This window comes from Corynebacterium sp. UD i78, assembly GCF_056280545.1.
Map to the genome: position 1 here is coordinate 3141499 of NZ_JBWCED010000001.1, position 56007 is coordinate 3197505.

A 56007-nucleotide genomic window follows, 5' to 3' on the forward strand; every position below is an offset into this window, starting at 1 on the left:
CCTGGTCGCCCGCGCCGGGCAGGTCACCCACCTCGCCGGACCGAACGGGTCGGGTAAGACCACGCTCATGCTCGCCGTGCTCGGGCTGCTCCCGCACACCGGACGACTGGTCGCGCCCTCGTCGCCGACCCCGGGGTGGGCGCCGACCGGGATGGACGCCGCGTTCTCGAAGCGGTCGGTGTTCCGCGAACTCATGGTGGGTACGGACCGGGCCCATGCGCGGGCCGCCCTGGAATGGGTGGGCCTGGAACAGTGGGCGGACGTCCACCCCCTGGACGTGCCCAGTGCCGCCCGACGCATGGTGGCGGTCGCCGCTGCCCTGGTCCGTGGGCCGGAGCTGCTGCTCGTCGATGAGCCGACCGTCGGACTGGACGCGTCGGGGCATGCCTGGCTCGCCCGCGTCCTGCGGGGCTACGCGGCGGGGGAATACCACCGTGTCCTGGGGGTGGGGGAGAAGCGTCCGGCAGTGCTGTGGACCTGCCACAACGCGGGGTTCGCCGCGGCGGTCAGCGATGCGTCGGTGAGTCTGAAACCACTCTGAACAGCAAAAAGACCCGGCCGCAGTTGTGGGGCGGCCGGGTCATTCACTGAGATGTCGTGTGTCTCACCCGGACTATCGGCACCTCGTCAGAGGGCGTTACCTACTCCCCGTCAGAATTCTCTCCGGAGGCATCGGCAGGGGCCTCGACCACGGCAGCGTCGCCGCGGTGGGACACCTCGATGCGGCGGGATTTCGCCCGCTCGGCGACCGGCAGCGTCACGGTGAGGACGCCGTCGGCGTAGTCGGCGGAGATCCTGCCGGTGTCCACGGTGTCCCCGACGGCGACCTGGCGGCGGTAGGTGCCGGAGAACCGCTCAGCGGCGAGCCAGGTGGTGCCGTCATCCCGCTCTGCGTCCGCCGGGCCGGTGGTCCGCGCCGCGGAGATGGTGAGGAGTCCGTTGTCGATGTCGATGTCGACGGACCGCGGGTCCACACCCGGGAGGTCCGCGGTGAGCGTGAAGCCCTCCTCGGACTTCGCGAGATCCATCGGCATGAACCGCGGCGCGCGCTCAGCGGGGGTACCCAGGAACCCGCGGGCGACATGGTCGAGCGGGGCGAAGGGGTCGAGGCGGAAAGTGCTCATGATGCTGTCCTGTCTGTCCCGGTAGAGCCCGGGACCTCCGGTTGAAGTTGATTGCACCACACTCAACTCTGGTCTCCCCGGATCTATTCCCGACCGGTCGGGAACGGGTGGACAGACCATCCCCCGCGGTGCCCGGAACGTCTGTTTGTTTCGTGGTTGACCAGACCCTGGGGGTACCGTTCGGGGTGACGACAACTGCCACCCTCCTGAAAGGAACACGGTGTACACTCCCGACGCCATCGGCACCCCGGGCGCCGCCAACGCCACGAAAGTCCTCCTCCTGGGTTCCGGTGAACTCGGCCGCGAGGTGACCATCGCCCTGCAGCGACTCGGCGTGGAGGTGCACGCCGTCGACCGGTACACCGGAGCCCCTGCTCAGCGGATCGCCGACCACCAGTACACGATCGACATGACCGACCCGCAGGCGGTCCGTGCCCTCGTCGAGCAGGTTCGCCCGGACTTCGTGGTCCCGGAGATCGAGGCGCTGGCCACCGACGCGCTGGCCGAGGTGGAGGATGCGGGGCTGGCCACTGTCATCCCCACCGCCCGGGCCACCCGGCTCACCATGAACCGGGAGGGCATCCGCACCCTGGCGGACAAGGAGCTCGGCCTGCCGAACTCGCGCCACGTCTTCGCCTCGACTTACGAGGAGTTCGAGGACGGCGTCCGCCAGATCGGTATCCCCTGCGTGGTCAAGCCGGTCATGAGCTCCTCGGGCAAGGGCCAGTCCTACGTCCGTGACGCCGAGGACATCGCCCCGGCGTGGGAGTACGCGATGAGTGGCGGTCGGGTCCAGTCCGAGCGCGTCATCATCGAGCAGTTCGTGCCCTTCGACTATGAGATCACCCTGCTCACCATCCGGTCCGTCGATCCCGCCACCGGCGAGGACGCCACCTGGTTCTGCGAGCCGATCGGCCACCGTCAGCAGCACGGTGACTACGTCGAGTCCTGGCAGCCGGCGCAGATGAGCGAGGAGGCGCTGGGCGCGGCGCGCTCTGTCGCCGCCCGCATCACCGGCGCGCTGGGCGGTCGAGGTGTCTTCGGTGTCGAGCTGTTCATCAAGGGAAATGACGTGTACTTCTCCGAGGTCAGCCCCCGCCCGCACGATACCGGCATGGTGACCATGGGTTCCCAGCGTTTCAGCGAGTTCGACCTGCACGCCCGGGCGATCCTCGGCCTCCCGATCGACACCACCCTGGTCTCGCCGGGTGCCTCCGCGGTGATCTACGGCGGTACGGAGGGCGACGCCCCGTCCTACTCCGGTCTGGCCCAGGCGCTGGATGTGCCGGAGGCTGATGTCCGCATCTTCGGTAAGCCGGTCTCCCATGAGCGTCGTCGCATGGGCGTGGCCTTCACGACCGCCGAGAGCGCCGATCTGGCGCGTCAGACCGCCAAGATGGCGGCGGACGCTGTCTCCCTGCACGTGAGGTAGCTCTTTCTGTTCCCGGAAGTGCCGGGTCGGTCGGTGACCGGCCCGGCACTTCTGCGTCTTCTCCACGTTCTCCGGTGTCCACGAATGACTGAGATTCGAACGTGTGGTTGACACTGTCCGATGGCTCGGATATACTTTCGGGTAGTGATCAAACTGTCGGTCGATGATGATCCGGACGCTGCGAGGGAGGGAACATGACCACCGCACTGCTGCCACTGGATGCCGAACACCCTGCCCGCGACCTCGTCCAGGCGGTCAACCACGCCGAGTTCGATCTCGTGACCTGGCTGTTGACCATCGACGAAGACCTGCGCCTGTCCACCGTCCTCGCGCTACGCGGCAGGACGCGGGCAGAAGCCTACCGATACGCACACGCTGCCGAACTCGCCGCACGGATGCCGGAGTTGTTCGACCTGCTCGGCGCCGACGGGCGGATCACCGTCGACCACCTCGACACCGTCTGGTCCCAGATCAACCGTCATCTCACCACACTGACCCGGACAGAAGCGCGCCGGCTGGGCCCGGTCATCGACACCGCGGTCGCCGCAGCACTGACCGACTGGATGGAAGCGAACTGCCCCGTCGGACTGGAGGCCTTCGCCCTGGTCGTCCAGGAAACCCTCGCCACTGTGGCCGCCGGCCTGGTCGCAGCCACCGAACTGGCCGAGCAGGACACCCAGCGGCTGACCAGGCGAGGCACGAAACTGGTGCTGGACTGCGGGTCGGAGACCACCGCCACCGCCGTGTGGGGTGCTGTCGGTGACAAGGCCCTGGAACTGCTGCGGGCGGCACGCAAGGCGGCTGAGGATCAGGACGGTACCGAAAGCGACCTCAGCGACCTCAGCGACTTCAGTGCCGCCGTGCCCTCGATGGCGCAGTGCCGGGCACGTGTGCTGCTCGATCAGCTCGGGGACACCCCGGAGGCGATGCGCACGGTGGTCAACCTGTACCGCACCACCGTCGACGGCGTCACCGGTGTCGGTGGCGCGTTTGTCCCGAAGGTCGGTTACATCTCCGAGGTGACCGCCGAGATGCTGGAGTCGGTGGCTGACTATGTCCGCAACCTGCCGAACCAGGCCGAGATCCTCGCCGAGGAGAGTGAGTCCTACCGGTTCCCCACCATGCAGCGTGCGGCGATGGAGGGCCGGGACGGGCACTGCCGGTTCCCGGGCTGTGACATTCCCGCCGACCGGTGCGAGCACGACCATATCGTCAACTCGTGGCACACCAGTCCGGACTCGGACGGTCCGACGGCCGTGATCAACGGGATGTGCCTGTGCCGGCTGCATCATGCCCTGAAAACTGCGGGACTGTGGGCGGCGGAGACCACCGATGGTGGGGTGACGGTGATCTGGACCGGCCCGGCAGGTGTCATCGCGGTGACCGAGGCTGATGGTCCCCTGTCCCCGGCCAGAGCCGGGCCCGACATCTGATCCGGCACGCCCTATCCTGGGCATCATGCCATTCCGCCCCCACCGTCGCCCCCGACGTCGGTCGCCTCGCCGCGTCCGTCGATGGTTTTCCCGGCCGACTCGACGAGATCGACCCCTCCCTGCTCGGCCCCCGCCAGGACCACGAGCTCGTACGTATCACCGACGGCGACATCTCCCGCGACCTCTCCGGCATGACTCTCATCGACAGTCGCCTGGAGAACCTCACCGCCCACGGCGCGGTCCTCACCGGAGCCCGGATCACCGACTGCATCCTCACTGCAGTGAACGCCACCTCCCTGAACGCCGACCGGATCGGCCTGCAGGACGTCATCGTCCGCGATTCCCGCCTGGGTGCCGTCGACCTGGCGGACGCAGGGATCCACGGTCTGATCATCGAGCGCTGCAGCATCGACTTCCTCAACCTGCGGGGTACGGACCTCACCGACGTCCTCTTCCGTGACTGCCGGATCGGGGACCTCGACCTCGGCGGTGTCCGGGCTGACCGGATCGCCTTCGAGGACTGCCAGGTGGACGCCTTCGACGCGGTCAACGCGAAGGCCCGGAATGTGGACCTGCGCGGCCTCGAGATCCACGGAGTCCGCAATCCGGACGGACTGCGGGGGATGACGCTGTCCCCGGTCCAGGTCGCCCTGCTGTCCACCTCTTTCGCCGCCCACCTGGGCGTCAGGGTCGAGGACTGAACGAGGTCAGCTCTCGCCGTGCACGGCCTCGATCTCGACCTGCACCAGCCAGCCCTCCACCGGCTGCTCGGCGACCCCCACGGTGACCATTGTCGGCCTGGTGCGGTTGTCCGTCCCCGGGTAGAGCTCACTGGTCGGGGACGCCTCCGCCTCCGGGGAGGTCGACTCCGTCGGTTCATCCGAGACGGACGCAGATGCAGTCGCAGAGGCCGATGCCGACGCGGACGCCGAGGTGGTCTCCACCGGCTCTTCGAGCAGCGACCGGCCCGTGTCCCGGTCGATGTTGGCGAAGTAGCGGCGGTAGGCGCGCTCCCAACCGTCGAAGTCCGCGCCGTCGTCACCGTCCGCGGCGAGATAGACCCGCACCGTACCCACCTCGTAGAGCTTGAGCTTGCGGTCGGTGAGCAGGTCCTCGAGCTGCGAGAGCACCTGGAGGGACTGCGCCTCGGTGACGGTCATGTCCTCGGGCAGCTTGCCGTCGTCATCGAGCAGGTCCGGATCGACGAAGGACATCGGGTCGCCGTCCTCGGCCATGTAGTTCAGGCGCTCCGGGCCGGTGGCGGAGGAACGGAAGATCGAGGCGTCTGCGGGAACGGAGATGCCGGCGGCGGCCGCGTCGGTCTCGTCGGAGACGGAACTGCTGAACACCGCTTCGTCGGCGCAGGCGCTCACGGTGAGCATCAGGGCTCCGCCGGTGAGCAGGGCAGCGGTGCGCGGGTGTCGCATGTGATCCTCCGGAATTGTCGAACGTCCGGCTACCATCATACGAATGTCAGAGCAGAGCCCGGGCGTGGTCCTGGTCAACCCGAACACCAACCGTGCGACCACGGCCATGATGGGACGACGACTTCAGACGGCGCTCGCCGACATGGACTGCAACCTGCAGGTCACGGCGTTGACCGTGACGGCAGGCCCCGCGATGATCACCGGCCCCGGGGCGCTGGCGGATGCGGCCGGGCACGTCGTCGACCTGGTGCAGGGGCTGGCTCGGGTTCCGGAGGACGCCCCGAGGGTGGTGGTCGCGGCATTCGGTGACCCCGGCGTCCCCGAACTGCAGGACGCAGGCTTCAGGGTGACCGGTATCGGTGAGGCGGCGGTGCGTGCCGCAGTCGAGGGAGGACGCCGGTTCGCGGTCGCCACGACCACACCGGACCTCGCAGACTTGATCACCGGTCTGGTGCCCCGGGCCCTGGGGAAGGGGAGCGCGGCGGACCTGTTCACCGGGGTGGAGCTGACCACCACCGAGCCACTGGTGCTGGCCGAGGACCCGGTGGCCTGTCGGGAGGAGCTGGACGCGGTGGTCAGGCGGTGTCTGGTGGCCGGGGCGCAGCGCGTCGTCATCGGTGGCGGGCCGCTGGGTGACGCCGCCGCCGACCTGGCGGGGCGCTACCCGGACGTGATCGTCGAGCCGTTGACCGCCGCGGCGGCAGAGCTCTCGGCAGCAGCTGCCACGCCGCGGCACTCCTGACGTCCACAGTGCGCGGTCGCCGGATCAGCGACGCAGTCATCGCAGATGAGCACCATGTCACGGCAGTCGCCGTTGATGCAGTTGCGGTAGGTGTTCGTGGGCTCGCCACAGTGGATGCAGTGGCCGAGCTGCGCGGCGTCCTCGCTGAACTCGACGTGCATCCGACGGTCGAAGACGTACAGTGAGCCCTCCCAGAGACCGGCGTCCCCGAACTGTTCGCCGTAGCGGACGATGCCGCCGTCGAGCTGGTAGATTTCGCCGAAACCGCGGTCCACCATGAGTTTGCTGAGGACCTCGCAGCGCACACCGCCTGTGCAGTACGTGACGACCGGGCGACCTTTGAGCTCGTCGTACTTGCCCGAGTCCAGTTCCTCGAGGAAGTCACGGGTGGTGGTGGCGTCCGGCACGACGGCGTTGCGGAACCGGCCGATCGCCGCCTCCATGGCATTGCGGCCGTCGAAGAAGACGACGTCGTCGCCGCGCTCGGCGACCAGGTCGTTGACCTGGGTGGGGCTCAGGCGGACGCCGCCACCGACCACGCCGTGCTCGTCAACCTCCAGGTCGTCCGCGGCGCCGAAGGTGACGATCTCGTCGCGGACCTTCACCGACAGTTTCGGGAAGTCCTCGGCGCAGCCGGCGGACCACTTGAACTCCATGTCGTGGAATCCCGGGTACTCGCGGGTGCGGCGGATGTAGGTCTTGACCGAGGCCAGGGCCCCGCCGACGGTGCCGTTGATCCCGTCACGGCTGATGATGATCCGCCCACGCAGCCCCAGGGACTCGCAGAGGGTGCGCTGCCAGAGCTTCACCGCGGTCGGGTCGGCGACCGGGGTGAAGCGGTAGTAGAGGAGGATGCGGGATTCACTCACGTCTGACGAGTCTAGGCGGTGCCTAGAGCGTGAGGTGCATCTCCTGGTGCTCGATGCCCTCGACGGTGAAGGGGGCACCGATGGGCTCGAAACCGTAGGAGGCGTAGAAGGGCTGGGTGGCGACCTGGGCGTCGATCTTGACGATGGCGGTCTCGGTCACGGGATCGAGGGCGGCGGCGCGACCGCGGGCGACCTCGAGGGTGGCGTCCACGATCTGGCGGGCGATGCCGAAGCCGCGGAATTCGGGCAGGACAGCGAGGCGTCCGACCTGCTGTTCTTCGGCGGGGCCGAAGATGCGGGCGGTGCCGACAAGTCGCAGCGGGGAGCCCGGGTCCGGGGTGCCCCAGCGGTAGTTCGGCGCGTGGCCGGGGTGGACGTAGGCGAGGACGTGGTGGGTCCCGGGCTCGGCGTCGGCATCGTCGATCTCGGCGAAGGTGGTGTGCTGCTCGTTGACGAAGGTGTCCACGCGCAGCTTGTAGAGGGCATGGACCTGGCCCGGCTGCATGGCGAGCAGCTGCTTGCCGGTGATGTGGACTTCGGGGGTCTCGGAGGCGGTCTCCTGGCTATCGGTCATGGCGTACAGGATAGACGGCTTCCGGGGGTGACTGTGGCGGGATGCCGGATTTTCTGCGGGCCCGTCTCCGCAGGTGGGAAACTATTTTGACGGTGAACGAACCTGGTGGTCCGGTATTCTTGGACCGTTTTCCCGACGCCACAGTAAGGATCACCGCGACCCATGCCGCACCAGTCTTCCCCGTCATCCCACCGACGCCGCTGGCTGATCGCTGGCGCCGCTGTCATTCTGATTGTCGTTCTCGCCCTCGCGCTTGTCGTGGGTGTCGGTGGACGGGGCGGTTCCGACGATACTGCGTCCACCTGTGCGGACGTGGAGTTCATCGGCGCGGCGGGATCCGGGCAGCGGGAGGTGGACGCCGAGACCGACCTCATCGACGATGACGGGGTCGGCAGTATCGTCGCGGACACCTACCGGAATCTCCGCGACGATCTTCCGGAGGATGTGACGGTGAATCTCCGGGCGGTGGAGTATCCGGCGATGGCCGTTCCCCAGGGGGCTGACCGTGCGGCATGGTCGGAGTTCCTTGACTCGGTCGCCGAGGGGGCGGACGCCGCGGAGCAGCTCATCGCCGACACCATCGGGGAGTGCGGGGAGGACGCGAAGATCGTGGTTGCGGGATACTCGCAGGGTGCCATGGCGATGCACCGTGCGCTTGAGGCACTCGGCCCGACGGTGCAGATCGTGGCGGGCGTCCTCATCGGGGACGGGGACAAGATGCCGGACGACAATGTCCGGGGGCTGCCGGAGTACGACACGGCTTCCAGTGAGGGCATCGCCCAGGTGGCCAAGAGTGCGGGGATCGATTCCGGGGCCACCGATGTGCTGCTGCCGGAGGAGTGGTCGGCGATCATCATCGACGCCTGCGCTGACGGTGATGTGGTGTGTGCGCCGGATTCACTGTCCCTGGGGAATCTGGACGCGCACCAGAGCTATGACGCCGATGACTGGCGTGAGGAACTGATGGGCCTCGTATCCGATTAGGAAGTTGGGATACTGATATGACGCTCTCCCGGTGCGTTGCAGTTCCCGCGCTTATGCTCACCACGGTCCTTGTACTCGGGGCCTGCAGCGACAGTGACCGCGACGGAGGAGGGGAGACTACCGCTGAGAGTGCCGGTGTCGACGTCTCCGACGGTGCCGTCGAGGTCCGGGCCGGTCTGGCGATGCTCTACCCCGGGGCCTTTGACGGCGTCAGCGTGGACGACTTCCGTGACCCGGAGGTGACGGCCGGTGAGCTCACCGGCGATTTCGAGTATGCCGTGGCGGACCTCAATGCCGACGAGACACCCGATCCGACGGTGACTGCCCCGTGGGGGAGCACGTCCGTGACCGCCACCGGTCCCTCGACCAATGAGACCTGCACCATGAGCGTGCAGCTCGGGGACTGGCTCATCCGGTGCGAGGTGCACCGGAGGAAACGGGGCTGAGATCCGTTTCGAGAAGTGCGGCCAAGGTGAACTGATGGGACTCCTCGGCTGACAGTGTCCGCTGGGCGCGGTGCGTCTGGACGAGGGCACCGCGCAGTAGACCGGGACGCGTGAAACACCGGTCAAGATCGGACCTGTTTTCTAGACCGGCCCGATAACTGCAGACGCCACCGACAGGAAACCCCGGGTCCTCTGGCGAACCAGGGGAACCGGGGATGTCTGTGAAAAGGGGGAGACTACGCCTCGACGCGGGCCTCGCCGGAGGAGTACCGGATCATCTCCTCGATGTCACGGACCTTCTTGCGCTCGCGACCCTCGGCCTCGCCCAGGGCGCGCTCGTGGGCGTCGAGGTTGTACCAGCCCTCCCAGGTGGAGTAGTTGATACCGCGGGAATGCAGCAGCTCGATGACACCCTCTTCCGAGGCGTCCTCCGGGGCGAAGCCGATGCCCTGCGCGGCGTCCTCGAGGAGGTTGGCGACGGCCTGGTTGGCGTCGCCCTTGGTGTTGCCGATGAGGCCCACCGGGCCACGACGCACCCAGCCGGTGGCGTAGACGCCGGGCAGGGTCTCACGCAGCTCGGCCTCCGGGTCGGCGGAGCCGGGGACGCCGGCGATGCCGTCTGCGGTCGGACCCTCGGTGAGGACGCGGCCACCGACGTTCGGGATGACCAGTTCCTTCTCGTCCCAGGGGATGTCCTCGGGGCGGTCGGACTTGTAGCCGACGGCGCGGTAGACGTCGCCGACCGGCCACTCGGTGAGCTTGCCGGTGCCGACGACCTTGCCGTCGGCGTACTCGGTGCGCTCGGTCACCAGGCCGGTGACCTTGCCGTCAGTGCCGGTCTTGACCTCGACGGGGGACTCGAAGAAGTGCAGGTACAGCTTGTGCGGGGCACCCTTCGGGTCGTTGATGGCGTAGTTCTCGAGGATGGTGCAGACCTGGTCGGTGATCTTCGAGTTGTGACGGGCCTCCATGGACGCCTCGTCGTAGTCGATGTCCTCCGGGTCCACGACGACCTCGATGGTCGGGGAGTGGTTGAGCTCCTTGAGCTCCAGCGGGGTGAACTTCGCCTGGGCCGGGCCGCGGCGTCCGAAGACGTGGACCTCCTTGGCCTGGTTGTCCTTGAGGGACTCGTAGACGTTGTCCGGGATCTCGGTGACGCGCAGTTCCTCACCGGTCTTGGCGAGGACGCGGGCGATGTCGAGGCCGACATTGCCGACGCCGATGACGGCGACGGAGTCGGCGGGCTGGGTCCAGGAATCGGAGAAGTGCGGGTTGGCGTCGTAGAAACCGACGAACTTGCCGGCGCCGATGGTGTGCTCGCCGCCGGGGATGTCCAGGTCGCGGTCGTCGGTGGCGCCGGTGGCGTAGATGACGGCGTCGTAGTACTTCTTCAGGTCATCGAGGGTGATGTCCTTGCCGACGTTGATGTTGCCGAGCAGGCGGATCTGGGGTTTGTCGAGAACCTTGTGAAGGCTCTTGATGATGCCCTTGATACGTGGGTGGTCGGGGGCGACGCCGTAGCGGATCAGTCCGAACGGGGCGGGCATGCGCTCGTAGAGGTCGATGGAGACGTCCTGGCCGGACTTCATCAGGGCATCGGAGGCGTAGATACCGGCCGGGCCGGATCCGATGACGGCGACGCGCAGCGGGCGGTTGTCAGACATGAATTCGTTGGTCCAATCCGTTGAGTGGCAGTACTTCCACGTTAGTCTGCCCTGACTTGAACTGGAACCCTCGTCGCGGGCCGGGAGTGGCCGCGGCGGATCAGTGGTTGATCGTGGGCGGGTCAGGGCAGACCGGGTACAGGTGTGACGGCCCATGACTATAGACCGAGTGGTCTGTTCAGTGCAAGGGGAGCGGAATTGAGGTGGCCCTGCGTTGTGGATATGTACCGAGCGGTCTAGTGTGGGACGCCGACGATCACTAGACCGAACTGTCTGTGCAGAGAGAAGGGGCCTATGACCACGGCAACCGATTCGCCTTCCCGTGAGGCGGTCCGCAAGGCTGCCGCAGCCAAGGAGGACGCTGCGGCGGTGGCCAGGGCTGCCGCCGACGCAGCCAAGGCTGACCCGGACAATGAACAGCTCGCTGACGAGCTCCGTGAGGCGCGCAATGCCCAGCGCCGTGCTGCGCGCGCGCTGAAGAAGGCCGAGGAGACCCTCGCGTCCGAGGAAGCCGGAGCCGCTGCTGACACCGCCCCGGCAGAGGAACTCTCCCCGCTCGAGGCCGCACGCTCTGAGCTGCGACGTCTCGAGGACGCCCAGGCTGAGCTGGCTGCCGCCACGGTCAGGGCGGACGCCGCTGCTGAGGCCGATCCGGGCAATTCCGGTCTCTTCGCCGCCGCCCGTAAAGCGCGCTGGGATGAGCTGAAGGGGACCAAGGCCGTGCAGAAGGCGGCCACCGCGCTCGCCGAGGCCGAGGCCGAGGCTGCGGCTGCGGCACCGGCCGAGGTTGCACAGGAGCGGACCGCTGAGGTCGACGACCCGGACAACGCGGAGGACGCCGACGAAGTTGCCGAGTCCGCCGAGGTCGCACCCGCCGGCCCGCTGACCGTCGCCGACGCCGAGCGTCTGCTCGCCGACGCTGAGGCTGCGACGGAAGCCGCGGAGGCTGCCGCGGAGGCGGATGCCGAGGACAAACAGCTCTCCGCCGCCGCCCGCCGTGCGCGTGCGGCACAGAAGAAGGCCGCGCGTGCACTGAAGCGCGCCCGCAAGGCCGCGGTCGAGGCTGACGAGACAGACGACGCCGGCAGCTCCGGGGACACGGCAGCTGAGACTTCCACTGAGGTCCCCGTCACCGCCCCTGCTGCAGCGTCCACCCCGGAGGTCGCGGAAGAAGCCCCGGCTTCCCAGGCTGCTCCGGTCCCCGCTGCCGCCCAGGCCGCCCCGGTGCTCACCCAGGACACTCTCGCACTGGTCAGCTCGGGTGCCTCGGTGCTTGCGGTCGCCGCGGACGCCTCCGAGCGCGCCGCCGCAGCCGACCCCGCCAACGCACTGCTGGCAGAGGCCGCCCGCAGCGCCCGCGCCGCCGCACAGCAGGCCGCCCAGGCTGTGGCTGCCGCAGCAGCACTGCACGGTGCCGCTCCGGCTGTCGCTGCACCGGCCGCTGAGCCCGAGGCGGTGACAGAAGCGGAGGCCCCGGCCGAGCCCGAGACCTCCCACACGCCCGAGACCCCCGCCGAGGACCCTGCCGTCGTCGAGGCCCGCGAGGCCCTCGCTGCCGCCGAGGAGACACAGAACGGGTTCGCCACCGCCACCCTGAAGGCCGAAGCCGCCGCCGAGGCGGAGCCGGGCAATTCCGACCTCTTCTCCGCGGCCCGCAAGGCACGCTGGGACGAGCTCAAGGCGTCCAAGGCCGTCCAGAAGGCCACTGCGGCCCTGGAGAAGGCCATCGCCGACGCTCCGCCCGTCCCCAAGGTCCTCACCGAGGAGGAGAAGGAAGACCGCAAGGCGCCGAAGCCGCAGGGCCAGTGGCTCATCGACGGCAGGGACCCGCTCAACGGTGACGAGCGCATCAAGCAGGAGGACGCCGGCCTCGCCGTGGCAGACCGCGTCCGCGAGATCTACTCGAAGCAGGGCTTCGACTCGATCCCGCCCGAGGACCTCGCCCCCCGCTTCAAGTGGATCGGCATGTACACCCAGCGCCGTCAGGACATGGACGGTGAGCAGACCGGCACCCTGACCAACGCCGAGTTGCAGGACCGCTACTTCATGATGCGTATCCGCCTTGACGGTGGTCAGGTCACCCCGCAGCAGCTGCGCGTCATCGGCGGGATCTCAGCGGACTTCGCCCGCAACACCGCCGACTTCACCGACCGGCAGAACATCCAGCTGCACTGGATCCGTATCGAGGACGTCCCGGAGATCTGGGACCGGCTCGCCGCCGTCAACCTGGACACCTTCTTCGGCTGCGGTGACGTGCCCCGCGTCGTCCTGGGTTCCCCGGTCGCCGGGGTCTCCAAGGACGAGATCATCGACGCCACCCCGGCGATCCGTGAGATCAAGGAGAACTGGCTCACCCGGGACGAGTTCACCAACCTGCCCCGCAAGTTCAAGACGGCCATCTCGGGCAACCGTCGCCAGGATGTCACCCATGAGATCCAGGACGTCTCCTTCATCGGCTCCGAGCATCCGGAGCACGGCCCCGGCTTCGACCTCTGGGTCGGTGGCGGTCTGTCGACCAACCCGATGTTCGCCCAGCGTCTCGGCGTATGGGTCCCCCTCGACGAGGTCCCGCAGGTGTGGGCCGGCGTCGTCCGGATCTTCCGCGACTACGGTTACCGCAAGCTGCGCAACCGTGCCCGCCTGAAGTTCCTCGTGGCCGACTGGGGTGTGGAGAAGTTCCGCCGCGTCCTCGAGGAGGACTACGTCGGTCACGCGCTCATCGACGGCCCTGAGCCGGAGGTCTGGCCGGGCTACCGCGACCACGTCGGTGTCCACGAGCAGCGGGACGGGAAGTTCTACGTCGGTGTGAAGCCGACCGTGGGCCACACCGAGGGTGACCAGCTCATCCGCCTGGCCGATCTGGCTGAGGAGCGTGGGATCACGCAGATCCGCACCACCCCGGACAAGGAACTCATCTTCCTCGGCCTCGAGCAGGACGCCGTGGACGACCTCACCGATGCCCTGGAGAAGGAGGGACTGTCGGCCAGGCCGTCCAGCTTCCGTCGCGACATCATCTCCTGCACCGGCCTGGAGTTCTGCAAGCTCGCCCTGGTCACCACCAAGAAGCGGGCGATCGACCTGGCCGACCAGCTCGAGGAGAAGCTCGGTGACCTCGACGTGCCGCTGAAGATCAGCCTCAACGGCTGCCCGAACTCGTGTGCCCGGACGCAGGTCGCGGACATCGGCCTCAAGGGTCAGATCGTCACCGATGATGACGGCAACCGGGTCGAGGGCTTCCAGGTGCACCTCGGCGGTGCGCTGGGCATGCACCCCGACTGGGGTAAGAAGCTGCGCGGCCACAAGGTCACGTCCGCCGACCTGGACGACTATGTCGTCCGCGTCGTGGAGAACTACAAGGAAAACCGCACCAGCGTCGACGAGCAGTTCCGTGACTGGGTGCTCCGTGCGCCGGAGGAGCAGCTCCAGTGAAGGACGCCAACAACGACATCAGCGGGAAGTCCGCCCACCCGAACCCCAGGAGAGCCACCGTGATGCACTGCCCGTACTGCGCCTCGGAGAACCTGTGGCCGGACCCGGAGACGGACAACGCCTGGGAGTGCCGTGACTGCCGCCGGGTGTTCTCGGTGAAGCTCCACGGCCAGCTGCCCCGCGGCGTCTGACCGCCCGGTCCGACTGCTTCCTGTAGTGCCGCGGTCGCGGCGTCCTACAGTCTTCGTCGCAGTTCAGGTATGGGGTAACCTCGGCCTCCATGGCGGTACAGCAGGAGCAGCGGGAACACCAGGCACCACAGCCGGACAGCAGGATCCTCACCTCAGGGTTGCTCAGCGTCCGGCGCTCGCGCCTCCCCGCCCCTGACGACCCCCGGTGGCTTCTCAAGGTCGCCTTCTCGCAGCGTCCCCGGCAGTTCCTCGCCTCCGGCGGAATGCTGCTCGGTTTCATCTGCAACGCCACCACCTCCGTTGTCGTCGGTCGCGCCATCGACGACGCCGTCGCCACCGGCGACGGCGGTCACCTCTTCCTGTGGGTCGGCATTCTCGGCCTGCTCTTCCTGTTCAACGGCGTCTCCGTCTGGCTGGGACGCCGCTTCCTGGAAATGATCCTCCAGCAGGTCAGCCATGACGTCCGCACCGCGGTGACAGACCGGATCCAGGACCCTCGGGGCATCGGTCGCGAGGGGGCCGGAGGCGAACGCACCGCCGGCGGCCTGCTGTCCATCGCCAGCACCGACGCCAACAGGGCCGCCGACATCATCGTCATGACGGTTTTCCCGGTCGCGGAGCTCGGGTCGATCCTCTACGTCGCCGCCGTCGTCCTCACCGTCGACTGGCGCCTCGGTCTCGCCGTGCTGCTCGGCGCCCCGGCCGTGGTCCTGCTCTCGGTCCGCGCCGCCCGACCGCTGCGCAGCAGAGCAGGGGCGCGGCAGCAGGCCCTGGCCCGCACCGCCTCGGTCGCCACCGACGCGGTCCAGGGGCTGCGGATCATCAAGGGCCTCGGCGTCGTCTCCACGATGAAGGCCCGCTACCGCGGGTACTCCGAGAAGGCCTACCATGCCACGGTCGCCGCGAACGCCGCCGAGGCGCGGCTCACTGCCACCACCCAGTCCATCGGTGCCGTGTACGTCGTGGCCGTCGGTGTCGCCGCCGGCTGGCTCGCCCTGCACGACGGCCTCACCGTCGGGCAGCTCATCACCGTCGTCGGCCTGTCCCAGTACGTTGTCCACCCGATGACGATGCTGGGCCGCAACTTCGCCACCCGGGTCGCGATCTCCGCCGCGTCCGCCCGACGCGTCGTCAGCGTGCTCACCGCCCCCTACGCCACCCCGGACGAGGCGACGGACACCGAGACGCAGGCACTCATCGACGCCGTGCCGGTCGGCGTCACCGTCGTCCGCGACATCGCCCGTGCCGGGGAGGTGACGGATTCCCTGCTGCGCATGCCCCGCGACCGCGTGATCGTCGCCCCGCACGCGGCAGATCTCTTCGACGGCCCGTTGCGCGACAACGTCCACCCCGACCCGGTGGTCGCCGCCGAGGCACTGGAGGTGGCCGATTGCGCGGACATCCCCGGCGGTCCCGGACGTCCGGTGGGGGAGGGAGGGCGACGCCTCTCCGGTGGTCAGCGCCAGCGTGTCGCGCTGGCCCGGGCGATCGCCGCCGACCCTGAACTGCTGGTGCTCGCCGACCCGACCACGGCGGTGGATTCGGTCACCGAACAGCACATCGCCGAGCGGGTCGCCGCCCGCTACACAGGCACCGGTCACCGCGTCCTCGTCCTGTCCGAGGCGCCGGCCTGGCAGGTCGCCGCCACCACCCGGTGGGACGCCGCCGACCTCGACGCGGCCCTGGCGGAGGTGCACGCATGACCCCGACCACCTCAGAGATCCAGGCGTTCCCGCTGGCGACCTGGACCCAGGCCCGCCGGGATATCGTCCGGCAGCTGAAGGCGGTGCCGGGTGCGTGGTGGCAGGCGCTGGCCGCCGCCGTACTGCTCGGCATCGGTGCCTGGTGCACGGTCTCCGTACCTCGGCTGATGGGGCGCATCGTCGACATCGCGACCTCCGGCACCGACGGTGACCTGTGGCGCACCGCCGGGCTCATGGCCGCCGCCGCGGTCATCGCGGGAGTCACCGACGGTGCGGGCTACTTCCTGTTGGCCAGGCTGTCGGAACGGCTCATCGCCAACCTGCGTGAGGAGATGGTCGGGACGGCCCTCGGTCTGCCGACGCACCGGGTGGAGGACGCCGGCACCGGCGACGTCGTCAGTCGCTCCACCGACGATGTCGCCCAGACCTCCTCGGCGGTGATGGAGGTTCTGCCGGTGCTGTCCGGGGCGGTGTTCGTCATCGCCGCGACCGGCATCGGACTGCTCACCGTCGACTGGCGGTTCCTCGCCGTGATCCTGCTGGTCTCCCCGGTGTACTGGCTCGCCGCCCGGGCCTACCTGCGCAAGGCACCGCAGCTCTTCGCCGCGGAGCGGGCCTCGATGGGTCTGCGGGCGCGACGGGTGCTCGAGGCGATCCACGGCCGGAAGACGGTCCGGGCGTTCCGGATGGAGCGCGACATGCACGACCGGATCAGCGACGCGTCCTGGTCGGTGGTGGACAACGCCGTCGCAGCGAACCGTGTGATGGTCCGGCTGCTCAACCGGATGCTCGGCGCCGAGTTCGTGATGATCACCTCCGCGCTGGTGCTCGGTTTCGTCCTCGTCGACCGCGGGACACTCGGCGTCGGCTCGGTCACCGGCGCCGCGCTGATGATCATCCGCGTGCGCGGACCGCTGCAGCAGGTGATGCGCGTGCTGGACGCCGCCCAGTCCGGCTACGCCTCGCTGGCCCGCATCATCGGCGTGACCGTCGACCCGCCGCGACCGGTGCCGGACGCCGGTGCGCCGGAGGCCCGTGGTGAGGTCGTCCTCAAGGACGTCGCGTTTCGTTACGGGGAGGATTCCTGGGCCGTGTCCGACGTCAACTTCCGGATCGAACCGGGGAGGACGGTGGCCCTGGTGGGGGCGTCCGGTGCGGGCAAGACCACGGTGGCCACGCTGCTGGCAGGGCTGCGTGAACCGACCGCGGGAGAGGTGACGGTGGACGGGGTGCCGGTGACCGCACTGTCGGACTCCGAGCGTGCCGCCCGTCTGGCGTTGGTCTCCCAGGAGGTCCACGTGTTCTCCGGGACACTGCGCGACGACCTGCTGCTCGCCGCCCCCGACGCCACCGATGGCGCGCTGTCTGAGACGCTGGTGGCGGTGGGTGCCGACGGGTGGCTGGCGACGTTGTCGGACGGGTTGGACACCGAGGTCGGCGCCCGTGGCGTCCTCCCGGATCCGGTGGTGGCCCAGCAGCTCGCCCTGGCCCGGGTGCTGCTGCGCGACCCGAAGGTGGTCGTGCTCGACGAGGCGACGGCAGAGGCAGGGTCGGCCGGGGCCCGGGCCCTGGAGGATGCCGCCCGGCGGTTGACGGACGGGCGCACCGCGCTGACGGTGGCGCACCGGCTGGACCAGGCGCGTCAGGCCGACGAGATCCTCGTCATGGAGGATGGTCGGATCGTGGAGCGGGGCTCCCATGACGACCTGGTGGCGTCCGGCGGACGCTACGCCGAACTGTGGTCGGTGTGGTCGCGGGGGCGGTGAGCCGGTCGCGTGGGTAGACCTCTCTGTCTGGGAGTTTTATTCACGCTGACCTGTAGGTACAAAGACCTCCTGTAGGGGTACGGTCAATCCCTGTTGCTCATGGTGAACCGAGTGGTCTAGTCTGGTGCAGCATTAGACCGACCGGTCTGTTGACGACGGGCCGGTCGCGCCAGAGAAGACCACCAGAGAAGAGCAGGGAAGAACAGCCATGACGAACACGGGAGCAGGTGCCGGCATCACGGCGCTGACCGGTCTCGTGGGGCTCGGCGGCACCGCCGCCGCAGACACCCCTGACCGGCCCCGGAGGGACCCCGAGGTCAGCCCCGCGGGCGCGCCCACGACCACCACCCACCTCACCGCCGAGCAGAGTGCCGCCCACCAGGCCCTGGTCGACGAATGGAATGACCGGCTCGACGGGAAGAGCGCTGAGGAGATCCTCGACTGGGTCAACGAGTACGTCACCGGCACCGTCGCGGTGACCATGTCCATGCAGGACACTGTCCTCGCCGAGCTCGCCCAGGGCCGCGTGCATGACGCGGAACTCGTGTTCCTGGACACCGGCTACCACTTCGACGAGACGATGGATGTCGCCCGCGAGGTCGATGAGCGCTACAGCCTGCCGCTGAAGACCGTCGAGCCCGTCCTCTCCGTCGAGGAGCAGGACCGGGAGTACGGGGCGAACCTCTACCGTTCCAACCCGACCGCCTGCTGCCGGATGCGCAAGGTCGAGCCGCTCGCCCGGATGCTCAACCCCTACGAGGCGTGGATCTCCGGTGTGAAGCGGGTCGACAGCGAACTGCGTAAGGACACCCCGATCCTCGACGTCGACCGCACCGGCCGGCTGAAGATCAACCCGATCGCGGCATGGACCGACCAGGACGTCGAGGACTACATCGAGGACCACGACCTGATCATCCACCCCCTGACGAAGCAGGGGTACCCCTCGATCGGCTGCGCCACCTGCACCCTGCCCGTCGCCCCCGGCGAAGATCCCCGTTCCGGCCGCTGGGCCGGTTCCACCAAGACAGAATGCGGACTCCACCTGTGACCACTGCAACGCCTGAAACCACTGAAACCACTGAAACCACTGAAACCACTGACAGCCAGCTCAGCCCCCACCTCGCGAGCCTCGAGGCGGAGGCCATGGAGATCCTCCGCGAGGTCGCCGGCCAGTTCGACAAGCCGGGCCTGCTGTTCTCCTCCGGCAAGGACTCGGTCGTCGTCCTCGAGCTCGCCAAGCGGGCCTTCGCCCCGGCCGCCGTGCCCTTCGAGCTCATCCACGTCGACACCGGCCACAACTTCCCGGAGGTCATCGAGTTCCGCGAGCGCATCGCCGCCGACCCGCGGATCAGCCTCCACGTCGCCCACGTCCAGGACTGGATCGACTCCGGCGCCGTCCAGGAGCGTCCCGACGGCACCCGTAACCCGCTGCAGACCGTCCCGCTCGTCGAGACGATCCAGAACCGTGGCTACGACGCCGTGCTCGGCGGTGCCCGCCGCGACGAGGAGAAGGCCCGCGCCAAGGAGCGCGTCTTCTCCGTGCGCGACTCTTTCGGCGGCTGGAACCCGCGGCGTCAGCGTCCGGAGCTGTGGGGCCTCTACAACGGTCGCCACCAGGCAGGCGAGAACATCCGCGTCTTCCCGATCTCCAACTGGACCGAGGCGGACATCTGGGACTACATCAAGGCCCGCAACGTGGAGATCCCGGAGATCTACTACTCCCACCAGCGTGAGGTCTTCAACCGTGGTGGCATGTGGCTGACCGCCGGTGAGTGGGGCGGCCCGAAGGAGGGTGAGACGGTCGAGACGAAGACCGTGCGCTACCGCACCGTGGGCGACATGTCCTGCACCGGTGCCGTGCTCTCCGACGCCGCCACCATCGACGACGTCATCGAGGAGATCAAGGCCTCCACCACCACCGAACGCGGCGCCACCCGGGCCGACGACAAACTCTCCGAGTCCTCCATGGAGGACCGCAAGAAGGAAGGCTACTTCTGATGACCGCCGCAACCCTGGAGAACGACACCGTGACCACTGCTCTGCCCACCCTGCGGCTGTGCACCGCCGGCTCAGTCGACGACGGCAAGTCAACCTTCGTCGGCCGTCTGCTCCACGACACGAAGTCCATCCTCGCCGACCAGTTCGAGGCCGTCCAGCGCGTCTCGGCCGCCAAGGGTCTGGAGAACCCGGACCTGTCCCTGCTGGTCGACGGACTGCGTGCCGAGCGTGAGCAGGGCATCACCATCGACGTGGCCTACCGCTACTTCGCCACCGACAAGCGTTCCTTCATCCTCGCGGACTGCCCCGGGCACGTGCAGTACACCCGGAACACCGTCACCGGTCTGTCCACCTCTGAGCTGGTCATCGTGCTCATCGACGCCCGCAACGGCGTCATCGAGCAGACGAAGCGACACCTCACCGTCGCCGCGATGATGCGCACCTCGCACGTCATCGTCGCCGTGAACAAGATCGACGCCGTCGACTTCTCCCAGGAGGTCTTCGACGGGATCTCCGCCGATGTCAGGGCCCTGGCCACCGAGCTGGACCTGCCGAAGGTCGACATCGTGCCGACCTCCGCACTGCTCGGCGACAATGTCGTGACCCGTTCGGAGAACACCCCCTGGTACGACGGCCCGTCCGTCCTCGAGATCCTCGAAACCGCCCAGCCGGCCCGCATCAACGCCGGCACGGAGCGCGGTCTGCGTTTCCCGGTCCAGGTCGTCATCCGCGACCACGCCAGCGACTACCGCGGCTACGCCGGTCGCCTGACTTCCGGCTCCGTCTCCGTCGGTGACGAGGTCACCATCGGTGGCGCCGGCGGACGCGCCAGCACCGTCATCGGCATCGACGGTCCCGGTGGAGCCCAGGAGAGCGCCGCCCGCGGCGAGTCCGTCACCCTGCGCCTGGCCGACGACATCGACATCGCCCGCGGTGACCTCATCGCCACCGCCACCGACTCCGACGCCATCCCGGCCGCGGTCAACAGCTTCAAGGCCCTGGTCTTCCAGCTCGCCGAGTCCCCGGTCCGGGTGCGCGGCAATGTCCTGCTCCGCTACGGCACCGCCACCGTCCGGGCCCGCGTCGACGAGATCATCCGCCGCGTCCACATCCTCGATGAGGATGAGGCCCGGGGCGACCTCGGCACCCAGCTCGAGCTCAACGACATCGCCGAGGTCCGCGTCACCGTGGCCGAGCCGCTGCCGGTCGAGTCCTACCGCCGCGGCGGACGGGTGGGTTCCTTCCTGCTGATCAGCCCGGGCGACGGTGACACCCTCACCGCCGGTCTGGTCACCTCGGTCGACTAGGCACAGGACCAGGTACCGCACATGGTGACGCCGGTCGTTCTCCTCGCACACGGGTCCAGGCACCCGGAGGCGGACGCCGCCGTCGCCCGCATCGCCGATGCGGTCTCCGCTCTCACCGGAGCTCCGGCACAGCCCTCCTACCTGGACTTCTCACCTCTGACGCTCACCACCGTCGCCCATCTGCTCGCCGCAGAAGGGTACCGGCGGGCGACCGTCGTCCCACTGCTGTTCACCCGCGCCTTCCACATGCGCCACGATGTCCCCGAGGCTCTCGCCGAAGCGACCGCGGCCACCGGCGTGGCATTCACCCTGGCCGAAGGAATCGGAACCGGTGCGGATGTGGCGGAGCTGCTGGCGTCCCGCATCCCGCCCGGCACCGGGCACCTTGTCCTCTACTCCGTGGGGTCCTCGGTGTCCGGGGCGAATGAGACGGTCGCCGACCTCGCCATCGACAGCGGTGGTCGGGCCGGCATCACCGCCGAACTCGTCACCGCCACCGGCCCCTCTGGGGGCGTGGACGCTCTGGTGGACGCGGTACGCCGCGCCACCGGACCGGTACATGTCGCACCGTTGTTCATCTCGCCCGGAACACTGTGGGACGCCGCCGTTGACGTCCTTTCCTCACTGCCGGACAACCTGTCCGTCACCACCGGCGTCCCCCTGGACACCGCTGTCGCCCCACTGACCGCCCACCGGGCCCGAGAAAGGAACGCCGGATGAAGCTCCTGCTCTTCGCCGTGGCCGGGCTGCTCGCCCAGCTTGTCGACGGTGCCCTCGGCATGGCCTTCGGCATCACCGCCGAACTCGTCACCGCCACCGGCCCCTCTGGGGGCGTGGACGCTCTGGTGGACGCGGTACGCCGCGCCACCGGACCGGTACATGTCGCACCGTTGTTCATCTCGCCCGGAACACTGTGGGACGCCGCCGTTGACGTCCTTTCCTCACTGCCGGACAACCTGTCCGTCACCACCGGCGTCCCCCTGGACACCGCTGTCGCCCCACTGACCGCCCACCGGGCCCGAGAAAGGAACGCCGGATGAAGCTCCTGCTCTTCGCCGTGGCCGGGCTGCTCGCCCAGCTTGTCGACGGTGCCCTCGGCATGGCCTTCGGCATCACCGCCACCACCGCGCTGATCCTCTCCGGCGCGGCCCCCGCCCAGGCCAGCGCCGCGGTGCACTTCGCCGAGGTCGGGACGACGCTTTTCTCCGGGCTCGCCCACTGGAAGCTCAACAACGTCCATTGGCCGACCGTGCTCTTCCTCGGAGTCCCCGGTGCGGTCGGCGCCTTTGCCGGTGCGACGGTGCTGTCGGGTCTGTCGACCGAGTCTGCCGAGCCGGTGGTCTCCACCATCCTGCTGTTGCTGGGTGCCTATGTGCTGGTACGCAGCGTTGCGCTGCCCTGGAAGCGGCGGCAGCGCTCCGAGTTCGCCGACGGCGCCGGCACGCCTCACCCACCGGCCGCCCGTGGCAGGTTCGGTCTGGCCGCCCTCGGACTCGGCGGCGGTTTCCTCGACGCGACCGGCGGCGGCGGCTGGGGCCCGGTCACCACGTCGACACTGCTCAGTGTCGGACGTCGTGAGCCCCGCAAGATCATCGGCACCGTGAACACCGCCGAGTTCCTCGTCGCGGTGTCTGCGTCCCTCGGATTCATCTTCGGCCTGGAGCAGGTCCACGGGTCCTGGCAGCCGGTGCTTGGACTGCTCATCGGCGGACTGATCGGTGCGCCCATCGCCGCCTGGGTGGTGACGGTCATCAACCCCGACGTCCTGGGCGCGGTCGTGGGCGCACTGCTCATCGTGCTCAACGGGGTGCGCGTCATCAACGCCCTCGGCTGGGGCGGTGCCGCGATCGTCACCGTTGTCGTGGTGGTCGTCGCCGTGGTCCTGACCCGTGTGCTGCTGCGCCGACGGGCCGTCAGGCAGGCGGAGGACGCGGCGGAGAGTGGACCTGTGGACAACGCGGGTGCCCCCGCTCCGGGAGCTTTTACCACAGGTTAGAGGGGGTGTGGTTCCTCCCACTCCTGTGGCGTTGGTCACCGACTGTGGTTCCGTGCACAATAGTAACGTTCATGTAGACCGCACCACAGCAGTAGACGACTCCAGGAGATTTCAGTGACAGTCCGCGCAGTGCTCAGTCCGATCGCCACCGCAGCCGGGCGTCGGGGAGAGCTCATCAGCACGCTCTCCGCCGGCCACGGCCCCGATGTCGGAGATGTCACCGACATCTTCGACACACTGCGTCCCTCGGCCCCGGACTTCAGCGAGGCACTCGATGTCGCACTCGGAGACCGTGACGGGGTCCTCGTCGGTACCGGCGAGCCGATGTTCGACTCCCGCCTCGCCGCCGCCGTCGGCGTCCCCCAGTTCCTCGTCGCCGCGGGTGAACAGGACCACCTCCAGTTGCAGCAGGTCGCCGGACAGCTGGTGCGTGTCGGTCGTGCGCCCCGTGGTATCGCCGTGATGGACGGCACCCACGGTTCCTCCGCCCTGGAGGCGGAAGGTACCGCCGTCCCGTTCCTCGCCCTCGACAAGGTCGACGAAGCCGAGGCGTCCACCCCGGTCATCGGACCGGAGGTCTTCGAGCGCAACCTCATCATCCAGGCCCGTGCCGCCAAGGCGCACATCGTGCTTCCTGAAGGTGATGACGACCGCATCCTCACCGCAGCCCACCAGCTGCTCGAGAAGAAGGTCTGTGAACTGACCATCCTGGGTGACCCGCCCGCCATGGCCGCCCGTGCCCACGAACTCGGCCTCGACATTTCCGGTGCCACGCTCACCGACCCGACCGAGGGCGACGACCTCGAGCGTTTCGCCGAGGAGTTCGCCGAGCTACGCAAGGCAAAGGGGGTCTCCCTCGACGAGGCCCGCGAGACCATGAAGGACATCAGCTACTACGCGACGATGATGATCCACCTCGGCCTGGCCGACGGCATGGTCTCCGGTGCCGCGCACACCACCGCGCACACCATCAAGCCCAGCTTCCAGATCATCAAGACCGTGCCCGAGGCGTCCATCGTCTCCTCGATCTTCCTCATGGTCATGGACGGCGTCCTCTGGGCGTTCGGTGACTGCGCGGTCAACCCGAACCCCACTCCGGCACAGCTCGCCGAGATCGCCGTGGTGTCCGCGAAGACCGCCGCGCAGTTCGGCATCGACCCGAAGGTCGCCATGCTGTCCTTCTCCACCGGGTCCTCCGGCGCCGGTGAGGACGTCGAGGCGGTCGCCGAGGCTGTGACCATCGCCCGCGAGTCCTCGGGGGACCTCAGCGTGGACGGCCCGCTGCAGTTCGACGCCGCCGTCGTCGAGTCGGTGGGCCAGAAGAAGCTGCCCGGCTCCGATGTCGCCGGTAAGGCCACCGTCTTCGTCTTCCCTGACCTCAACAGCGGAAACATCACCTACAAGGCGGTCCAGCGCACCGCTGACGCACTGGCCGTCGGCCCGATCCTCCAGGGGCTGAACAAGCCCGTCAACGACCTGTCCCGCGGAGCCACCGTCCCGGACATCGTGAACACCGTCGCCATCACCGCCATCCAGGCCGGCAACTAACCGAAAGAGCATACACAGCCATGACGCAGCACATTCTGGTCCTCAACTCCGGTTCCTCCTCGATCAAGTTCCAGGTCCTCGACCTGCAGGCGGAGAACCCCGACGTGCCCTTCCTCTCCGGTCTCGTCGAGCAGATCGGTGAGTCCCGCGGTCACATCCGCATCGTGACCGAGAACAACACCATCGAGGACCGCCGTCCGATCCTGAGCCACTCCGTCGGTCTGGAGCGCGCCTTCGGCATGATGTCCATGCTGGGCGTGGGACCGCAGGACCTCGACGTCCACGCTGTCGGACACCGCGTCGTCCAGGGGGGCTCGGTCTTCAACGAGCCGGTCATCATCGACGAATCCGTGAAGAACGAGATCCGGGGCATGATCCCGCTGGCGCCGCTGCACAACCCGGCGAACCTCGACGGCATCGAGAACGCCCAGTCCCTGCTGCCGGACGTCCCCCACGTCGCCGTCTTCGATACCGCGTTCTTCCACTCCCTGCCGGAGTCCGCGGCCCGCTACGCCATCAACCGCGACATCGCCGACCAGTACCACATCCGCCGGTACGGTGCCCACGGCACGAGCCACCAGTACGTCTCCGAGCAGGTCCCCGCCCTCATCGGCAAGGCCGCCGAGGACGTCAACCAGATCACCCTCCACCTGGGCAACGGTGCCTCGACCTCCGCCATCCGTGGCGGCAAAGCCATTGACACCTCCATGGGCCTCACCCCGCTGGCAGGTCTGGTCATGGGTACCCGTACCGGTGACATCGACCCCTCGGTCATCTTCCACCTCGCCCGTGAGGCGAAGATGAGCATCGACGAGATCGACACCCTGCTCAACCGTCGTTCCGGTCTCAAGGGCCTGTGCGGGGTCAACGACTTCCGCCTGCTCCAGGAGCTCATCAACGAGGGGGAGCAGGACGCCCAGGAGGCGTACGACATCTACGTCCACCGCGTCCGCCAGTATGTCGGTTCCTACATGCTGGAGCTCGGTCGCCTCGACGCGATCTCTTTCACCGCGGGTGTCGGTGAGAACCACGTCGGTATCCGCCGCGACACCATGGCAGGCCTGGAGAACTTCGGCATCAGGATCGACGATGCGCTGAACAACAATGAGGCAGGCGTCAAGGGGGCCCGGGTCATCTCCACCGAGGATTCCACCGTCAAGGTTCTCGTGGTCCCGACCAACGAAGAGCTCGCCATCGCGCGGGCCGCCGCCGAGCTCGCGGACAACTGATCTACCGCTTGACGGGGCGTTCTTCCACGGCACCGTCGGTGCGGAATATCGCACCTCATCGGCTGATGGCGTCGGTCTCACCTGGACACTTACCAGATGAAAGTTGAATCCGGGTGCGATATTCCGCCACGCTGTGCCACACTCGGTGATTCAGGGACAGATATATCACGTCCGGGTCGGGGGATCCGGGAGGGGGAGGGGCATATGCCGTATGCAGGTGACGCTATAGACAAGGGGATCGCCCGACACTGGCGTCCGCCGGCCGGGGTCCATAATGCGCACCGGCCGGGCACTCGGGACGAGGTCGTGGCGGAGCTCAGCGAAGGAGCATTGGGCGATCTCTACACGGAGGTCGACGGGTTGTGGGTGCCGACGCAGAGTGTCCGGCCCGAAGCCCTCGTCATCACCGGGGCGGCGCACCATCCCCGTCAACTCGCCTACCGGGTTGATGCCCTGACCCGGTTGCGTCGCATCCTGGATCTGCGCCCGGACTGGACCGGTGCCGCGTGGAGTGCAGGGTCGGCCTGGGGTGCGCCCTACTTCTGTGACGATGCGGACACCTGCGTCCTGTCGGGCGGGCGCCGTCGTCTCGCGACCACAATCTGACCAGGTGACGAGGCAACGGAGGGAGGGGCTTGTCGCTGAAGTATCTGCGGTGTCGGTGGATGCGCGGTGCCGGAACCACACGGTCACTCCGCCGGTCCTGACTGTCGCACACTGTCTGCAGTCGGTGCTCCGGGATGAGCACCGCTGGAAAGTGCTGCCGGTGGCAGGATGGTCGACCCGTGACCTCCAGGTGATCCAGGTGCTTGACATGTTCTCGGCACTCTTCGGTGTTCCTCCAGGTGACCTGGCTGCCGCATGCCGCGGTCTGGTGGATGCACGTCTGCTCCGCAGGTTGGCGAGACATGCTGACCAGGGTGGGGAATCGCCGATGGAGACGGTGATGCGTCTTGCGGTGGCGGGGCTGGAGGGAACAGGGGGGCTGATACCTCAGCTGGTTGTCCGGGCTGACGGCTCGGTCGCAGATCCGGTCCACACCGGTGGTGAACAGTGGGGGAGACGTCGACGTCTGACGTCGGCCGAATGGTCGGCACGCCGTCGGGGGCCGAAGATCGTCGCACGTCTTGACCTCGGAGATCCGGTGCTCCGGCTGGCACTGCAGTATGACGGTGCGGCGCACCTCGGTCTTGAACGTCGCGACCGGGATTCGAAGGTGAACACGCAGTTGACGAACCTGGAGTGGCATGTCCTGCGAATTACCCAGGGGCATCTGGCTGATCCGGACCTGCTTGCTGAGACAGTGGATGGCGGGGTGGAAGTCTGCCGGAGGAGGCTCGGAGGTCGGAGCTGACAGGCGGGGTCAACAGGTCAGGGGGTGAAGCAGTGTGGGATATCGCACCTGCATCAGCGTGGGGTGAAATCTGACCTCTATGCTTACCATCGGTAAGTGATCTCGAGGTGCGATATCCCGCACCAGGGACCAGAACACGGGGCCAGAGGGAGTGATGAGCGGTCGGGCATCGACAGATCAGAACCAGGTCCGTGGCCGGATCCGGTTCGCCATGTCCACCAGCCGGAACCGGTGCCGTGCGAACGGTGACTGACGGGCCAGTTCCCTCAGCCCACGCTCCAGGCCCGCCCGCAGACCACGCTCGGTGAAATCCACGTCGAAGAGCTGCCCGGGACCGATATGGACCGGGTCACCGGCCTCCTCACGGTCGCGCAGCCAGTCGAGCGCCGCGGAGAGTACCGCGATGCGCAGCTGGGGGATCCGTGGCTCGGTCGTGGGCAGCAGGTCGAGGCGACGTCCGGCACGACGGATCCGGGACTCGCTGAGGTCCGCACGGTCGGTGATGAACATCAGGACCGTCGTCATCCGGGCGATCTCGTGGTGCCGGGAGTTCGCCGGCACCTTGTCGAGTGTGGCGACCGCAGGGTCGACCATCCCCTCCGCCTGCAGTTGCCGGGCCATGCCGAAGGCGGAGGAGACCGTTGTCGGGTTCGTCGACCACACCAGGCCGTAGAGCCGCAGGGCGTGGAACCGCAGTGCCACCGGGTCCTGGGTGAGGTGCGTCCATCCCGGGACGACGGCCTCCTCGTCAAGGTTCAGCCCCTGCTGGTAGGTCAGCGCCATGGCGGACCGTCGGATCCCGGTGTCCAACAGCCCGATGGTGTTCACCCCCTGCTCCTGCAGGAGCAGTTCGTCGGTCGCGGCGAGCGCCAGCTTCGGCGCCGGCTCACCGGGCAGAATGTTCAGCACCGTGTTGAAGTACCGCTGTGCGGCGACGAAATCGCCGGTGAGCAGGGCGCACACCCCGGACAGCCACTGGTGGCGCCAGTCGCGGCGCAGTGTGGTGTCCATGTCCCGCAGCCGTGCCTCCGCCTCGGCGGTCATGCCCAGGTCAAGCTGGGCGCGGACCATGGTCAGGGGAATCTCGCGGGAATTCTCGAACCCGGGCTGGTCCATCGCCGAGGACAGCGTGTCGATGATTTCGCCGGGCTCGGTGAGACTCGCGGCGGAGAGCAGCGAGGCGCCCGGGTCATTCGGGTCGGTCAGCGGGATCGGCAGGGCGGCGACGACCTCCGGGGCGGTGATCTCCACCGACCGTTCGATACCGTCGAGCAGTTGATCGGTGCGGAACAGCTGGTGGTTCGTACCGAACGTGGAACGCTGGGCGGTGAACCGGGTGGCCGAGTGCGGGAACTGACGTCCGTCCCGGATGGCCAGCACCTCCCGCAGGACGCCGACCAGCTGGTCACGCAGACTGCGCACCGAGGAGAAACGCACGTCCGGATCCTCGTCGGTGGCGCGCAGCAGCAGCCGGTAGAGGGAGAGGTACCGCCGGAACATCGGCTCGTTGTCGGGGGAGGGGAGGCCGGGGTCGTACACGCCGTCGGTGACCGGGAGCTTGACCACGAGGCTCGCCAGGGTACGGCCGACGGTGTAGATGTCACTGGCGACGGTCGGCCCGGTGCGTGCCATCTCGGGGGCCTGGAATCCCCTGGTCCCGAAGATGTGCCCGTAGGCTCCGATGCCGGTCACCGCGCCCAGGTCGATGAGCTTGACCTGGTCCTCGGTGACGATGATGTTGTCCGGCTTGAGATCGTTGTACACCACGCCGCGGGAGTGCAGGTACTCCAGCGCGGGGAGGACGGACAGGACGTAGCCGATGGCGATGTCGACGTCGAGGGTGTTGTCCGGCTGCAGTCGACGCCGGTCACGCAGCGACGGCCCACCGACGTACTCCATGACGATGAATCCGCCGGGGCTGCGGGCGTCGTCGATGAAGTTGAAGATCTTCACGATCCCGGGGTGGGTGATGTCGGCGAGGAAGGCGCGTTCGGATTCTGCAACGGCCTGTTCCTGCTTCGTGACGGTGGCCATCATGCCCTTGAGCACCACCCAGCGGTCGGACACGTTGTGGTCCAGTGCCAGGTAGATCCAGCCCATACCACCGTGGGCGATGGTGCCGATGACCTCGTACTGGCCGGCGACGATGTCCCCGGGGTTCAGTGTCGGCGGTTCGGTGCCCTTGGCGATCTCCTCGGCCGGGTCGATCACGGCGGTGACCGGATCGGTCGGCGGCAGGAACGGGAGGCGGACCATGCCACCGGCGATGTCGGCACCGGCGCGCGAGGTGCCGCGACGCTGCCGGAAGGTCGAGAGAGCCTCCCGCCGGCTGCGTTCGCCGGCGTCCTGCCCGGAGAAACCGTCACCTGCGGCACCGGGACCGGAGACTTCGTCATCGTCGGCGAACGGGTTGAAGGGGGTGGCGGAGGTCGCGGCGGAGTCTTCACCGGCGTCCCCGGCGGAGGACGCGGGGTCCGGGGTGCCGAGCAGGTCGGCGAGGTCGATCTCCGGTTCGTCGTCATCGTCGGCGAAGGGGTCGAAGAAGGTCGCCTCGGTGCCCTTCTCCTGTGCCCGGTCCTGTGCCTGCTCCCGGGCCTTCTCCTGCTCGTCGCGCGTGCTGTCGTCCACGGTCAGCTCCTTTCGCCCTCGTCGTCGCCCTCGTCGTCGGCCGCGGTGGTCGGTGCGGCTGCCGCGGTGGTTGAGGCGCCGGACGCCTCAGATGTCTCAGCTGCTTCAGCCTCCCGCCGCAGATTCCGTAGCTCGGTCGACTCCTCGTCGGTGCGGTACACCGCCTCCGGCTGGGACCCTGCCCCGGTGTACGGGGCCAGCCACTGTCCGTGGAGCCGGTTCCAGGTGCCGTCGGAACGGAGCCGTTCCAGGGTGGTGTTGACCTGCCTGACCAGGCCGGCGGTGTTCCGGATGGTCGGCGGCGCCGTCGCGACGGCGTAGTGGTCCGTGTGGTCACTCATACCCACCAGTTCGGTGTTCGGGTCCTGGGCGAGCAGGCCCGAGAGAACGGCCGAATCCGAGTAGATCGCGTCCACCTGTCCGTGCTGCATCGCCATGAGGCAGTCCGGCCAGGTCTCCGTGAGCAGTAGCCTGTTGTGGTCGATGCTGCTGGTCAGTGACTGGGCGCTGGTGGATCTCGTCGTCGCACACACCGTCTTGTCCGCGAGATCCTCCTCGGAGGCGATCCCGGAGTTCCGGTTGACCAGCAGCCGCGGGTTGACCGTGAGATAGGGGATGGAGAACTCGACGTTCATCTGGCGCAGTCGGGTGACCGTCATCGAACGGATGACGATGTCGACGTCACCGTCTCGCAACGCCTCATCCCGGCCGTCACCCTCGATGTAGCGGAAGTCCACCCGGTCGGGGTCTCCGAAGATGTCGCGGGCGATCTCATGGGCGATGTCGACCTCGAAGCCGGCCATCTCCCCGGTCACCGGGTCCCGGAATCCCAGTTGGTTCATCGACTGCGAGACGCCGACGATCAGGCGTCCCCGGTCGATGATGTCGGGGACACGCTGCTCCGGGGTGGCGTCCCCCGGGCGCAGCGACCCGAAGGGGGCGCCGCCGTCGTCCTGGACGTCGCCGGTGTCCCCACCATCGCTGAACACCGCTCCTGCGGGCAGCGGGACCTGTGGGTCGGCGGGGTCGGGCCACTGTTGGAGCCCGTCGCCGCTGGAGCAGGACGCCAGTACCACGGCGGAAATCAGGAGGACGGCGGTGACCGGAATGACCCTGGTGCGGGAGCGGAATATCATCACAGGTACTCCTGGAGCCGGGGGCGCGTGCCCTGGACGACGCAGAGGATGGACAGCAGTGACAGCACGAAGACCAGGAGGTTCACCCGGCTGGCCGCCCGTCCGGCGTCGGAGAGGTAGTCGCGGAGCTGGTCACGTGAGTCGTCGATGAGAATCTCGAGGTCCTGGTCGAGGGCCGAGAAACTCTCACTGACGCTGTCGTCGCCACTCCCGACGGCCGCCTGCACGGCGTCGGTGTAGTTGCCCTGCCGGACCAGGGAGACCATGTTCGCGTGGGCGCTGTCCCAGGTACGGAGGGACTCCCTGGCAGCGTCGATCCGTTCCCGGCTCTCCTTGCCGTCGGTGACCCCACGCAGTTCCTCCAACCGGGCGTCGATACCGGCGATCCGGTCGGTGAAGTCGGTCTGGTTGTCAGTCGTGTAGTCACGCTGGACCAGACCGAGGACCTCGGTGGACCGCGTCTGCTGGACCCCGATCCGCAGTGAGGTGAGGGTCTGCAGGGGCTGGGAGGTACCGGCCACTCCACGCGGGCCGTCCTGCCAGGTCGTCAGGGCGGACGCGGAGGCCCAGATCAGCGCGACCGTCATGAGCACCGTGGCGGTGGCGTACCCCGCACTGATCCTGCGGTTGGACCACGCCGCCAGCCAGAACTGCGCGACGAACAGCAGGCACACCGCGGCCAGCAGTCCGGAGAGGGCGAACCAGCTGGGCCGGGTCAGTTTGTGCTGCTGGTCGACGACCGAGGAACTTGTCCGGTCGTAGAGCTCGGAGGCGGCGGGCAGCAGTTCGTCCTGCATCATCGCGGACGCCTGGGTGATGTACGCCGCCCCCAGCGGGTAGCCCTGCCGGTTGTTCGCCCCGGCCTCGGTCACCTGGCTGACATAGGTCGGGAGTTTCTCCTGGATCTCCAGGATCAGCTCCATCTCCCGGCTGGACGGGTCGTCGATCCCGTTGGCCGCCCGGACGACCGCGCGGGACGCCGTGTCCAGCGCCTCCCGGTAGGACTCCTGCGTGTCGGCGGTCCGGGAGGAGTCCGACAGGAAACTCGTGGCGGCGACCGAGTCTGCCACCGACAGGGAGTTGAAGAGTTCCTGGGCGGCGAAGGCCACCGGCTCAGACCGGTTGACCAGGGTGTTGAGTTCGCCCTGCCGGTTGCCGGAGGAGCCGGCCATCGCACCGCCGGCCGCGAGAATCGCCAGGACCAGCACCACGGAGACCACGGTGAGCAGACCCGGAGTGGTGGATACGAAGCGGGCGAAGCGGCGCGGTGCTTCGACGAGGGGGGTGAAGATGTGGATCCGGCGGGGACTCTCGCGGAACAGCTCCTCGTCCATCCACCGGTCGCTGTCGCGACGTGGGGCACCCGGCCCCGTCGCCCCCTCGGAGGGGTCGGTGGTGAGTTGCACAGGCGACGGACCGGTCGTCGCCTTCTCCGGCGCGGACATGGGACCGATGATACTGACCGATGTCATCCTGAGTGGTATGGCACCATAGTTGCCATGATCGAAGTTCAGTCACTGACCAAGAGGTACGGTCCCGCGACGGCCGTGGAGGACCTGTCCTTCACGGTGGAGTCCGGGATCGTCACCGGATTCCTGGGCCCGAACGGCGCCGGTAAGTCCACCACCATGCGGATGATCACAGGTCTTGACGAACCGACCGCGGGCTCCGCGACCGTCGACGGCAAATTGTACCGCGACCTGGACCGCCCCCTGACCAGGGTCGGCACCCTGCTGGACGCCAAGTGGGTTCACCCCAACCGCAGCGCGGCGAACCACCTGAAGTGGATGGCCGCGGCCAACGGGATTCCCCGGAAGAGGGTTGACGAGGTCCTCGACCTTGTCGGGCTGTCCCATGTGGCAGGACGCAAGGCCGGCAAGTTCTCCCTCGGCATGGGGCAGCGTCTCGGCCTGGCGGCCGCGCTGCTCGGCGACCCGGACACGCTCATTCTCGATGAGCCGGTCAACGGTCTGGACCCGGAAGGTATCCGCTGGGTGCGCGACTTCGTCCGTTCCCTGGCGGCAGAGGGCCGGACCGTGCTCATCAGTTCCCACCTGCTGTCGGAGATGTCGCTCACCGCGGACCGGCTCGTGGTCATCGGCCGGGGTCGTCTCGTCGCGGACACCACCACGCACGACTTCATCAGGAACTCCTCGGAGTCCACCACCGTGGTGCGTTCGGAGCATCTCGACCAGCTGGAGAAGGCTCTCGGTGACGAAGGGATCGAGACTGAGCGGTCCACCGACGACGACGACCGGGCCATTCTCGTCGTCCGCGGCACCTCACCGGACGACATCGGCCGCATCGCCTTCTCCTACGGACTCATGCTGCTGGAACTCTCGGAGCGCCGGGCGTCCCTGGAGGACGCCTTCATGCAGATGACCGGCCACGCCGTGGACTACCAGACCGGGGGCGTCCCCGATCCCGGGCAGGACGCCGGAACGGTCGGGCAGCAGCTGCCCGGTATCACGGATCTTCCCGGCATCGTCCGGGACGTCAACCAGGGAAGGGCGAACTGATGCTGCTCGACACCATCAACGCCGAGTGGATCAAGCTGCGCTCGACGAAGAGTTTCTACTGGACCACTGCCCTGATCGTCCTTTTCGGGATCGGGTGGGCGATGCTCATGGGCTTCGCCAACGGGTACGCCTTCCAGCAGGCCCTGGACGACCAGGACGCCGAGACCATCGCCTCGCTCGGCGACCCGGCCGACCTCTTCGATGCCTCGAACGGTGTCTCAGGTCTGGGGCTGTTCGGCATCATGATCGTCATCATCCAGGCGGTCATCCTCGTCACCGGCGAGTACGGCAACGGTACCGCGAAGCTGGCGGCGCTGGCCGCACCGAAGCGCTGGCAGATGCCGGCCGCCAAGGTGATCGTCTACGGCGTCATCTCGGCCATCGTCTTCTTCGTGATGAGCATCGTCAGCATCGGGCTCACCAAGCTGATGGCGGATGCCCAGTTGGACGACACGTCACTGACCGAAGGACTCTCGATGTCCGCAGACGGTGCCTGGAGCGTCGTCCTGCTGATGACCCTGGCGGCTGTCCTCATCGTCATGATCTCGGTCGGCGTGGGGTACATGCTGCGCCGCACCGCCGGGGCGGTGGCCCTGCTGCTGCTGTGGGCGCTGCTGCTCGAGGACCTGGTCGGCATGATCCCGAAGGTCGGTGACTGGGTCACCCCCTACCTGCCGTTCAAGAACCTCAACGCAGGTATCTACCAGAGCGCCCTCGATGACGCCCCGTGGGGCATCGGTGGTTCGGTGATCTACTTCGTGGTCTGGGCGGTGGCCATCTACGTCGCCGGAGTGGTCGTCCTGCGTCGCCGCGACGTCTGAGTACCGTGACCGGCCGGTAGTCTGAACTGCTGTGACATCTCATCCCACACCCGATACCCCGGCCGCCCGTCCGACCCGCCCGGCACTGCCGTTGGGGATGCTCCTCGGCATCGCTCTGCTGTCCACGGCGGGGCCGTTCGGCACGGACATGTACCTGCCGAGCCTCCCGGAGATCTCCGACGAGTTCGGGGTCACTGATTCCGTCACCCAGCTGACGATCACCGGATTCATGGTCGGTATGGCCCTCGGGCAGCTCGTCATGGGGCCGCTGTCCGACCGGGTGGGACGCCACCGCATGCTGATCACCGCATCGGTCGTGTGGTTGGTGGCCTCTGTCGCCTGTGCTCTCGCCCCCGGCATCGGACTGTTCACCGTCGCCCGGTTCTTCCAGGGCGCCGCCGGCGGTACCTGCGTCATGCTCGGGCGGTCGATGATCGCCGACCGGGCCTCCGGCGCGGCGGCGGCCAAGGCACTGTCCACGATGATGGTCTTCACCGCGGTCGCGCCGATCCTTGCACCGGTCGTCGGCGGTGCCGTCGCGGGCGTCGCCGGCTGGCACAGTGTCTTCTGGGTGCTGGCCGCGGTGGGCGTCCTCGAGTTGTTCGTCGCGGTGTCCCTGCCGGAGACCCTCCGCACCGAGAACCGGGCCACCGGCTCCCTGGGTGATGTCTACCGGCGGATGGGCGGGTTGTTCCGGATCCGCCCCTTCGTCGGCCACCTCACGGCCTTCGCCGTGGGCTTCGGTGTCTTCTTCAGCTTCGTGTCCGGCTCGTCCTTTGTCATGCAGGACCAGCTGGGGCTGTCTGCCGGGGCCTTCAGTCTCGTCTTCGCCGGCAATGCGGTGGCGATGGTGGTGACCAACCTGGTGAACGCCCGGATCGTCGGTCACTTCGGACCGGCGACACTGCAGCGGACGGGGCACATCCTGCTCGTCGTCGGCGCGGTGTCCCTGCTCACCGTTGCTCTGGTCGCACCGTCACTGCCCGCGGTGATCGTGTGCACCGCGCTGCTGACAGTCGGCACGGCCCTGAACATGGGCAATACGACGGCGCTGGCGATGGATCTGTCGCGGGGACGCGCCGGGGCCGGGTCCGCCCTGCTGGGTGCGGGTCAGTTCATCACGGCGGGAATCGTCTCGCCGCTGGTGGGACTGGGGGAGGACGGCCTGCTGACCATGGCGGTGGTCATGGTCGTCTGTGCGCTCGTCGCAGCCGCCTCCGGGGTTGTGGGGCGGCGCGGCTGACGAGGGGCTGCGTCCTACCGGTCCTACCTCTGCCGCTGGATGTCCTCGATGAGGCTCTCCGCGGCGATGGACAGGTTGCGCAGGGCGGGAACACCGCGGCGCAGCTTGGCCAGGTCCCGGCCGTCCATGCGGGTGGCGGCGCGGGAGATGAGCAGTGCCCACTCGTCGGTGACGGAGTTCAGCATCTCGATGCCCTCCTCCGAGAGGAAGAGGTCCTGCGCGCGGCGGTCCTGGTCGTTGGCACGACGCAGGACCAGGCCCGAGTTGATGAGCCGACGGACCGTCGCCGAGACGTTCGATGCCCGGAGGAAGCGGAGGCGGGCGATGTCGGAGACGCCGCAGCCTGGGTGCTGGGAGACGAACTGCAGCACCTCGATCTCGGACTGGGAGATGGCCAGCTTCTGGTTGGGGCGGTCCATCAGCCGTCGCAGGGCCGAGAGGAAGTCGTAGACGGCGGAGGCGATCTCGGTGACGTCGACATCGGGCAGGATCTCTGCTGCACGATGGCCGCGGATCTGTTCCCGGGACGCTTCGTAGATGTCGTCGACAGTCTCGTTGGTCATGGTGGGACTCCTTGTCAGGTGCTCTTTCCGGGTTGCAGGTCATTGCACAGCCAAAAGCGGATGACCCCATTGTAAAGCACTTACTGGAGCGCAGAGGTCAGACGGGCCACGTTATCGATGTAGCGGCGGCTCCTCGCCCGCGTGTCCCACTCCTCTGAGGTGAGTTCTGTGCAGGCCTCGCGGTATTCGCCGGCCAGAGCGGTCATCTTCTCCAGCAGGGACCCCTCCGCCGACATCAGGGTGATTTCGTAGTTCAGTCCGAAGGACCTCATGTCCATGTTCGAGGAGCCGGTGCACACGACCTCGTGGTCGGCGATCATGAACTTCGAGTGGAGGACCGCCGGGTACGGGAACCGGCGGATACGGACCCCGGCCCGGAGCAGTTCCGCGTAATAGGAGGACTGGGCGTGCTCGATGAGAGGCTGGTCGGCCTTCTCCGAGACGAACAGTTCGACCTTCACACCCCGGTAGGCGGCGGTGGTGATCGCCTCGAGCAGTGACTCGTCCGGGATGAAGTAGGGGCTCACCAGGACCAGCGACTTTTTCGCGTGGTGGACGATCGAGGTGAACAGGCGCAGGTTCGGTTCGGTGGTGAATCCGGGACCGGAGGGGATGATCTGCAGCATGTCGGGCCGGCTGGACAGCCACTCGGTGGACTCCGAGGGGGTGAGCAGCGGCAGTTCCTCACCACATTCGGTGAACCAGTCCACGGCGAAGACCGAGTTCAGCAGGGCGACCACCGGGCCGGTCATCTCCGCCATATTGTCGATCCAGTGGCGCCCTTCCCTGATATTCCCCTTCATGAGGTAGGAGGAGTCGATCATGTTCTGGCTGCCCATGAATCCGGTGTGGCCGTCGATGACCAGGAGCTTCCGGTGGTTGCGCAGGTCAGGCCGGCGGAATCTCCAGCGCCAGGGCTGCAGGGGAAGCATGACCAGCCACTTCACCCCGATCTCGTCGAGCCGCTTGCCGAGTGTCCGGTAGCCGGGGTACTTCCAGCTGCCGACATGGTCGAACATGTACCGCACGGTGACCCCCCGCTTCACCGCCCGTTCCAGGGAGCGGAAGAAGACGTCTGTCGTGTCGTCCCAGGCGGTGATATAGATCTGGACGTTGACGTAGTCCTGTGCGGTGTCCACCGCCTCCGCCATCCGGGTGATCGATCCTTCGTAGTCGGAGTGGACCGCAACCACCGTGCCCGTCGTCGCGGGCATGGCGGTGAGCTGTCGGTTCAGGGACACCAGGCTGCGCAGTTCCGGTGTGAGGGTGTAACCCTCCGGGACGTCCGGCTCATCGCGGCTGATGGTCCGCAGCATCTCATTGGCGGAGTTCTGGATCTTGTGCCGTCGACGGTTGATGTACGGTGACCCGATGAGCATGAACAGGGCGATACCGATGAACGGCAGCAGGAAGATCGCCAGCAGCCAGGCCATCGCGCTCGACGGCTTGCGCTGCGACGGCACATAGCCGACGGCGATGATCTTCACGACGAGGTCCAGCCCGAGGAGTATCCACGCCCACCAGACCAGACCGCCGCTCACGGTGTGGAGGAGCGACATTCCGAACCAGTCCGGGGTCATGAAGTTCCAGGCGGACCGGAAGGCGTCCCAGACCCCCATGTCAGCCCTCGACCGGTGCGTAGGCCACGATGACGGGAGCGTGGTCGGAGGCACCCTTACCGCGGCGCTCATCGACGTCGACCCAGGGCTCCGGGTCGTCAGCCGGTGTGATTCCACGGCAGTACTGCAGGTCGATGCGGATCCCCTGGCCGCGCTGGAAGCGCATCGCCTGGTAGTCCCAGTAGGAGTACCGGCCGCGCAACGGGGCGGTCGCCTCGGTCAGGCCGGCGTCCTCCAGGTGCCGCAGGGCGGCACGCTCCCGCGGGGTGACATGGGTCTTGCCGACGAAGAACGAGGGGTCCCAGACATCGTCGTCGGTGGGGGTGATGTTGAAGTCACCGGTGACCACCGTCGGCCGGTGCTCCTGCTCCGCATAGGACGCCAGGGCATCGAGGAAGTCGAGCTTGTAGGTGTAGTGCCGGTCGGAGATCTCCCGGCCGTTGGGCACGTACAGGCTCCACACCCGCACCCCGCCACAGGTCACGCCGAGGGCCCGGGCCTCCTGCTCCTGTGGGGCGGCCGGATCCTTGTCGAAACCGGGCTGACCGAAGTCCGTGGTCACCTCGTCGATGCCGGTGCGGGAGAGTACGGCGACTCCGTTGAAGGAGCCGAGTCCGTGGTGGGCCTGCTCGTAGCCGGTGTCGGAGAAATCAGGGAACTGTGCGTCGGTGCACTTCGTCTCCTGGAGGCACAGGACGTCAACGTCGGAGCGGGAGAGGAAGTCACGTACCCGGGCTTCCCGGGTGCGCACGGAGTTGATGTTCCAGGTGGCGACACGCATGCCCTACACAGTATCGGGAATGAGGACGCAACGGTGCCGGTGGTGCTCGGAAAACCCCAGGCCGTGGTAGAGGCCACGTCCGGCGAGGTTCGTCGCGATGACCTGGAGGTAGCTTTCCGTCGCGCCCTGTGCCGCTCCCCAGTGCAGCATCGCGGTGCCGAGCAGGGTACCGAGACCACGTCGGCGCCATGCGGGTGAGACCTCGACCGCGGAGTAGCCCAGGAACTGGCGTCCGCCACCCTCGGTGACGGTGCCCCGGGTGACGGCGACGGTCTCTCCGTCGACGGTGAGCCGGGCGAAGCCCAGGGCACCGTCGAGCCGGGCGGCGAGCAGCCGCAGGGCGTGCTCCGGCAGTGGCTCACCACGGAAGTGGTAGAGCTGCAGCCAGGCCTCGTCGGGCTGGTCGTCGACGCGCAGGTCCAGGCGTCCGGCGAGTTCGACGGGCGGCTCCGGGACAGCCGGGAGGGTAGTGGAGCCGGTGGCGCCGGTACCCAACCTGCGGGTCATCACGCTGATCTCCGGACCGCGCTGTGCCCCGGGGACGGTGAGCAGCGGCTCCGCGGGTCGGCTGATCCGGTCGGGCAGCAGCAGGCGGGTCGGGAGGTTGTGGGAGCGGTAGAACGCGTGGATCTCCTCCAGCGGGACCGGAGTGGTTCCGGCCCCGGGGCCGAGCGGGACCGCGGAATTGGACCGTTCGGTGATCCCGTCGCCGGCGCGGGCCAGCCAGCCACCGAAGTCGCGGTGCTCCAGACCCGGGAAGGCCCGTGCGGTGGCGGTCTCGACAGCCCGGATGTCACTGGTGCGCACCGGCCTCGCGTGCAGGGTCTTGAGCACCACCACGGCACGCATCGGGATACGGTGCAGCTCGCCCGCGGCGTCCTCCACGGTCAACGGGTCGAGCGACCGCAGGACGCCGATGACGTCACTGACCAGGGGACGACCGGTGTCCGGGTTGAGGGCGGGACGTCCGTCGTCCCCGGGCACCAGGTGACGCACTGTGGCGCGGGCGCCGGTGTGCACGCTGACCGGGTCGGTGTGCCGTGAGACGGGGAAGGGCAGACCTGTCTCCTGCGGTGGGCGTGCGCCGGCCCGGGCGCCGGAGAAGGAGGTGTCGTTCATCGCGGGTCAGTCGTCGTGACCGAAGGGGTCGGCGTCCACCCCCGGGAGCCAGGAGTTGCCGGGGACGGTCCATCCCTCACGCTTCACCATCTTCTTCGCCGCGCGGGCATTGCGGCCGATCAGCGTGTCGATGTAGAGGTGGCCGTCGAGGTGACCGGTCTCGTGCTGCAGGCAGCGGGCGAAGAATCCGTAGCCCTCCACGCTCGTCGGCTCGCCGTGCTCGTCGGTGCCGGTGACGCGGGCCCAGTCGGCGCGGCCGGTGGGGTAGTCGTAGCCGGGGACCGAGAGGCACCCCTCGACATCGTCCTCGGGATCCGGCATGGTCTCCGGGATCTCGCTGGTCTCCAGGACCGGGTTGATGACGCAGCCGCGGCGCATCGGCCCACCCTGTGCCTCGATCTCCTCCTCGGACTTCCGGGTGCCGTCAGGACCGTCGATGTCGGGGCAGTCGTAGACGAATACCCGCAGGCCGACGCCGACCTGGTTCGCGGCCAGGCCCACACCGTGGGCCAGCTCCAGGGTCTCGTACATGTCGGCGATGAGGGTGGACAGTTCGGTCCCCTCGCCGAGCTGGTCGGCGGCCGGCTCGGTGACCGGGGTGGTGGGGGTGTGCAGGACGGGATCGCCGCAGATGACGACAGGAAGAACGGACATGCCGTCCAGAATAACCCGCTAGACGTGCAGGTCGGACTTCTCCACCGACTTCGGCACCGCGAGTACCGCGATCAGGGAGATCAGGCACATCGCGCCGAGGTAGATACCGATCCACCAGGAGTCGCCGGTGTTGTCGAGGATCATCTGCGCGAAGGTGGACGCGAAGGCGCCACCGAGGATCGAACCGATGGCGTAACCGATCGAGGTGCCGGAGTACCGCACGTCCGCCGGGAACATCTCGGCGTACAGGGCACACTGCGGGGCGTAGGACGCCGCCAGGCCGAAGGTGAGGACGACGATCGCGAAGGTCATCGAGCCGGTGGTGCCCTTGTCGATGAACCACCACATCGGCACGACCCAGGCGATGAGCAGCACATAGCCGATGGCGAAGGTGACGCGGCGTCCGATACGGTCACTGATCCAGCCGCTGTAGATGGTGAGGAGCAGCCAGGCCACACCACCGGCGATGGCGGCGACGAGGGTCTGCGACTTCTCCATGCCCAGGGTCTTGGTGCCGTAGGAGGAGAAGAAGGCGATGATCATGTAGCCGGTGGCGTTGTTGCCGGCGAAGATCAGGGCGGCGAGCAGGACGTTCTTCCAGTGGTCACGGAAGAGGCGGCCGAGCGGTGCGGACGCGGCCTGCTGACGCTCCTGCATGTCCAGGTAGACCGGGGACTCCTCGACGGAGCGACGGATCAGGTAGCCGACGACGATGAGCACCAGGGAGGACAGGAAAGGCAGACGCCAGCCCCAGGACTCGAAGGTGTCGTCGGACATGGAGGTGTTCAGCAGGAACATGAACGAGGTCGCCAGGATCAGGCCCAGCGGGACACCGATCTGCGGGTAGGCGCCGAACAGTCCGCGCTTCTCGCGCGGGGCGTGCTCGACGGACATGAGGGCGGCGCCGCCCCACTCACCGCCGGCGGAGAAGCCCTGCAGGATGCGCAGCAGGATCAGCAGGACCGGTGCGGCCACGCCGATGGTCTCGTAGGTCGGCAGGACGCCGATGAGGGCGGTCGCGAGGCCCATTCCGACCAGGGTGACCACGAGGACGGTCTTGCGTCCGTAGCGGTCACCGAGGTGGCCGGCGATGATCGCACCCAGGGGGCGGAACAGGAAGCTGATGCCGATCGAGGCCCAGGAGAAGATCTGGGCGAGGTTGTCGCTGCCGACGGGGTCGAAGAACAGTGGCGCGAAGATGAAGGCCGCGGCCTGGGCGTAGATGAAGAAGTCGTACCACTCGATGGTGGTGCCGACGAGGGTTCCGGCAAGGACCCGCTTCTCTTCGCGGGTACGTCTACCGGGCGCCTGGGCGGCCGAATCGTTGATGGCTGTAGTCACAGGGGCTCCCTGGGGCTGGTCATGAATGAACGTCAGTAGGACCGTTACACTCTACGGTCATGGCGGCGCTGAGTGAACAGGAACGGGAGATTCTCGCGTTCGAGCATCTGCGGTGGTCGGCGTCAGGGGCGAAGGAAGAGGAGATCCGACGCCGGTTCGGGGTGGAACCGTGGCGGTACTTTCAGCAGCTCAACGCACTTATCGAGCGTCCTGAGGCGCAGGAGGCCGACCCGGCCATGGTGAGGATACTGCGTGAACGGCGTGACTGAAGTTACTATTGGGGCGTGACTGAGCAGAACCGACCGCGGCATTCCCGGGAGCCTGAGCAGGGCCCGTACGACAATTCCGGCTACGACGACTCCTACGACGACTCCTACGACGACTCCTACGACGAGGCCTACGACGAGGCCTACGCCTACCCGGCGGCGGCTACCGGCGCAGGTGCTGCCGGCGCTGCCGGAGTGGCCGGCACATCAGGTGAACCGCCGGAGAAATCCGGCCCGCCGCTGCGTGGCCTGGCCATGATCCTCACCGCCGTCGCCGTGGTCCTCATCATCTGGGGTGCCTTCTCCCTGTTCGGTGGCGACGATGACTCCGACGACACAGCATCCGGCCCGGACACCTCCGCCACGGCCGCCGCACCTGCCCCCGGTGAGGCTGACCAGGGTGCTTCCGAGGCTGCAGGCGCCGACGACGCCGACGGTGCCGACGGTGCGTCGAACGACTCCTCCTCGTCCGCGCAGGCTCCCGTTCCCGGCGACGAAGCCGGCACCGGGGATTCCGCTGCCGAGGTCGACCGGGGCATCGGGGTCACGGTGCTGAACAACAGCACCGAGTCCGGTCTCTCCCAGTCGGGTGCGGACCGGGTCCGTGACAGTGACTGGACCAATGTCGGCTACGGCAACCTCCAGGGTCGTATCGAAGGCATCAGCGAGGAGTCCCGCGTCTACTACCCGGAGGGCAACGCCGCAGCTCAGGCCGCTGCCGAGCAGGTCGCTTCCGACCTCGGGCTGACCGCCGCGCCGGGCAACTCCGACTACTACGACCGCTTCGGTGAGGCCGCCATTCGTGAGGGCGGTACGGCGGACGCCGTCGTCGTCGTCCTGACTGGTCCGCTGGGGTGACCGGCCTGCTGATGCAGTAACATCGGCGCCATGGAATTCCCCGGTTCAGCACCGACGGTCGGTATCGAGTGGGAGGTCGCCCTCGTCGACCCGGTGACCCGCGACCTCGTCGCGAAGGCCCCGGAGATCATGGCGGAGCTCGACCGTCGGTACCCCGGGCACACCATCACCCGCGAGTTCCTCGCGAACACCCTGGAGATGGTGACCGGCGTCCACGAGACGATCCCGGACGCCGTCGAGGACCTCCGTGGTCAGCTGGCGAAGATCATGACCGTGGCGGGGGAGATGGGGGTCAACGTCTTCTCCGCGGGGACGCACCCCTTCGCCCACTGGGGTGACCAGGTGCTCAGTGAGAAGCAGAGCTACAACGAGATCATCGAACGGACCCAGTACTGGGGACGCCAGATGCTCATCTGGGGGATCCATGTCCACGTCGGTGTAGGAGGCAGAGACCGGGTCTGGCCCATCATCAACGCGGTGATGACGCAGTACCCGCACGTGCTCGCGCTGTCGGCGTCCTCCCCGGCCTGGGAGGGCCTGGACACCGGCTACGCCTCGAACCGCACCCTGCTGTACCAGCAGCTGCCGACGGCGGGCATGCCCTACCAGTTCTCCGACTGGGACGAGTGGGAGGCGTTCAACGTCGACCAGGACCGGTCCGGGGTGATCAACCACACCGGGTCGATGCACTTCGACGTTCGCCCTTCGAAGTACGGCACGGTCGAGGTCCGGTTCGCGGACTCCACCATGGAGGTCCGTGAGGTCGGCGCCATCGCCGCATTCATCCACTGCCTCGTGGCGTACTACGAGCGCGAGTGGGAGGCAGGCCGTGACCTGCCGACGCTCCAGTACTGGCATGTCGCGGAGAACAAGTGGCGTGCCGCCCGTTACGGGCTGGACGCGTTGATCATCACCGACCGGGAGACCACCGAGCGGCTGGTCACCGACGACCTCGCCGACTGGGTGGAGCGTCTGACCCCGTTGTCGGAGGATCTGGGGTGTGCTGCGGAGCTCGCGGAGGTCTCCCGGATTGTCGAGCGCGGCGGTGACTACGCCCTGCAGCGGGCGGCTGCCCGTGAGGCCGGCGCAGCGCTCGAGCCTGGTGTGCGCACCCGAGGTGACGCCGGTGCAGAGCAGGGCTTCACCCAGCCGGAGGCGTGGATCGCCGCAGTCGACCTCACGGTGGAGACGCTGAAGAAGTCGCTGTAGAGACCGGGTGCGACTCGACCGGTTGGTCTGAGGCCGGGGAGCCACCCTGCCGGGTCGTACCTGTGCCGGGGTAGGCGCCGGGTCGGGTGCCTCAGGGTGGTCCGGGCATGAAAAACCACCCCTGAACTCCCGATCCGGGCGCATACAGGGGTGGTGGGCAAGAAACCCTCAGCCGTGCAGGCGGGTGGCGGCGGAACCCAGCGCGGCGGCGATGGAGGTGTCCCGGTCGGCACCGAAGCCCACCGCCCAGCACTTCGCGGTCTTGTGCTGTGCGTAGATGAAGGTGACCGTGGCCTCGAAGATGTCGTACTGGTGAAACTCGAGGATCTCCACGCGGCGACCGTGGTCGGCGAGGATCTGGGTCATGGCGGAGGCGGAGCCCATCGAAGTGATGGAGACGCGGGTCGACATACCGTCACGCAGCCCGGTGATCGCGAGCTCGTAGCTCTTCCGGCCGGCGGTGAGCTTCGTGGTACGCAGTGACTCGACCCGGATCGCATCCGGAGCGTAGGTCTCGATGAAGGTGCGCCACTCCATGCCACGGGCCTCCTGGCGCATGCCGGCGGGCAGGCGGCGTCCGAAACGGGCGCGGAAGGGATCCTCGGCGAAAGTGCGGGTGCGACGCTTCTCGATGCGGGGGAGGGGCTGCGCCGTCCGGTAGGTCACCGAGCTGGATCGGCGGGCGGAGGGGCGCAGAGCGTAGCTCGCCTGCTCATCCCTGGAGGATTCAGCGTTGGCGAAGCGGATCAGGGTAGTGGAAGACATCCGGTAATCCTGTGGCTCGAACATGAATATGCAGTTCCCTTGAACGGTGGTGAAAGTGTCGGCTGGATGTGGACCGACGCACCGTGCGAGTATCGCACCGACCCCGAGGTGGAGGGGTCAGTCCATTCCTCCACCCGGGTGGGTTACTCGCTGAAGGGAGATGTTCATGGTCGGTGATGATACTTACATCATCGATGTGGGGCAAATCACTCTGCGTTACTCCGCGGAGCGGGCGAGGAAAAGCAGCTCAGCGGTGCCGATAGCATGAATCTCATCCGGCGAGACGGACTCATCCGCAGAGTGGATACGGCAGGCGGGTTCCTCGATACCGAAGAGTCCGAGTTCGGCGTCCGGGAACTGGGCGAGTAACGCATTGCACAGCGGGATCGAGCCGCCTGACCCGATCTCGGCGGTCGTCTCGGCGCCGTAGGCGTCCGCCAGGGACGCGGTCAGCCGGGCCAGCGCCGGGCCGGTGATGTCGGCGAGGAAGGGGGACGCCAGCGTGTCACGTTCGATGGTGAGCTTCGCATGCTGCGGCACATGCGCCTCGAGGTGGGCGATGAGGGCGTCCTGCGCGACCTTGGGGTCCATTCCCGGCGGGACGCGGAGGCTGACGTGGGCGGCGGCCCGGGCCACGACGGCGTTGACGGCGTCCGCCACCGACAGGGAGTCGAGGCCGGTGACGGTGATGGACGGACGGGCGACCGTGAGGTCGTTGGGGTTCAGGCCCTGTGCCTCGCCGAGGAGGTCGACGCCGTCGAGGATGCCGGCGTCGCGGCGGAAGGTCGCGGCATCGGGGCCGCGTCCCTCCCATCGGGCGTCGGAGTCGAGTCCGTCGACGGCGACGAGTCCGTTCTCGTCGTGGAGGGTGGCGAGCAGGTGGATCAGCGATAGCAGGGCGTCCGGGGCTGCGCCACCGTACTGGCCGGAGTGCATCGGCTGGTCGAGGGTTTCCACGGTGACGGTCACCGGTGCGGTGCCACGCAGGGCGGTGCCGACCGCGGGGACGCCGAGGGTGTCGTTGCCGGAGTCGGCGATGAGGAAGACGTCGGCGGCGAACAGGTCCGGCTTCTCCGCCAGCAGGTCCTCAAGGCCGTAGCCGCCGCGCTCCTCGGAGCCTTCGACGAGGACGCGGACGCCCACCTTCGCGACATCCGGGAACTCGGCGGCAAGCTCGTTGAGAGCACGCAGCACGGCCAGGTGCATGACCACGTGGCCCTTGCAGTCGGCGGCGCCGCGGCCGTACCAGCGGCCGTCCCGTTCGGTGAGCTCCCAGGGCGACGAGGTCCAGTTCTCCACGTCGGACGCGGGCTGCACGTCGAAGTGGGAGTAGAGGAGGATCGTCGGGAATCCCTCTGCAGGCTCACGCAGGCCGATGACGGAGGTCGAACCGTCACTGGTCACGTGGGGTCCGACGGGGATGCCGACCTTGCGGAAGGAGTTGACGACCCAGGCGGCGGCGTCCGCGTTGTCCTTCTCCAGCCCGGGGGTGGAGTGGACGGAGCGGAAGGCGACGAGTTCGGTGAGTGCCTCACGGACGAAAGGCATCTGTGCGGCCATCGCCGCGCGGGCGGCCTCCGGAGTGGGGGAGGTCTGTTCAGTCGGGGAGTCAGTCATGGATATGAGGATAGCGCGTCGCCCCGGCACCCCTCCTTGCACTCGAGGGGTGAGACTGCTAAAAACGGGGTTAGCACTTACCCGTATTGAGTGCCAGACAATCTGGTTCGGGCTCGGTCTACGAGTCGCTTCACGAGCCACTTCAGGTGCAGTGAGGGTGGATGACGCGACATGCGTCCACCCGTGCCGTCGCGGGCGCTGCCTCTGAACCGTACGTGTCGCTCCTACTCTCACACGGAGGAAAACGAGCCACATGGCTAAAATGATTGCTTTTGACGAGGAGGCCCGTCGCGGCCTGGAGAAGGGTCTCAACACCCTCGCGGACGCCGTGAAGGTCACCCTCGGCCCGAAGGGACGCAACGTCGTCCTGGAGCGCAAGTGGGGCGCCCCCATGATCACCAACGACGGCGTCACCATCGCCCGGGAGATCGACCTCGAGGACCCCTACGAGAAGATCGGTGCCGAGCTGGTCAAGGAGGTCGCCAAGAAGACCGACGACGTCGCCGGCGACGGCACCACCACCGCCACCGTTCTGGCCCAGGCCCTGGTCAAGGAGGGTCTGCGCAACGTCGCGGCCGGCTCCAACCCCATGGGCATCAAGCGCGGTATCCAGGCCGGTGTCGAGAAGGTCGCCACCGAGCTGCTCAGCACCGCCAAGGAGATCGAGACCCGGGAGCAGATCGCCGCCACCGCCGGCATCTCCGCCGCGGACGAGAAGATCGGTGAGCTCATCGCCGAGGCCATGTACGCCGTGGGCGACGGTGAGCTCAACAAGGAGGGCGTCATCACCGTCGAGGAGTCCAACGCCTTCGGCGTGACCCTCGAGACCACGGAGGGTATGCGCTTCGACAAGGGCTACATCTCCGCGTACTTCGCCACCGATATCGAGCGCGGCGAGGCTGTCCTGGAGGACCCCTACATCCTCCTGGTCTCCTCCAAGATCTCCAACGTCAAGGACCTGCTGCCGCTGCTCGAGAAGATCATGCAGTCCGGCAAGCCGCTGCTGATCATCGCCGAGGACATCGAGGGTGAGGCCCTGTCCACCCTCGTCGTCAACAAGATCCGCGGCACCTTCAAGTCCGTCGCCGTCAAGGCCCCGGGTTTCGGTGACCGCCGCAAGGCCCAGCTGCAGGACATCGCCATCCTCACCGGTGGCCAGGTCATCGCCGAAGAGGTCGGCCTCTCTCTCGAGACCGCCGACCTGCCGCTGCTGGGTACCGCCCGCAAGGTCGTCGTCACCAAGGACGAGACCACCATCGTCGACGGCGCCGGCTCCTCCGAGCAGCTCGCCGGTCGCGTCCGCCAGATCCGTCAGGAGATCGAGAACGCGGACTCCGACTACGACAAGGAGAAGCTCCAGGAGCGTCTCGCCAAGCTGGCCGGTGGCGTCGCCGTCCTGCAGGTCGGTGCCGCCACCGAGGTGGAGCTCAAGGAGCGCAAGCACCGCATCGAGGACGCCGTCCGTAACGCCAAGGCTGCCGCCGAGGAGGGCATCGTCGCCGGTGGTGGCGCTGCACTGCTGCAGGCCGCCCACGTCCTCGCCGACAACCTCGGCCTGGAGGGTGACGAGGCCACCGGTGTGCAGATCGTGCGCGCCGCCCTCTCCTCCCCGCTGAAGCAGATCGCCTTCAACGCCGGCCTGGAGCCGGGCGTCGTCGTCGACAAGGTCGCCAACCTGGAGAGCGGCCACGGTCTCAACGCCGCGACCGGTGAGTACGTCGACCTGCTGGCCGGCGGCATCGCCGACCCGGTGAAGGTCACCCGTTCCGCACTGCAGAACGCGGCCTCCATCGCCAGCCTCTTCCTCACCACCGAGGCTGTCGTCGCCGACAAGCCCGAGCCCGAGGCTGCTGCAGCCCCGGACATGGGTGACATGGGCGGCATGGGCGGCTTCTGATCCCCCGTAGGTGGGCAGACGGGTTGCATTTGTCGGGGACAGCATTAGTATTGTCCCCCGACGGCCCGCCCGGGTCGACTGCATACGATTCCTCTCAGGGAGAACACCATGACCGACCTTCTCGGCCTCTTCGAGAACCTGTCCACCTTCTTCGGCGGTTTCGCTGACGTCTTCTCCGGCCTGTTCGACATCTTCGACGCCGGTTCCGCGCTGTCCTCCTAGGACCTCGCCGCTTCAGTGGCCCGGTCCCCGCTACGGCGGGGCCGGGCCACTGTCGTGCCTGCCGCCGTGTGCACGTCCGTTGCCGGACACCGGGAGTTTCCGTTTCGGGGGTACACGAGGGGGAACGGGGTGTGCGGCCTGCGGGTGACGGCGGGCTGTTCGCTCTAGGATGGGGGTATGGCAGACAGCATGGGTACGGGTACAGGTGACAACCAGGAGTTCCACATCGTCGATCTGGCGGCCACCGAGGGTTACCTGGTGGACGACTCGGACGAGGACGATCCGGTACTCATCACCCCCGACGGGCACCGGGTGGACACCTGGCGGGAGAACTACCCCTACGAGGAGCGGCTCGACCGCGACGAGTACGAGTCCACCAAGCGGGCTCTGCAGATCGAACTGCTGAAGTGGCAGAACTGGACCAAGGACACGGGCCAGAAGCACGTCATCCTCTTCGAGGGGCGCGACGCCGCCGGCAAGGGCGGCACCATCAAGCGCTTCAACGAGCACCTCAACCCCCGTGGTGCCCGGACCGTCGCCCTGGAGAAACCCAGCCCGAGGGAGTCGACGTCCTGGTACTTCCAGCGCTACATCCAGCACCTGCCCTGTGCCGGGGAGATCGTCTTCTTCGACCGCTCCTGGTACAACCGCTCCGGTGTCGAGCGTGTCATGGGCTTCTGTACCAATGACCAGCACGCCGAGTTCCTCCGTGAGGTGCCCATGCTGGAGAACATGCTCATGGGCTCCGGGATCAGCCTGACGAAGTTCTGGTTCTCGGTGACGCAGAAGGAGCAGCGGACCCGCTTCGCCATCCGACAGGTCGATCCGGTGCGGCAGTGGAAGCTGTCTCCGATGGACCTGGCGTCCCTTGACCGGTGGGACGACTACACCCGGGCGAAGGAGGAACAGTTCCGCTACACGGACACGAATGAATCCCCCTGGATCACCATCAAGTCCAACGATAAGAAGCGGGCCCGGCTCAATGCCATGCGTTACGTGCTCAGCAAGTTCGACTACACCGGCAAGGACTACGACCTGGTGGGTCAGCCGGACCCGAAGATCGTGAAGCGGGGACGCGACCAGATCGGCGACTAGGCCGGCTGATCGGTCTCCTCCTCGGAGGCGATGATCGACTTCGCCAGTTTCTTCAGGTGCTTGAGCTGCTTGGAGGTGGATTCGTCGAGGGCCTTGTCCTCGGCGTCCTGCACCACGGGGGTCAGTTTCTCCTGCGCCTTACGCCCCTTCTTCGTCGCCGAGATGATCTGCCGGCGGCGGTCCTTGGGGTCCTTCACCCGCTGCGCCAGTGACCGCTGCTCCAGTGAGTCCACGAGGCGGACCATGTCAGAGCGGTCCACACCGATGACCTCACCGAGCGTGGTCTGGCTGGTGGCGTCCCCGTCGACGAGGTAGGTCAGCACCCAGTACTCGCGGAGGTTGAACCCCTCCCGGGCCAGGTCGGCCTCGACGAATTCCCGGGTGCGTCGGCGCAGTCGCTCCAGCTGGAACGAGGGGGACGCGAGGAGGTTGTGCGGCAGGTGGGGGGAATCGGCCATGCGCTCCAGAATACCGGTTCCGGGATTGGGTCGCCCAATTGTGGGGATTCCCCCGTACCTATCCCGGGTCTGACCCTGCGGCGCCCCCGGTCGCAGCAGGGGTAGAGCCCCGGGGCCGGTCAGTTCCGGGGTGCGGTCTGATCGCCGATGATCGGAAGGCCGGCATCGCGCCATCCGGAAGTTCCGTTGGCGACGTTGATCGCGTCGATGCCGTTCATCTCCAGCCACTGGCAGGCGCGGGCGGAGCGGCCGCCGGACAGGCAGATGAGGTAGATGTCCCGGTCGAAGTCGAACTCGCCGTAGCGCTCCTGAAGCTGGGAAAGCGGCAGATTCTCGGAGCCTTCGGCGTGCCACTGCGCGTACTCGTCGGGTTCGCGGATATCGATGAGCTGGGCTCCGTCGGGGACCTCGGTGGGCTGGACAGTCTCGAAATCACTCATGGTCGACCACTCTACGCCCGCGGTCGGCGGTCGTCCGAGCCTGCCCGAGACTGAACATTATATTTGTGTTTCTATTCCTGACGCTGAGGATGAGCGGTGGGGTTCGCGTCAATCTTCCGACAACGGTAGCGGAACGTTCTGGAATGAGACATTGTCGTGACAACTCCTGACCACCCCCAAACTTTTACCCCCTGCCGAATTCTCCCCCTACCTCCGGCACTGTCCTACGGTGCTCCGAAAGGCCCTCACGTGTCACTCACGCTGTCTCCCACACGCTCTGCCGCGGCTTTCGCCCTGGCCGCCGTCTCCGCTGTCACCGTCGGGCTCGCCGGCGCGCCGACCGCCGGCGCCACGGCACAGGACAAGACCCTCGTCTCCGACAACCGGACCATTGCCGACATTCCCGTGGTGAGTCCGGTCGCTGCGCAGGCGATCCTGCTGCGGGGCGCCCAGGTGCCGATCGTGGTGCTCGGCGCCCGCCTCGACGAAGACTGCTCCCGCCCGCAGGTGCTCGACGACCGGTTGGAGGCCGCCACCGAGCTGGCCCGTACCCACCTGCTCAATCCGGTGATCGTCAGTGGTGGCGCTACCCAGGCGGACTGCCCCAGTGAAGCTGCGGCGATGGAGAGCGGACTCCGCGAACGGGGTGTGACCAACCAGATCCTCATCGAGGAAGAGTCGGACAGCACCGTCGCCAATGTGCAGAACACCAAGTCGATGATCTCCGACCGTGGCGGACTGGCCGTGGTCGTCACCTCCAGCCCGCACAATGTCCGTGCCCTGCAGAACTTCCGGGACGCCGGGATCGAGGCTGTCGCCTACGTCGGCGGCGAAGGCTGATTCCCGGGGCCGGCCCGCTACGGCAGCAGACCTGCCACTGCCGCAGCGACGATGACGGCGGAGACCTGCTGGGCGAGGAACCTGCTGCCGGCCAGGGAGGGATGGGCCGGCATGTTGTAGTCCGGGGTTGTGGTGTCCGTCATGCCGGAGATGAAGCGGTCGGCGTCCAGCCCGCAGCTGGAGTTCGCCTCGATGGTCATCGACCGGATGTCGATGAACTGCACGTCGGCCTGTGCGGCGGCGGCCCGCTGGTTGGCCTGGGTCGCGGCCTCATAGGAGGCGGTGGTCCGGTCGATCGCCCCGGTCGGCTGGTCGGGTACGGTGTTGCGGTCGCAGAACCGTCCCTCGGTGTTCGTGGTCGCCAACCGGCCCAGGACGGCGATCTGCGCTCCGGGGGCGACGGCCCGCACCTTCTGTACCGCGGAGACCAGGTTGGCGACGACGGTGGCATCCGACACTCCCTGCCGCTTGTCGTTCATGCCCGCGGCGAAGATCACCAGAGAGGTGTCGTTGATGTGGCCGGAGGCGATGGCGCGGTCGATCCGGCCCAGCATCTGGCCGGTCGTGTGTGCGTTGCATGCCCAGTTCTGGACCGGTCGCCCGGTGATGGCGCCGAGTTGGGCGGGCCAGGCGTCCGGCGCGGTCAGGCACCCTTCGGTGCGTGGGTAGGCGGGATAGGCCCAGGGTGCGTCGTTGACGTAACTCGCGGAATTCGAGGTGAAGGAGTCACCGAAAGCGACGATGTTGTTCCGGGTGTCTGTCGAGTAGGGGTTCTCGACGGTGGTCCCGAAGTCCAGGGATCCCAGGGATCCCAGGGATCCCAGGGATCCCAGGGATCCCAGGGATCCCAGGGAACCGGAGACCGCTCCGGCCGGAGCGGTCACCGCGGTGGAGGCCAGGAAAGCCAGGGCAAGAGGCAGCAGGATTCGGCGATGGTGCATGCGCAGGTCTCCTTCAGTGGATGATCAGTGGGGAAGGAGAGAAGGCACAACCGGCACAGCGGGCACAGCGTCTGAGGTGAGACATACTGTAGACGACCGTCGTGACGCATGGGGCGCAAGTTGCCTGAGAGAATGCCGAGAAGACCGCCGCACACACAGAAAACCCTCCCCGGATGCCACCGCCCGTGAGGGGGGCGTCCGGGGAGGGTGTCTGGACGTGAAAGGAGGGGGAGCGGTCCTACTTGTTGCGCTCGATGGCCTCGGCGAGGATCTTCTCGGCCTCGGCCTTGTCGCCCCAGCCGGAACCGTGGACTTCCTTGCCCGGCTCCAGGTCCTTGTAGTGGACGAAGAAATGCTCGATCTCGTCCTTGACGTCATGGGCGATGTCGTCGATGTCCTGGAACCTGTCGTAGCGGACGTCGTCGATGACGCACAACAGCTTGTCGTCGCCGCCGGCCTCGTCGGTCATCTTGAAGACGCCGACCGGGCGGGCCTTGACGATGACGCCCGGGAAGAGGGGCTCGGGGAGGATCACGAGGGCGTCCAGCGGGTCGCCGTCCTCACCCAGGGTGTGGTCGATGAAGCCGTAGTCGGCCGGGTACGCCATGGGGGTGAAGAGGTAACGGTCCAGGTAGACCTTGCCGGTCTCGTGGTCGACCTCGTACTTGTTGCGGGAACCCTTGGGGATCTCGATGGTGACTTCGATGCTCATGGGCAGTGAGTCTACCCTGCAGCCTCGGCCTCTCCTGCGATACCCGCCAGGGTCTGTTCAATTCCACTGTGCAGCTCGGCCTCGAAGGTGTCGTTGCCGCCGAGGAACGCGGCCACCATTCCGCGGGAGAGCGCGGAGGTGTTCCCCTCCACGATGCGGGACTCGGTGACCGTGGTGGTGCCGTCGCCGTTGTCGGCGAGGTCGTAGCGCCACCGCGAGCCGTTGAGCGGGATCCGGAACTCGAGGGTCTTCGCCGGTTCCCAGGCGGTGACCCTCGACCAGGTCGGCCAGAACAGGATGCCGCGGCGGTTGAGGTTCACGGTCGTCGTGCCAGGACGCGGCGTCCCCGGGCCGAGGACGAGCATCCTGCGGCACTGCGGACTGCGACGGCCCATGGCAGAGAGGTCGGAGACCACGTGCCAGACGCGGTCCGGGGTGGCGTTGACGGTGCGGGATGCGGTGATGAGTTCTTTCGCCATGGACATGGAGCATACGTTCTGGAAACGAACTCCGCAGGCTTTCTGCGGCCTGCCGGTGACCGGGTGACCCGTGACGGTGAGGAGCCGGCCGTGCGGACAGGGTCGTCCGATAGTCTGTGGGGGTCATATCCCGTAACCGGAAGGCACCGATGCCCGAGATGAGCAAGATCTCCTCACGCCGTTGGCTCTACGGCATCGCTGCATTCGTCGTCGCCGTCATCGTCATCGTCGCCGCGGCCCTCGTGGTCAACCGGACAGGCGACACAGGTGTCGAAGCGGCCGAGGAGATCACCGCAGCGTCCCCGGTGGTCGGTGCAGTACCAGTCGACGGTGTGGACAGTTCCGCCCCCGACACCGACACGGTGGCGTCCGTCCTCTCCGGTCCCGCCGCGGATGCGGCACTCGGACAGGTCACCGGTCATGTCACCGACGTCGCCACCGGTGAGGAGATCTGGTCGGCTGATCCGGACCGCACCCTGGTCCCGGCGTCCGCCACGAAGCTCACCACGGCAACCGCCGCGCTGCTCACCCTGCCCGTCGACGACCGCGTCGGGACCACGGTGCTCGCCGGCGACGAGCCGGGTCAGATCATCCTGCGCGGGGGCGGCGACGTCACCCTGCAACGCAGCGAGGACTCCGGGTTCTTCACCGACGCGCCCACGATCGACGATCTCGCCGAACAGGTCACCGGAGCTCTCGGCGGTCAGCAGGTCACCTCGGTCATCGTCGACAACTCGGTCCGTGAGGGCGATCTGTTCAACTCCACCTGGTCCACCGACGATATCGCCGCCGGTAATGTGGCCCCGCTCGGTGCGGTGATGCTGGACGCCGGGCGCCTTGACCCCACCGAGAACTATTCACCGCGGTCGAACACCCCTGCCGCCGACGCCGGCCGTGCCCTGGCGGACGCCCTCGGCGCCACCGGCGCGTCGGTCAGTGTCTCCGATGAGCCGGTGGGCACCGGGACTGACGACGGGGACAGCGACGGGGACAGCGACGGGTCCTTCGAAGCGCTCGGCACCGTCTACTCCGCGCCGCTGGGAACCCGGCTGCGCGACATGATGCTGCACAGTGACAACCTCCTCGCCGAGGCCGTCGGCCGCGAGGTCGCCGCCGCCCGAGGTGGGTCCGCGACCTTCTCCGGCGCCACTGATGCGATCCTCGACACCCTGGGTGAGGCCGGTATCGACGTCGATGAGGCCGTGCTCAAGGACTGCTCCGGGATGAGTGAGGACAACCGGCTCAGTGCCCGGATCCTCGACGGCGTCCTCGCCCTGGCCGCCGGTGCACCGGTCAGCGACGGCGTGGACGACGACATCGCCGACCGTGCCGCCGAACTGCGGCTGCTGCTCGACGCTCTGCCGGTCGCCGCCGCCGACGGCACCCTGTCCGACCGCTATCTCTCCGGTTCCGGCGCGGAATCCGCCGCCGGCCGGGTCCGGGCGAAGACCGGCACCCTCGACGGGGTCAATGCCCTCGCGGGCACGCTGACCACGGACTCCGGTCGCGTCCTCACCTTCGCCTTCCTGTCCAACGGTTCCGACCAGGACGCCGGCCGCGCCGCGCTCGACCGCCTCGCCGCCGCCCTGCGCAAGGTGTAGTCCCGATGTGTCCCGGTCGTCCCGGCCCGGCGACCCTCGCTGTCCGGCACAGCCTCGCCGCCTTCCTCGACCGTGCCGGGCTGCACCGCGGGGACGCCGTGGTCTGCGGAGTCTCCGGGGGAGGGGACTCCCTGGCACTGGCCGCCGCCTGCGTCCACGCCGGTCTTGCGGTCACCACCGTCACCGTCGACCACCGTCTCCAGGACGGCTCGGACCGCGTCGCCGCCCGTGCTGCACATCAGTGCCGTGGCCTCGGGGCGACGGCGACCGTGGTCACCGTCGACGTTGCCGGACCGGGGGAGGGGCCGGCCCGCGACGCCCGTTACCGTGCCCTCGGCGACGCCGCCGCCGGTCTCCCCGTGCTCGTCGCCCATACCGCCGATGACGATGCCGAAGGCCTGCTGCTCGCCCTGACCCGCGGGTCGGGCACCGGCAGTCTCGCCGGATTGCGGGAGATCTCCCGCAAGCATCCGGTGGTGGACGCCGGAGCGTCCTTCCTGGGACGCCCGCTGCTCGCCGCCACCCGTGACCAGACCCGCGGCAGCTGCGCCGAACTCGGCCTCGACCTCTGGGACGACCCCCACAACGAACACCCGGAGATCCTCCGCTCGCGGGTACGGCACGAGCTGCTCCCGGTGATGCGGGAGGTCCTGGGTCCACGGGTGGATGCCGCACTGACCCGCAGTGCCCGCCTGCTACGGGAGGACGCCGACCTGCTCGACGACCTGGCGACCGGGGCACTGGTGTCTGCCGGGGTGGCACCGGGGGACAGGCTGCCGGTGACGGTGCTGGCCGACCGGCCGGCGCCGTTGCGCCGCCGGATGCTCCGCGACTGGCTCGCCGGGTCCGCCGGCCTGCTGACCTCGGTCCACCTGACCAGGATCGACGCGCTGGTCACGGACTGGCACGGACAGGGGCCCGTCGCGGTGCCGCACCCGGAACAGGCGGGGCCTACAATCGATATCCG

The 56007-nt window shown here is 67.9% G+C and carries 53 protein-coding genes and 1 pseudogene (1 of these 54 only partly in view); 33 read left to right on the forward strand and 21 right to left on the reverse strand.

The genetic code is table 11. The annotated features are described in order from the left end of the window. Positions 1-541: the end of an ATP-binding cassette domain-containing protein gene (locus tag ACZ9GM_RS14695; RefSeq protein ID WP_291476136.1), read on the forward strand. It extends 608 nt beyond the left edge of the window; the window shows 541 of its 1149 coding nt (coding positions 609-1149); its start codon lies off the left edge, out of view; it ends in the stop codon at positions 539-541. 100 nt (positions 542-641) lie between these two features. Here the strand turns inward: ACZ9GM_RS14695 and ACZ9GM_RS14700 are convergent, their stop codons facing one another. Continuing rightward, positions 642-1124, reverse strand: a complete 483-nt coding sequence (locus ACZ9GM_RS14700) for an Hsp20/alpha crystallin family protein (protein ID WP_291476137.1) — start codon at positions 1122-1124, stop codon at positions 642-644. A 220-nt stretch (positions 1125-1344) separates the two neighbouring features. Here ACZ9GM_RS14700 and purT point away from each other — a divergent pair, with 220 nt between their 5' ends. The 3 genes from purT (at position 1345) to ACZ9GM_RS14715 (ending at position 4690) form a co-directional block, all read left to right on the forward strand. After that, entirely contained in the window at positions 1345-2556 is a 1212-nt protein-coding gene (gene purT / locus ACZ9GM_RS14705; protein ID WP_291476138.1) for a formate-dependent phosphoribosylglycinamide formyltransferase, read from the forward strand. A 194-nt stretch (positions 2557-2750) separates the two neighbouring features. Then, entirely contained in the window at positions 2751-3989 is a 1239-nt protein-coding gene (locus ACZ9GM_RS14710; RefSeq protein ID WP_476038268.1) for an HNH endonuclease signature motif containing protein, read from the forward strand. Between the two features lie 191 nt (positions 3990-4180). Continuing rightward, complete coding sequence (locus ACZ9GM_RS14715; RefSeq protein ID WP_476038269.1) at positions 4181-4690, forward strand: pentapeptide repeat-containing protein; 510 nt, start codon at positions 4181-4183, stop codon at positions 4688-4690. 6 nt (positions 4691-4696) lie between these two features. Here the strand turns inward: ACZ9GM_RS14715 and ACZ9GM_RS14720 are convergent, their stop codons facing one another. Next, positions 4697-5416, reverse strand: a complete 720-nt coding sequence (locus tag ACZ9GM_RS14720) for a RidA family protein (RefSeq protein WP_291476324.1) — start codon at positions 5414-5416, stop codon at positions 4697-4699. Between the two features lie 43 nt (positions 5417-5459). Here ACZ9GM_RS14720 and ACZ9GM_RS14725 point away from each other — a divergent pair, with 43 nt between their 5' ends. Then, positions 5460-6158: an aspartate/glutamate racemase family protein gene (locus ACZ9GM_RS14725; protein ID WP_291476323.1), complete on the forward strand. Its 699-nt coding sequence runs from the start codon at positions 5460-5462 to the stop codon at positions 6156-6158. On the opposite strand, the gene trhO is transcribed toward ACZ9GM_RS14725, so the two are convergent. Both trhO and ACZ9GM_RS14735 read right to left on the reverse strand, forming a co-directional pair. Next, positions 6077-7027 carry an oxygen-dependent tRNA uridine(34) hydroxylase TrhO gene (gene trhO / locus ACZ9GM_RS14730; protein ID WP_291476320.1) on the reverse strand — a complete coding sequence of 317 codons (951 nt, stop codon included), beginning with the start codon at positions 7025-7027 and terminating at the stop codon, positions 6077-6079. The two genes, ACZ9GM_RS14725 and trhO, sit on opposite strands and share 82 nt — an antisense overlap. Positions 7028-7049: 22 nt before the next feature. After that, on the reverse strand, positions 7050-7601 hold the full coding sequence (locus ACZ9GM_RS14735) for a GNAT family N-acetyltransferase (RefSeq protein WP_291476318.1): 552 nt from the start codon (positions 7599-7601) through the stop codon (positions 7050-7052). Positions 7602-7763: 162 nt separating this feature from the next. Here ACZ9GM_RS14735 and ACZ9GM_RS14740 point away from each other — a divergent pair, with 162 nt between their 5' ends. Then, entirely contained in the window at positions 7764-8585 is an 822-nt protein-coding gene (locus ACZ9GM_RS14740; RefSeq protein WP_291476316.1) for a cutinase family protein, read from the forward strand. A gap of 17 nt (positions 8586-8602) precedes the next feature. Continuing rightward, the gene (locus ACZ9GM_RS14745; RefSeq protein WP_291476315.1) at positions 8603-9031 is read left to right on the forward strand and encodes a hypothetical protein; all 429 of its coding nucleotides are present in this window, start codon (positions 8603-8605) and stop codon (positions 9029-9031) included. 236 nt (positions 9032-9267) lie between these two features. Here ACZ9GM_RS14745 and ACZ9GM_RS14750 read toward each other — a convergent pair whose 3' ends face one another. Continuing rightward, complete coding sequence (locus tag ACZ9GM_RS14750; protein ID WP_291476313.1) at positions 9268-10695, reverse strand: FAD-dependent oxidoreductase; 1428 nt, start codon at positions 10693-10695, stop codon at positions 9268-9270. A gap of 294 nt (positions 10696-10989) precedes the next feature. Between ACZ9GM_RS14750 and ACZ9GM_RS14755 the strand changes: the two genes are divergently transcribed. The 14 genes from ACZ9GM_RS14755 to ACZ9GM_RS14820 all read left to right on the forward strand — a co-directional run bounded on the left by ACZ9GM_RS14755 (position 10990) and on the right by ACZ9GM_RS14820 (position 27216). Then, positions 10990-14124 carry a nitrite/sulfite reductase gene (locus ACZ9GM_RS14755; RefSeq protein WP_476038270.1) on the forward strand — a complete coding sequence of 1045 codons (3135 nt, stop codon included), beginning with the start codon at positions 10990-10992 and terminating at the stop codon, positions 14122-14124. Continuing rightward, on the forward strand, positions 14121-14315 hold the full coding sequence (locus ACZ9GM_RS14760) for a hypothetical protein (RefSeq protein WP_291476312.1): 195 nt from the start codon (positions 14121-14123) through the stop codon (positions 14313-14315). The genes ACZ9GM_RS14755 and ACZ9GM_RS14760 overlap by 4 nt, the downstream gene beginning before the upstream one ends. An 89-nt stretch (positions 14316-14404) precedes the next feature. Continuing rightward, positions 14405-16018, forward strand: coding sequence for an ABC transporter transmembrane domain-containing protein (locus ACZ9GM_RS14765; protein WP_291476310.1), 1614 nt, complete (start codon positions 14405-14407; stop codon positions 16016-16018). Continuing rightward, entirely contained in the window at positions 16015-17784 is a 1770-nt protein-coding gene (locus ACZ9GM_RS14770) for an ABC transporter ATP-binding protein (protein ID WP_476038271.1), read from the forward strand. The genes ACZ9GM_RS14765 and ACZ9GM_RS14770 overlap by 4 nt, the downstream gene beginning before the upstream one ends. 208 nt (positions 17785-17992) lie before the next feature. Then, positions 17993-18832: a phosphoadenylyl-sulfate reductase gene (locus tag ACZ9GM_RS14775; RefSeq protein ID WP_476038272.1), complete on the forward strand. Its 840-nt coding sequence runs from the start codon at positions 17993-17995 to the stop codon at positions 18830-18832. Then, positions 18814-19782 carry a sulfate adenylyltransferase subunit CysD gene (gene cysD, locus ACZ9GM_RS14780; protein ID WP_476038273.1) on the forward strand — a complete coding sequence of 323 codons (969 nt, stop codon included), beginning with the start codon at positions 18814-18816 and terminating at the stop codon, positions 19780-19782. Before ACZ9GM_RS14775 ends, cysD begins: the two co-directional genes overlap by 19 nt. After that, a complete protein-coding gene (locus tag ACZ9GM_RS14785; RefSeq protein ID WP_291476304.1) occupies positions 19782-21089 on the forward strand; it encodes a sulfate adenylyltransferase subunit 1 in 1308 nt (435 codons plus the stop codon). Before cysD ends, ACZ9GM_RS14785 begins: the two co-directional genes overlap by 1 nt. A 21-nt stretch (positions 21090-21110) precedes the next feature. Further along, the gene (locus ACZ9GM_RS14790; RefSeq protein WP_291476302.1) at positions 21111-21809 is read left to right on the forward strand and encodes a sirohydrochlorin chelatase; all 699 of its coding nucleotides are present in this window, start codon (positions 21111-21113) and stop codon (positions 21807-21809) included. Then, positions 21806-22129, forward strand: coding sequence for a hypothetical protein (locus ACZ9GM_RS14795; RefSeq protein WP_476038380.1), 324 nt, complete (start codon positions 21806-21808; stop codon positions 22127-22129). The genes ACZ9GM_RS14790 and ACZ9GM_RS14795 overlap by 4 nt, the downstream gene beginning before the upstream one ends. Beyond that, complete coding sequence (locus ACZ9GM_RS14800) at positions 22126-23085, forward strand: sulfite exporter TauE/SafE family protein (RefSeq protein ID WP_291476301.1); 960 nt, start codon at positions 22126-22128, stop codon at positions 23083-23085. Before ACZ9GM_RS14795 ends, ACZ9GM_RS14800 begins: the two co-directional genes overlap by 4 nt. 114 nt (positions 23086-23199) lie before the next feature. Beyond that, complete coding sequence (gene pta, locus ACZ9GM_RS14805) at positions 23200-24633, forward strand: phosphate acetyltransferase (RefSeq protein WP_291476300.1); 1434 nt, start codon at positions 23200-23202, stop codon at positions 24631-24633. Positions 24634-24653: 20 nt separating this feature from the next. After that, positions 24654-25862, forward strand: a complete 1209-nt coding sequence (locus ACZ9GM_RS14810) for an acetate kinase (protein WP_291476299.1) — start codon at positions 24654-24656, stop codon at positions 25860-25862. Between the two features lie 306 nt (positions 25863-26168). Continuing rightward, positions 26169-26468, forward strand: coding sequence for a hypothetical protein (locus tag ACZ9GM_RS14815; protein WP_291476297.1), 300 nt, complete (start codon positions 26169-26171; stop codon positions 26466-26468). A 160-nt stretch (positions 26469-26628) separates the two neighbouring features. Further along, on the forward strand, positions 26629-27216 hold the full coding sequence (locus tag ACZ9GM_RS14820; protein ID WP_291476295.1) for a hypothetical protein: 588 nt from the start codon (positions 26629-26631) through the stop codon (positions 27214-27216). Between the two features lie 177 nt (positions 27217-27393). Here ACZ9GM_RS14820 and ACZ9GM_RS14825 read toward each other — a convergent pair whose 3' ends face one another. From ACZ9GM_RS14825 to ACZ9GM_RS14835, 3 genes are read right to left on the reverse strand one after another with little or no spacing between them, the layout of a single operon-like run. After that, positions 27394-29844, reverse strand: coding sequence for a serine/threonine protein kinase (locus ACZ9GM_RS14825; RefSeq protein ID WP_291476293.1), 2451 nt, complete (start codon positions 29842-29844; stop codon positions 27394-27396). Positions 29845-29846: 2 nt separating this feature from the next. Further along, positions 29847-30980 carry a transporter substrate-binding domain-containing protein gene (locus tag ACZ9GM_RS14830; protein WP_291476291.1) on the reverse strand — a complete coding sequence of 378 codons (1134 nt, stop codon included), beginning with the start codon at positions 30978-30980 and terminating at the stop codon, positions 29847-29849. Next, the gene (locus tag ACZ9GM_RS14835) at positions 30980-32425 is read right to left on the reverse strand and encodes an MCP four helix bundle domain-containing protein (protein ID WP_476038274.1); all 1446 of its coding nucleotides are present in this window, start codon (positions 32423-32425) and stop codon (positions 30980-30982) included. The genes ACZ9GM_RS14830 and ACZ9GM_RS14835 overlap by 1 nt, the downstream gene beginning before the upstream one ends. Before the next feature lie 54 nt (positions 32426-32479). On the opposite strand from ACZ9GM_RS14835, the gene ACZ9GM_RS14840 reads away from it, so the two are divergent. Genes ACZ9GM_RS14840 through ACZ9GM_RS14850 form a run of 3 tightly spaced genes read left to right on the forward strand, consistent with a single transcriptional unit; the run spans position 32480 to position 35563 of the window. Next, a complete protein-coding gene (locus tag ACZ9GM_RS14840; RefSeq protein ID WP_291476287.1) occupies positions 32480-33499 on the forward strand; it encodes an ABC transporter ATP-binding protein in 1020 nt (339 codons plus the stop codon). Then, the gene (locus ACZ9GM_RS14845; protein WP_291476286.1) at positions 33499-34320 is read left to right on the forward strand and encodes an ABC transporter permease; all 822 of its coding nucleotides are present in this window, start codon (positions 33499-33501) and stop codon (positions 34318-34320) included. The genes ACZ9GM_RS14840 and ACZ9GM_RS14845 overlap by 1 nt, the downstream gene beginning before the upstream one ends. Before the next feature lie 31 nt (positions 34321-34351). Further along, entirely contained in the window at positions 34352-35563 is a 1212-nt protein-coding gene (locus ACZ9GM_RS14850; RefSeq protein ID WP_291476284.1) for a Bcr/CflA family efflux MFS transporter, read from the forward strand. 23 nt (positions 35564-35586) lie between these two features. Here the strand turns inward: ACZ9GM_RS14850 and ACZ9GM_RS14855 are convergent, their stop codons facing one another. The 6 genes from ACZ9GM_RS14855 to ACZ9GM_RS14880 form a co-directional block, all read right to left on the reverse strand. After that, positions 35587-36126 (reverse strand): MarR family winged helix-turn-helix transcriptional regulator, encoded by a 540-nt coding sequence (locus tag ACZ9GM_RS14855; protein WP_291476283.1) that lies wholly within the window; start codon positions 36124-36126, stop codon positions 35587-35589. Between the two features lie 80 nt (positions 36127-36206). Then, positions 36207-37706 (reverse strand): cardiolipin synthase, encoded by a 1500-nt coding sequence (gene cls / locus ACZ9GM_RS14860; protein WP_301530727.1) that lies wholly within the window; start codon positions 37704-37706, stop codon positions 36207-36209. Between the two features lie 40 nt (positions 37707-37746). Further along, positions 37747-38526, reverse strand: coding sequence for an exodeoxyribonuclease III (locus tag ACZ9GM_RS14865; RefSeq protein WP_291476282.1), 780 nt, complete (start codon positions 38524-38526; stop codon positions 37747-37749). A 3-nt stretch (positions 38527-38529) separates the two neighbouring features. Further along, positions 38530-39645, reverse strand: a complete 1116-nt coding sequence (locus tag ACZ9GM_RS14870; protein ID WP_476038275.1) for an N-acetylglutamate synthase, CG3035 family — start codon at positions 39643-39645, stop codon at positions 38530-38532. A 6-nt stretch (positions 39646-39651) separates the two neighbouring features. Beyond that, positions 39652-40299: a peptide deformylase gene (locus tag ACZ9GM_RS14875; protein ID WP_291476279.1), complete on the reverse strand. Its 648-nt coding sequence runs from the start codon at positions 40297-40299 to the stop codon at positions 39652-39654. An 18-nt stretch (positions 40300-40317) separates the two neighbouring features. Continuing rightward, on the reverse strand, positions 40318-41640 hold the full coding sequence (locus ACZ9GM_RS14880; protein WP_291476278.1) for an MFS transporter: 1323 nt from the start codon (positions 41638-41640) through the stop codon (positions 40318-40320). 59 nt (positions 41641-41699) lie between these two features. Between ACZ9GM_RS14880 and ACZ9GM_RS14885 the strand changes: the two genes are divergently transcribed. From ACZ9GM_RS14885 to ACZ9GM_RS14895, 3 genes are read left to right on the forward strand one after another with little or no spacing between them, the layout of a single operon-like run. Then, a complete protein-coding gene (locus tag ACZ9GM_RS14885; protein ID WP_291476277.1) occupies positions 41700-41909 on the forward strand; it encodes a DUF3263 domain-containing protein in 210 nt (69 codons plus the stop codon). 15 nt (positions 41910-41924) lie between these two features. Then, on the forward strand, positions 41925-42764 hold the full coding sequence (locus ACZ9GM_RS14890; RefSeq protein WP_291476276.1) for a LytR C-terminal domain-containing protein: 840 nt from the start codon (positions 41925-41927) through the stop codon (positions 42762-42764). A 30-nt stretch (positions 42765-42794) separates the two neighbouring features. Continuing rightward, complete coding sequence (locus tag ACZ9GM_RS14895; protein WP_291476275.1) at positions 42795-43973, forward strand: glutamate--cysteine ligase; 1179 nt, start codon at positions 42795-42797, stop codon at positions 43971-43973. A 168-nt stretch (positions 43974-44141) separates the two neighbouring features. Here the strand turns inward: ACZ9GM_RS14895 and ACZ9GM_RS14900 are convergent, their stop codons facing one another. Both ACZ9GM_RS14900 and ACZ9GM_RS14905 read right to left on the reverse strand, forming a co-directional pair. Further along, a complete protein-coding gene (locus ACZ9GM_RS14900) occupies positions 44142-44762 on the reverse strand; it encodes a hypothetical protein (protein ID WP_476038276.1) in 621 nt (206 codons plus the stop codon). Positions 44763-44954: 192 nt separating this feature from the next. Continuing rightward, a complete protein-coding gene (locus ACZ9GM_RS14905; RefSeq protein WP_291476271.1) occupies positions 44955-46355 on the reverse strand; it encodes a dipeptidase in 1401 nt (466 codons plus the stop codon). 253 nt (positions 46356-46608) lie between these two features. Between ACZ9GM_RS14905 and groL the strand changes: the two genes are divergently transcribed. The 3 genes from groL (at position 46609) to ppk2 (ending at position 49569) form a co-directional block, all read left to right on the forward strand. Further along, positions 46609-48252 (forward strand): chaperonin GroEL, encoded by a 1644-nt coding sequence (groL, locus tag ACZ9GM_RS14910; protein WP_476038278.1) that lies wholly within the window; start codon positions 46609-46611, stop codon positions 48250-48252. Between the two features lie 108 nt (positions 48253-48360). Beyond that, positions 48361-48474, forward strand: coding sequence for a PorACj family cell wall channel-forming small protein (locus ACZ9GM_RS14915; RefSeq protein WP_291476268.1), 114 nt, complete (start codon positions 48361-48363; stop codon positions 48472-48474). Between the two features lie 189 nt (positions 48475-48663). Further along, a complete protein-coding gene (ppk2, locus tag ACZ9GM_RS14920) occupies positions 48664-49569 on the forward strand; it encodes a polyphosphate kinase 2 (RefSeq protein WP_476038373.1) in 906 nt (301 codons plus the stop codon). Here the strand turns inward: ppk2 and ACZ9GM_RS14925 are convergent. After that, the gene (locus ACZ9GM_RS14925) at positions 49566-50027 is read right to left on the reverse strand and encodes a MarR family winged helix-turn-helix transcriptional regulator (protein WP_291476265.1); all 462 of its coding nucleotides are present in this window, start codon (positions 50025-50027) and stop codon (positions 49566-49568) included. The two genes, ppk2 and ACZ9GM_RS14925, sit on opposite strands and share 4 nt — an antisense overlap. A 119-nt stretch (positions 50028-50146) precedes the next feature. Next, positions 50147-50467: a rhodanese-like domain-containing protein gene (locus ACZ9GM_RS14930; protein WP_291476263.1), complete on the reverse strand. Its 321-nt coding sequence runs from the start codon at positions 50465-50467 to the stop codon at positions 50147-50149. A gap of 249 nt (positions 50468-50716) precedes the next feature. On the opposite strand from ACZ9GM_RS14930, the gene ACZ9GM_RS14935 reads away from it, so the two are divergent. Next, positions 50717-51307, forward strand: a complete 591-nt coding sequence (locus ACZ9GM_RS14935) for a YdcF family protein (protein WP_476038279.1) — start codon at positions 50717-50719, stop codon at positions 51305-51307. A gap of 17 nt (positions 51308-51324) precedes the next feature. On the opposite strand, the gene ACZ9GM_RS14940 is transcribed toward ACZ9GM_RS14935, so the two are convergent. The 3 genes from ACZ9GM_RS14940 to ACZ9GM_RS14950 form a co-directional block, all read right to left on the reverse strand. Beyond that, positions 51325-52248: an SGNH/GDSL hydrolase family protein gene (locus tag ACZ9GM_RS14940; protein ID WP_476038280.1), complete on the reverse strand. Its 924-nt coding sequence runs from the start codon at positions 52246-52248 to the stop codon at positions 51325-51327. A gap of 238 nt (positions 52249-52486) precedes the next feature. Continuing rightward, positions 52487-52960 carry an inorganic diphosphatase gene (locus ACZ9GM_RS14945; RefSeq protein WP_291476258.1) on the reverse strand — a complete coding sequence of 158 codons (474 nt, stop codon included), beginning with the start codon at positions 52958-52960 and terminating at the stop codon, positions 52487-52489. An 11-nt stretch (positions 52961-52971) separates the two neighbouring features. After that, positions 52972-53439, reverse strand: a complete 468-nt coding sequence (locus ACZ9GM_RS14950; RefSeq protein WP_291476256.1) for an SRPBCC family protein — start codon at positions 53437-53439, stop codon at positions 52972-52974. Positions 53440-53588: 149 nt separating this feature from the next. On the opposite strand from ACZ9GM_RS14950, the gene dacB reads away from it, so the two are divergent. Then, the gene (gene dacB, locus ACZ9GM_RS14955) at positions 53589-55040 is read left to right on the forward strand and encodes a D-alanyl-D-alanine carboxypeptidase/D-alanyl-D-alanine endopeptidase (RefSeq protein ID WP_291476254.1); all 1452 of its coding nucleotides are present in this window, start codon (positions 53589-53591) and stop codon (positions 55038-55040) included. 5 nt (positions 55041-55045) lie between these two features. Next, positions 55046-55663 (forward strand): annotated as a pseudogene (gene tilS, locus ACZ9GM_RS14960) (tRNA lysidine(34) synthetase TilS); the annotation flags it as partial. Positions 55664-56007 lie beyond the last annotated feature (344 nt).

Coding starts and splice junctions, on each gene's coding strand:
- ACZ9GM_RS14930 (WP_291476263.1), bottom strand. CDS start 50,467: ATGAGTGATTTCGAGACTGTCCAGCCCACCGAGGTCCCCGACGGAGCC.
- ACZ9GM_RS14855 (WP_291476283.1), bottom strand. CDS start 36,126: ATGACCAACGAGACTGTCGACGACATCTACGAAGCGTCCCGGGAACAG.
- ACZ9GM_RS14740 (WP_291476316.1), top strand. CDS start 7,764: ATGCCGCACCAGTCTTCCCCGTCATCCCACCGACGCCGCTGGCTGATC.
- ACZ9GM_RS14745 (WP_291476315.1), top strand. CDS start 8,603: ATGACGCTCTCCCGGTGCGTTGCAGTTCCCGCGCTTATGCTCACCACG.
- ACZ9GM_RS14770 (WP_476038271.1), top strand. CDS start 16,015: ATGACCCCGACCACCTCAGAGATCCAGGCGTTCCCGCTGGCGACCTGG.
- ACZ9GM_RS14950 (WP_291476256.1), bottom strand. CDS start 53,439: ATGGCGAAAGAACTCATCACCGCATCCCGCACCGTCAACGCCACCCCG.
- ACZ9GM_RS14775 (WP_476038272.1), top strand. CDS start 17,993: ATGACGAACACGGGAGCAGGTGCCGGCATCACGGCGCTGACCGGTCTC.
- ACZ9GM_RS14800 (WP_291476301.1), top strand. CDS start 22,126: ATGAAGCTCCTGCTCTTCGCCGTGGCCGGGCTGCTCGCCCAGCTTGTC.
- cysD (WP_476038273.1), top strand. CDS start 18,814: ATGCGGACTCCACCTGTGACCACTGCAACGCCTGAAACCACTGAAACC.
- ACZ9GM_RS14840 (WP_291476287.1), top strand. CDS start 32,480: ATGATCGAAGTTCAGTCACTGACCAAGAGGTACGGTCCCGCGACGGCC.
- ACZ9GM_RS14945 (WP_291476258.1), bottom strand. CDS start 52,960: ATGAGCATCGAAGTCACCATCGAGATCCCCAAGGGTTCCCGCAACAAG.
- ACZ9GM_RS14790 (WP_291476302.1), top strand. CDS start 21,111: ATGGTGACGCCGGTCGTTCTCCTCGCACACGGGTCCAGGCACCCGGAG.
- ACZ9GM_RS14765 (WP_291476310.1), top strand. CDS start 14,405: ATGGCGGTACAGCAGGAGCAGCGGGAACACCAGGCACCACAGCCGGAC.
- ACZ9GM_RS14835 (WP_476038274.1), bottom strand. CDS start 32,425: ATGTCCGCGCCGGAGAAGGCGACGACCGGTCCGTCGCCTGTGCAACTC.
- ACZ9GM_RS14865 (WP_291476282.1), bottom strand. CDS start 38,526: ATGCGTGTCGCCACCTGGAACATCAACTCCGTGCGCACCCGGGAAGCC.
- ACZ9GM_RS14830 (WP_291476291.1), bottom strand. CDS start 30,980: ATGATATTCCGCTCCCGCACCAGGGTCATTCCGGTCACCGCCGTCCTC.
- ACZ9GM_RS14875 (WP_291476279.1), bottom strand. CDS start 40,299: ATGTCCGTTCTTCCTGTCGTCATCTGCGGCGATCCCGTCCTGCACACC.
- ACZ9GM_RS14710 (WP_476038268.1), top strand. CDS start 2,751: ATGACCACCGCACTGCTGCCACTGGATGCCGAACACCCTGCCCGCGAC.
- ACZ9GM_RS14755 (WP_476038270.1), top strand. CDS start 10,990: ATGACCACGGCAACCGATTCGCCTTCCCGTGAGGCGGTCCGCAAGGCT.
- ACZ9GM_RS14735 (WP_291476318.1), bottom strand. CDS start 7,601: ATGACCGATAGCCAGGAGACCGCCTCCGAGACCCCCGAAGTCCACATC.
- ACZ9GM_RS14905 (WP_291476271.1), bottom strand. CDS start 46,355: ATGACTGACTCCCCGACTGAACAGACCTCCCCCACTCCGGAGGCCGCC.
- dacB (WP_291476254.1), top strand. CDS start 53,589: ATGCCCGAGATGAGCAAGATCTCCTCACGCCGTTGGCTCTACGGCATC.
- ACZ9GM_RS14940 (WP_476038280.1), bottom strand. CDS start 52,248: ATGCACCATCGCCGAATCCTGCTGCCTCTTGCCCTGGCTTTCCTGGCC.
- ACZ9GM_RS14725 (WP_291476323.1), top strand. CDS start 5,460: ATGTCAGAGCAGAGCCCGGGCGTGGTCCTGGTCAACCCGAACACCAAC.
- ACZ9GM_RS14845 (WP_291476286.1), top strand. CDS start 33,499: ATGCTGCTCGACACCATCAACGCCGAGTGGATCAAGCTGCGCTCGACG.
- ACZ9GM_RS14895 (WP_291476275.1), top strand. CDS start 42,795: ATGGAATTCCCCGGTTCAGCACCGACGGTCGGTATCGAGTGGGAGGTC.
- ACZ9GM_RS14915 (WP_291476268.1), top strand. CDS start 48,361: ATGACCGACCTTCTCGGCCTCTTCGAGAACCTGTCCACCTTCTTCGGC.
- ppk2 (WP_476038373.1), top strand. CDS start 48,664: ATGGGTACGGGTACAGGTGACAACCAGGAGTTCCACATCGTCGATCTG.
- ACZ9GM_RS14900 (WP_476038276.1), bottom strand. CDS start 44,762: ATGTTCGAGCCACAGGATTACCGGATGTCTTCCACTACCCTGATCCGC.
- ACZ9GM_RS14700 (WP_291476137.1), bottom strand. CDS start 1,124: ATGAGCACTTTCCGCCTCGACCCCTTCGCCCCGCTCGACCATGTCGCC.
- ACZ9GM_RS14925 (WP_291476265.1), bottom strand. CDS start 50,027: ATGGCCGATTCCCCCCACCTGCCGCACAACCTCCTCGCGTCCCCCTCG.
- ACZ9GM_RS14750 (WP_291476313.1), bottom strand. CDS start 10,695: ATGTCTGACAACCGCCCGCTGCGCGTCGCCGTCATCGGATCCGGCCCG.
- ACZ9GM_RS14715 (WP_476038269.1), top strand. CDS start 4,181: ATGACTCTCATCGACAGTCGCCTGGAGAACCTCACCGCCCACGGCGCG.
- ACZ9GM_RS14795 (WP_476038380.1), top strand. CDS start 21,806: ATGAAGCTCCTGCTCTTCGCCGTGGCCGGGCTGCTCGCCCAGCTTGTC.
- ACZ9GM_RS14870 (WP_476038275.1), bottom strand. CDS start 39,645: ATGAACGACACCTCCTTCTCCGGCGCCCGGGCCGGCGCACGCCCACCG.
- ACZ9GM_RS14885 (WP_291476277.1), top strand. CDS start 41,700: ATGGCGGCGCTGAGTGAACAGGAACGGGAGATTCTCGCGTTCGAGCAT.
- cls (WP_301530727.1), bottom strand. CDS start 37,706: ATGACCCCGGACTGGTTCGGAATGTCGCTCCTCCACACCGTGAGCGGC.
- groL (WP_476038278.1), top strand. CDS start 46,609: ATGGCTAAAATGATTGCTTTTGACGAGGAGGCCCGTCGCGGCCTGGAG.
- ACZ9GM_RS14785 (WP_291476304.1), top strand. CDS start 19,782: ATGACCGCCGCAACCCTGGAGAACGACACCGTGACCACTGCTCTGCCC.
- ACZ9GM_RS14720 (WP_291476324.1), bottom strand. CDS start 5,416: ATGCGACACCCGCGCACCGCTGCCCTGCTCACCGGCGGAGCCCTGATG.
- ACZ9GM_RS14810 (WP_291476299.1), top strand. CDS start 24,654: ATGACGCAGCACATTCTGGTCCTCAACTCCGGTTCCTCCTCGATCAAG.